Below are 55,873 nucleotides of genomic sequence, written 5' to 3'. Positions count from 1 at the left end.
TGCTTGGTGCGGTGAGCATGGCCCTTGGCGACGAGCCCTTCGAGGGCGGTGCGCACGACCGTGGTCTTCACGCTGCGGTCGGGGTGGGCCTGCGTGAGCGCGGCAGTGATTTCGGCAGCGGAACGCGGCTCACTCTGCCGCTCCAGGTGGCCGCGGATCACCTCGACGAGGGTCGGCTCGGCGGCTGTCCCGGACGCGTTTACGAGCGAGGTCTTGGCGCCGGGCTTCTTGGCAGCTGTCTTCTTCGCGGGTGTAGCGGCCGCCCTCTTCGGCTTGTGCTGCTTGGGTTTGGCGGAGTTCTGGTGAGGCACGGACGGCGCAGCTGCCGTGGCGGCCTCGGCGGCGGGATTCGCGGTGCCGAGAGCCTGCTGCATGTTCACCAGCACGGTGTGGTCCTGCTGCAGGGCACGCAGCTGCTCCTGCAGGGCCTCGATCTCCTGACCGATACGTTCCTGCTCCTTGGTGTTGCGGTCAAGGTCACCCGTCACCTGGGCGATGTAGTGCGATGTCAGTTCTGTGGAAGGGGAGTTGATTTCAGAAGCCGTGTTCCTATCGATCACGAGGACGGTTCTGATCGAACAGGGCCCCTGGGCGGGTGATCTTGACCGGGTGGGTGCATGAGAACAGGGCCGCCATGGGACGCGCACCGCCTCGGTCAGTGACCGTATCCGAGGCGGTGAGTGCGCAGGGCCCCGCCCACGCCCTGCGCACCGCATCGGGCGGGCCCTCCTTTCTGGCGCCCAGCCGCAGATCAGCGGTCTTCATCACACACGAGGCCACGGCCCGACGCACGTGCTGGCAACGGGTGTCAGCTGTGCCCGTTCGGTTCGGTCGGGTACGGCCGGCACCCACACACGACGCGTCGGTGTCCGTGCTCGTTCAGCCGCTGACGGCGGCGTAGACCTTGGCGATGTCGAACATGTTGTGGACCGAGACGAACTTCTCCGACTCGATGTCGATGGTGAAGATCGACGTCGCGGGCAGCGCGAGACGGGTCACCGCCGAGCCGGTGTCGACGGAGAAGGTCGGAAGGGCGGTGGACACGACGGTCACGGTGGAGGCGGACCGGGCAGGCGCCAGGTTCACCGGCACGACGTCACCCATCAGCGGGGTGGTCCATATGTCGATCATCGAGTGCTTGACGGAGGCGACGTGGAAGAGCTGCGCCGAGAAGTCCTTGATGGCCTCGACGGTCACGATGGGGTCGTCGGCGTTGAACTGCAGCGTCGTGTTCGGCACGGCGAGGTAGTTGTTGGCGACGCGAGCGGCGTCCCGGGAGTCGACGGAGTCGTAGTACGCCTGGACGATCTGGATGAGGTCCGCGTCGGGGAGCGCGGTCTGGGTCCTCATTTTCGGTTCACCTTCTTGTACTTCTGAAACGGACTGCGGCCCCCGCCGGGCGGACGACGGCGCGACGGGGTGGTCGATGGGTCAGGGAAGCAGGACGACCTTGCCCTTGTTGTGGTGGGCCTCGATCTCGGCGTGGGCCTGGGCGGCCTCGGTGAGGGGGAAGGTGCGCCACACCGGCACCCCGAGCTCGCCGCGGGCGATGAGATCAGCCAGGAGCGGCAGGGCCTGCGGGAACCGGTCGGCCGGGTCGAGTCCGGTGAAGCGCACCTTGTGCTCGGCGAAGGTCATGTCGGCGATGGTGACGACCCGCGCGACATCGCCGGCCAGGGCGATGGACTCGGCGAGGACGCCCACGCCCGCGGTGTCGAGCACGCGGTCCACCGTCCCCGGCACGGCGTCCCGGACCCGCTCGGCCCAGCCTTCGCCGTAGCGGACCGCCGTGGCCCCGAGCTTGCCGATGCGGTCGAAGTCGTGCTCGCCAGCGGTGCCGATCACCGTGACACCGCGGGCGACGGCCAGCTGCACCGCGACGGCCCCGACGGCGCCGCCCGCGGCGTGGACCAGCAGCGTCTGCCCGGGGGCGACGCCCAGGTGTTCGAGCGCCCGGTAGGCGGTCTCGCCGACTGTGATCATGGCCGCCGCGGTCTCGAACGACAGCTCAGCGGGCTTGGCGAACGGCTGGTCCAGCAGCACGTACTCGCTGTAGCCGCCGAGGTGCGCCGAGCCGAAGACCTCGTCACCGGGTGAGAACTGGGTGCCCTCGCCCGCCTTGTCGACTACCCCGGCGACGTCCTGGCCGGGGATGAACGGGAACTCGACCGGCATGATCCCAGCCAGTTCGCCGGAGCGCAGTTTGAGGTCGATGGGATTGACGGCGGTGGCACGGACCCGGATGCGGACCTGCCCAAGCCCGGGCTGCGGCGTCGGAACGTCGGACAGGGTCAGCACGTCGGGCGCGCCGTAGTCGGAGAAGGTGATCGCAGCAGACACAGGGACTCCTGAAACGCAGGGAAACCAGTTCTCACACCTGAATCACTCAGGGCGTATGATTCCCGGTGTATCACACACTGCGTATGATTCACAAAGCCCAAGAGGCGCATGTCACACATGACGTATGATTTGGAGTCGTGACCTCGACGCCGGCCCACCGTCGCCCACCCGCCCGGAGCAACCCGCGTGCCCAGCGCACCCGCGCTCGGATTCTGGCCGTCGCGCGCGAGCTGCTGCCCGAGGTCGGGCCGACCGGGCTGACCTACGCCCTGCTCGCCGAGCGAGCGGACGTCACCCGCCAGACGCTCTATCGGCACTGGCCCAACCGCTCGGCCCTGCTCTTCGACCTGATCCTCGACGGTCCCGACATCGGCGACTACCCCGAGCCGAGCAGCGATGTACGCGCAGCTGCCACGGCCTGGCTGAAAAGTCTGCGCGCCGGCGTCACCGTCCCGGCGATGCGCACCGCTCTGCTCGCCGTCCTCGCCGAGGCCGATCACCACCCCGACAGCCCCCAGGCGCTCGTCCGTATCGGCGAGACCGCCGCGCGGCCCTGAACCGGGTCCTGGAGCCCTCCGGCATCCAGGTCGACGCCGACGGGTACACCCTGCTCTACGGACCCGTGTTCGCCCGGCTCCTGCTCGACCGCGGCCCGATCACCGACCCCTTCATCGACGCCGTCGTCGCCCAGTGGCTCAGCACCCTGCGGTGCACAGGAGCCGGCCCTCGCACAGAGCTCCAGGTCCGAGGCTTCCTCGATGGACCCCCGAACGATCAGTGAGCACTGGGAGCTCCCGGCCGTCCTCAACTCGAAATGATCACCACCGGCCAGCCGGGCTCGAAGCGTTCGTTCCCCTGGTTCTAGGTCTAGGTCACAAGGCCGAGCAGGACAGGACCAGGGACCGATGACCCCGCTTCGGATGGTTGTTAGCGTGGAAAGCGCTTCTGGCAGCCACCGGAGGGAGGCCGATCAATGGCGGTCGAGCTCAACCACACGATCGTCGCCGCGCACGACAAGCGGGCGTCCGCACGGTTCCTCGCCGAACTGCTGGGTGTGGAAGTGGCACCGCAGTATGGTCCGTTCGTCCCGGTGCGGATACCGAACGGCGTGACGCTGGACTACGCGGACACGGCCGGTTCGATCACCCCGCAGCACTATGCGTTCCTCGTCTCCGAGGACGACTTCGACGCGATCTTCGCCCGTGTCCGCAAGGCGAGCCTGAGCTACTGGGCGGACCCCTATCACCACCGCCCCGGCGAGATCAACCACAACGACGGCGGCCGCGGGGTCTACTTCGACGACCCGAACGGACACAACCTGGAGATCCTGACCAGACCGTACGGGAGCGGCGAGGACTGACGGGCCTGAGAAGCCGTTGACCCCTCAATCATGAGGACGGTGCTGATGGAACGGCATCCCCGGTCGGGTGATCCTGGCCGGGTGGGCGCATGAACGCAGGACCTCCAGTGCAGCACGAGGGTTGCGAAGCCAACTCGAGTGCAGGGAGGTCCTGTTGTCACGGTCTTGCGTGCTGGCCCCGATCCCGTCCAACTCGTGTGTGTCGGCGTGTGATTGCCTCGCCCACCGGTTCGGGAACGCGGCCGACCGCCCCGACCGGGTGTGGTGGTATCCCTCCGACATGACGGACGTGGAGTGGCAGGTGGTGCGCGACGCGATGCCGGTCCCGGCCTGGATGGAGGGCCGGGGCGGACAGCCGGAGGGCTACTGCCACCGGCAGATGCTGGACGCCGTGCGGTACGTCACCGACAACGGAGTGAAATGGCGCGCTTCCCGCAGACTTTCCTGCGTGGGACGGGTCTACGGGTTCTTCCGCAGGTGGCGCACGAAGGGCCTGGCCCAGGAGTTCCACAGCGGGCTGCGGGAGAAGGCCCGCCAGGCCGAAGGGCGCCGGGCACAGCCGACGGCGGCGGTCATCGACTCGCAGCCGGTCAAGCGGCGGCCTCGGTGCCCGAGGTCTCGCGAGGCTACGACGGCGGCAAGAAGATCAACGGCAGGCGCCGGCACGTCATCACGGACTGTCTGGGCCTGCTGCTGATGGTGCTGTGGTGTTCCTGCTCATCGGCTTGACCGGGTCGGGTAAAGGGACCGACGACGCCCCACGGCGCGATACCCACGAGCGCCCGCAAGGGTCGGGCCGGGGGCACGGTCGCCCCCTCCCGCGATGCCGTCCGCCCGGCCGGTCGGCGTGGGCGGGGCGTTGCGCGCGTGTCCGGCCGGCGTCACGCGCCCGACAGCAGGTGCAGACGCAGGGCGAGTTGGAGTTCCAGAGCCTGTTCGGGGGCGTTCCAGTCCGGACCGAGCAGCGCCTGGATGCGCTCCAGCCGCTGCACGACGGTGTTCACATGGACGTGCAGCTCCTCCTTCGCCCGGGTCAGGCTCCCGCCGCAACCGAAGTAGGCGCGCAGGGTGCGGACCAGTTGGGTGCCGCGTTGGGCGTCGTACTCCAGCAGCGGCCCCAAAGCGGCAGCGACGAAGCCGTCCACATCATGGTCGTCACCCAACAGCACTCCGAGAAAGCCGAGTTCGGCGACGCTCGCCCCATGCCCGTCGCGGCCGAGCACATGCAGGGCCCGCAGACAGCGCAAGCCCTCGGCGTGCGCGTCGGCGATGGCCCGCGGCCCGGCCGCCGGCCCGGCGCCGGCCACCGTGACCGGCACGCCGACCAGTTGGCCGAGCTGCCCGGCGGCGACGCGGGCCGCCTCGCCCGGCCCGGTGCCGTCGCACGGGAGCAGCAACATGACGCTGCTCTCGTGTTCCGCGCTGACGCCGCCGCACCCGAACAGGTACTGCACGGCGGCGTCGGCGAGCCGCTGCCGGGCCGCGTCGCCGGTCCGGGCGACGAGCAGGATGTGCGGCCGTTCGAGGTCGAAGCCGAGGCGCCGGCCGCGGGCCACCAGGCCGGCCGGGTCGCGGTCGGGCGCGGTGAGCAGATCGGTGATCAGGTCGCCGCGGACCCGGTTCTCGGTCTCCGCGACCGAACGCCTCAGCAGGAGCAGCAGCGACGTCACTACGCTGCTCCGCTCGAACAGGCGCCGCTCGGGGCCGTCGAGATCCGGCCGCCCGTGCAGGACCAGACAGCCCAGCAGTTCCTGCCCGGCCAGCACCGCGCAGACCCAGCGCCCGTCACGGAACACCGCGTGGGCGGCCGCGTGCGAGCTCTTCGCCGCGGCGAGCAGCGCCGCCGCCTCCTGTGTGCCACCGCTGTCTTCCGTGCCCCTGGTCAACGCGCCGCCGTGCTCGCCGACCGCGGTGAGCGGCCACCCGGAGCCGTCGTGGACCGCGACGTCCCCCTTCAGCAGAGCGGCCACAGCGGTGGCCACGTCAGAGACGTCGCCGCCGCGGAGCACCAGATCGGTGAGCCGGTCGTGCGATTCCTCGGCACGCTGCATGGCGGCGGAGTGCTCCCGGATCACGGCGTTGGCCTCGGCCAGCTCGGCCAGCGCGATCCGCGCGTCCGCCATGGCCTTGGCGGTGTCGATGGCGATGGCGGCGTGGTCGGCCAGGGAACACAGCAGGGCGACCTCGTCCGGGGCGAAGGTGCGTGGCGTGCGATCCGCGGCGAAGAGCGCCCCGATGACCTGGCCGCCACCTCCCGACCCCAGCAGCAGCGGCACGCCGAGAATCGCGACCAGGCCCTCGTCCAGAACCCCGGCGTCGATGCTGCCGGTGTGCAGGAAGCGGTCGTCGGTGCGGTAGTCCGGGGAGGCGTAGGGGCGGGCAGTCTGCGCGACCAGACCGCCCAGACCCTCGCCCAGCTGTAGGCGCAGGTTCTGGAACAGCTCCGACACCGAGCCGTCGGTGACCCGCATGTAGGTGTCCCCGGCCTCCTCGTCGGGCAGCGTGAGGTAGGCCGTGTCGGTGCCCAGCAGCAGCCTGGCCCGCCGGACGATGGAGCGGAGCACGGCGTCGAGGTCACGCAGGGCCGCCAGGTCGCTCGCGGTGTCGAAGAGCGCGGTCAGCTCCGCCTCCCGGCGCCGGTGCTGCCTGAGCGTGCTCTGTACGCGCAGCGCCGCTTCGGTGGCCTGCTCGACCGCCGCGAGATCCTGGGCGGCCGCACCGCTGCGGCGGGCGTCGACGGCGACGGCGCCGAGGTCCTCGGCGGGGGCGCCCGCGGCGAGGAGCTCGAGCAGCCGGCGCAGATGAGGGGTGACGGAGGCGGGCTTGTGCGACATGGGTGGTCAACCGTTGCGAAGTCGGTGGGCGGTGGAATCGATGCACGGCAGAGGAGGGTTGGGGTCCTATGGGGCAGGACCCTAACCCTCCTCGGCGGGTGAGCGGCGCGGGACCCCGGCCCTCCGGCCGGTCGGCGGCGCGGGGTCGTCAGGCGGACGCGGCTGTCTGCTGGTCCGAGGCCGGCCGTACCGCGGAGTCGTCCGGCTCGATCGCGGCCAGGTCCCGGCCGCGCGTCTCGCGGGCGGCGACGACGGCGATCACCGTGATCAGGGCGGCCAAGCCGATATACACCGAGATCGGTGTGGAGCTGCCGTAGGAGCCGAGCAGAGCGGTGGCGATCAGCGGGGCCGGGGCGCCGGCCGCAACCGAGGAGAGCTGGGCGCCGATGGAGGCGCCGGTGTAGCGCATCCGGGTGGCGAACAGCTCGGAGAAGAACGCCGCCTGGGGCGCGTACATGGCGCTGTGGAAGATCAGTCCGACGGTGACGGCCAGGACGAGTGCGGGGAAGGACCTGGTGTCCAGCAGGGCGAAGAAGGCCCAGGACCACAGGCCGACACCGACCGCGCCCACCAGGTAGACTGGCTTGCGGCCCACCCGGTCGGAGAGCGCGCCGAACAGCGGGATGAGGCAGAACTGCACGGCCGAGCCGATCAGCACCGCGTTCAGTGAGGTCTGCTTGTCGATCTCGAGGTGGTCGACGCAGTAGGTGAGGACGAACGCGGTGATCACGTAGTACGAGATGTTCTCGGCCATCCGGGCGCCCATCGCGACCAGGATGTCCCGCCAGTGGTTGCGCATGACCGCGACGAACGGCGGTTGTTCGGCCCGCTGTTGCGCCTTGCGCCGCTCGGCCCTGGCCAGTGCCTCCTTGAACAGCGGGGACTCGTCGACGGACAGCCGGATCCACAGACCGATCATGACCAGCACGGCGGAGAGCAGGAACGGCACGCGCCAGCCCCATGAGTTGAACGCGTCGTCGCTGAGCAGGGTGGTCATCAGGGAGAGCACTCCGACGGCGACCAGGTTGCCGGCCGGTGCGCCGGCCTGCGGCCAGGAGGCCCAGAATCCGCGCCTGTTCGCATCACCGTGTTCGGACACCAGCAGTACGGCGCCGCCCCACTCGCCGCCGAGGGCGAAGCCCTGGACCAGGCGCAGGGTGGTCAGCAGCAGGGGAGCCGCGACACCGATCGTGTCGTAGCCGGGGACGCAGCCGATCAGGGCGGTGGAAAGGCCCATCATCAGCAGGCTGATCACCAGGAGCTTCTTGCGACCGAGGCGGTCGCCGAAGTGGCCGAAGACCACGGCGCCGATCGGGCGGGCGGCGAAGCCGATGGCATAGGTGAGGAAGGACAGCAGGGTGCCGGTCAGCGGGTCCGACTCGGGGAAGAACACGCGGCCGAAGACCAGGGCGGCGGCCGAACCGTAGAGGAAGTAGTCGTACCACTCGATGGTGGTGCCGATGAGGCTGGCCGCGACGATCTTGCGCAGGCCGCCCGGCCTTCCTGCGGCGCCTGGGTCGTTCACGGCGTTGTGAGCGCTGGGCATGGTTTCACCGATTTCCAAGGGAGAGGGGAGCGGAACCGCCGGACCGGCCGACGCTGGGGGACGAACGGAGGGATCCGGGGGAGTTCGTTGGCGAGGTGCGCCAGCGGCGCCGACAGGACGCCGGCCGACGGGTGGGCGACGGCCCGTCAGCGGGCTGTCCAGCCGCCGTCCAGCGGGATCGAGCTGCCGGTGATGTAACTGCTGCGACGGGTGCACAGCCACAGGGCGGCCTCGGCGACCTCGGCCGGCTCGATCAGACGCTTGATCGCGGTGCGTTCCAGGAACACCTGGTCCATCACGTCCGCCGCCGGGATGCCGTGGGCGAGCGCCTGGTTGGCGATCTGCTCCTCCACCAGCGGTGTGCGGACGTAGCCGGGATTGATGCAGTTGCTGGTCACGCCGTGCGCGGCGCCCTCCAGGGCGACCACCTTGCTCAGGCCCTCCAGAGCGTGCTTCGCCGCAACGTACGCCGACTTGTAGGCGCTGGCCCGCAGGCCGTGCACCGAAGAGACGTTGACGACGCGGCCCCACCGCTGCGCGTACATGTGGGGCAGGGTGCGGCGCAGGATCCGGAACGGCGCCTCGACCATCACCCGCTGGATCAGCGTGAAGCGTTCCGGAGGGAACTCGTGCACGGGTGCGACGTGTTGCAGACCCGCGTTGTTGACCACGATGTCGGCATCGTCCGGCAACGCGTCCACGGCGCCGGCCTCGGAGAGGTCGGCCACGACGGCGATGCCGCCGATCGCCTCGGCCACCTCCTTGGCGCCCTCGGCGGCCCGGTCGACCACGTAGACCGCGGCACCGGCCGCGGCGAAGCCCTCGGCGCAGGCCCGGCCGATTCCGCTGGCCGCACCGGTGACCAAGACTTTGTGCCCGGTGAGGAATCGGGTCGAGGCCAGACCGGACGCGGTGGCGTCACCGGGCTCGGGATGCTGGAGCGAGCCCTCGGCGGAGCTCTTGGTGCTGTCCATGGCCGAACACCGTAGGTAGGAACCATGAGGTGAGACACGTGGGTCGCCAACACATTTCTGGTACAACAGATGGTTTCCACCACCATGTCTGGACGGTCGACGGCCGCTCCCGGCGGCCCCTACGCGCCCGAAACGCCCGATGATTACGGGTGTGCCGGCCCGCACGGCCCGTCGCATGCCACAGCGTCCTCGACATCGCCTGCGGCACGGGCATCGTGACCAGGAGGCTGCTGCGCCCCGGGCGTACGGTGCTGGGAGCGGACCGCTCAGCGGGCATGCTGGTGTCGACGGGCGAGCGGGTGCCGGGCGGTGTCGTACGTGCGGACGCGACCCGGCTCCCCTTCGCGTCCGCCAGTGTGGACGCCGTCGTGTGCAAACGGCTTGCCGCCCTACCGGACCAGGACACGGCACGCCCAGATCCGCTGTACCGGCTGATCGCGTTCCGGCGCGACGGCCCCGGTCCCCACTCCGCTGAGACGGGACAAGGGGCGGTCGACCAGAGGCAATGGGGCGGGGGGCCGTGCGTGGGTTGACGGTGGAGTCTTCTGGTGTCTGTCGTTGGGGTGTGTGAGCGGCAGGCGGAGCTGCTGTTCGGGGAACGCGGACGCCCGGACGCCGACCGCATCGAGCGCGTGCTCCTGGACGACGGCGCCGACCCGAAGACGGCGCGGGTGGCCACCGTCCTCGGGCCGCCGGCCGAAAAGACCAAGAAGCGGAAGCAGACTCCGCTGCCCGCCGTCGACTTCGGGGTCCGGCCGCAGGCGAGCCTGATCGTGCTGTGGGCTCTGGGAGACGACTGCACCCGGCAGGTCATCGTGCGGGCGCACGAGCGGGGTGTCACCACCGTGCCGGGCCCGCTGGAGGATGAGGTCGCGGAGGCCCGGTGGTCATCCGGCCGTCAGCGTGCAAAGGCCCTCGCGCTGGTGATCGCGGCGTTCCGGCACTTCGACAACCGGGACGGCTTCCCCCTCTTGCATGAGCACTGCCTGATCCTGAACCGGGTGCAGCGCTCGGACGGCTCGATGCGGGATGTGCGGGTTCGCATTTCGTGTGTCCCTTTCTCGTTGACGCTGGCCTCCGTCCGGCCCAAGGGACAGCACAACGAGACGAAGTCCTGTCCTACTATTCGCTCGTAGTGGTGCTGCCCTGTCCGTGACCTTGGCGGCGGCCTCTCGAGCGTGACCGTGGTGTCAACTCAGCTGGTGGCGTAGCGGCCGGAATCCGTCTCAGCGGGCGCACCCGTGCTGGAAGAATCTGGGCGAACCGGTACGGGTCTTCGGCATCCTGACCAACGAGGCAGTCCGGGAAGCGACCGACCTGCTGACAGTCGACATTCTGCGCAATGCAACTGCCCCGCCCCGACCCACGACGCCGAACTCCTTCTTTGACCTGCCCTGCGGGCAGCTGGGGGAACGCATCGCCGATGCGGCGCTGACCACCGGCTTTTTGTCCCTAGAGCCAGACGACGGCTTACTCCTGTGCGACCCCACATGGCTCGTCGGGCGGCCTGACGAAATCCGGCTGAACGAGCCAGGGCGAAGGTGACACCGCCCAACTCCAGGGCATTGCTGTTTCAAGATCTCGTACGCGAACGGCGAAGCGTTCTCGGCCGACGCCGAGCGCCTCCCCGCCGTGTGCGACCAACTCATGTGCCGCCACCGTCGATTCGGTCCACCTCGTCGACATCGCCATTGGCAGTGACCGTAGCCATGCGGTGGGCCAGGATCATGAGACGCAATGGCGTGGCCCATTACCAGGACAACCCGACAACACCCAGGTCATCGCAATGGAACGGGACACGCCGAATGCGAACCTACAGGATGAGTCAGGGTGTTGCGTTCGGTGCGCCGGGCCTGCCGCAGAAGGCGGTTTCGAGGAGGGCGTGGGCCGTCGTGCTCTGGTCGGTGGTGGGGAAGAGGCCGGACGGGGTGAAACTGACGGCGAGCTGGCGCCGGCCGTCCGGGGTGCCGAAGCTGAGGGTGGTGGAGCCGTAAGTGCCGCCGCCGTGTCCCCAGACGGTGGTGCAGGACAGGCGGGCGCGTTCCAGGCCGAGGCCGTAGCCGCCGTCCGGACCGAGGTCGACCGCGGTGGTCAGGTCCCGCTGTTGGGCGGGGCGGAGGAGTCTGCCGCCGAGCAGGGCGGCATTGAAGCGGGTCAGGTCGTCGGCCGTGGAGATCATTTCTCCTGCCGCCCCGGCGACGGACATGTTCTGCTCGGTGATGTCCACGGGCTTCTGCCCGGGCCGTAGGAGGTAGGCGTGGGCGTGCGGACCGGGCAGCCGTACGGAGGTGCCCGGCACGCGGGTGTGGGTGAGGTGGAGGGGCCGCAGGATGCGGCGGGTCACTTCCTGAGCGTAGGTGTGGCCGGTCATCTTCTGGATGAGCAGGCCGGCCAGGAGATAGTCGGTGTTGGAATAGCGCCATCCGGTCCCGGGCGGGAAGTAGGCCGCGTGGGCCGGGTCGTCGGCTGTGGCGACGAGCCCGGCGGGGGTCCACGTGCGCCAGCGGCCCGCCGACAGCCAGCGCTCCAGGGCGGCGGGGTCGGCGGGATCCTCCAGGACTCGCGGGTCGTCGGTGTAGTCGTAGATTCCCGAGGTGTGATTGAGGATCTGTCGCACCGAGACGGCGTCGGCATCGCGGACCACGCCGGGCAGATACTTGCCGAGGGGGTCGTCGAGCCGGAGCCGTCCCTCTCCCGCGAGTTGCAGGACGACGGTGGCGACGAAGCTCTTCGTCACGCTGCCGATCCGGAAGGAGCCCTCCGGTCGAACGGGGAGACGGCGGGCGAGATCCGAAGTGCCCGCGCTGCCCCGCCAGACGACGACGCCGTGCTCGCGTGTCTGCCCGAGGGCCGCCGTCGCGCCGTCGGAGACGAGCGTGGCGAGTTGCCGCTGGAGTGATCCGGTGGCGGCTGGATCCGGCGTCCGCTGTGCGGGCAGTGCAGCGGCGGTGCCCGCCGAGCAGGCCAGTGTCACGGCCAGGGCCGCGGCAAGAGTCCGCAGCCGTCCATGGGCACGCTGAATGGGCATGGGTTCGCCGTCCCTTCCTTCACCGCGGTCTGTCGCGCGGAGCGGGTGACCGGGAACCGCCCCGGCCACCGGCATCCTTGGCCAAGGCACGGTCAGGGCGCGTCCCTCTCCAGCGGTACTGCCCCCTGATTCCTCCCCTGCCTCCGCGCCCTGACGTTTCTCAGGGACAGGGGACGGCTCGGGGTGGCAGCGCGGTGGAATGCGGCCGGGAGTTCAAGAGCCCACCGTCGCGCGCCCCGGGACGGAGCGTCTATGAGGCGTCGCGAGTGAAGCGCCAGGCTCCGCAGGCGAGGGCGAGTGTGAGGTAGAGGGCGAGGTCGAGGAGGGCGAAGGAGAGGGAGGGGGTGCGTTCTGGGTGAGGGGGGTGTGGGTGGAGCTGGCCGAGGGCGTCCGCGGCGTTGCTCAGCATGAGCTTGCTGGGCAGGTAGGACCAGCCTTCGACGGCCTTGGCCGCGCCGTAGCCGAGATAGACCAGGGCGAAGAGCGCGGCGACGGCTCCGGCGGTGTGCCGGATGACGGCCCCGAGGCCATAGCCCATGAGGGTGACGACGAACAGGTACAGCCCGGCACAGGACACGGCGCGAAGCACGCCTGGAGTGCTCAGACCGACGTCAAGGTGCTGCCTGGCCAGGATGGCCTGTCCGATGAAGAAGCTTATGAACGCGGTCAGTTCGCCCAACAGCAGGGCGAATCCGCCGATGACGAGGGTCTTGGCGGTGTAGGCGAGCGCGCGCCGGGGAGTCGCGGTCAGCGTCGAGCGGATGAGCCCGGTGGTGTACTCGCTGCTGACGCCCAGCACACCGAGGACGCCGAAGGCGAGGACGGCAAAGGCGAAGCCGGAGAGTGAGTCGCCCACCGGGTCGAACTGGGCCCGGTCCGCCATCGCCATGTGCGGCCAGGCGTTGGCGGTGTGCGAGACGTCCATGACGCTCAGCGCCAGGCCGAATGCCACGGCGATGAGGGCGGTGATCCAGGTCGAGCGGAGGGAACGCAGCTTGACGACCTCGGAGGCTAGGGCACCTGTCAGTGCGGTGGGCATCAGTGGCCCGTCCCTTCGGCCCGGTATTCCACGGCGGATTCGGTGAGGCTGAGGTAGGCGTCCTCCAGTGAGGCTCCGGCAGGAACGAAGTCGTTGATCGGGACATCGGCGAGCAGACGCCCTCGTCCGATGACGAGAAGGTGATCGACGGTGAGGGCCATCTCGCTCATCAGGTGGCTGGAGACCAGGACGGTGCGTCCTTCGGCGGCCAGCGACCGCATGAGGGTCCGGATCCACCTGATGCCTTCCGGGTCCAGGCCGTTGGCGGGTTCGTCGAAGATGAGCACCGGCGGGTCGCCGAGCAGGGCGGCGGCGATGCCCAGGCGCTGCTTCATGCCGAGCGAGTAGGTGCCGATCCTGCGGTGGGCGACGTCGGCGAGGCCGGTGAGGGCGAGCACCTCCTCGATTCGGTTGCGCCGGATGTGGTTGGTGGCTGCGAGCGCGGCCAGATGCGCCCGCGCCGTACGGCCCTGGTGGACGGCCCCCGCGTCGAGGAGCGCGCCGACGCGGCGCAGCGGCTGTTCGGCCTGGCGGTAGAGCGTGCCGGCCACCAGGGCGCGGCCGGCGTCCGGGGTGTCCAGACCGAGGACGGCCCGGATGGTGGTCGACTTCCCCGCGCCGTTGGGGCCGAGGAAGCCCGTCACGCGGGCGGGGTGGACCTCGAAGGTGAGGTCGTCGACGGCGGCCTTGCGGCCGAAGCGTTTGGTGAGGTGTTCGCATCGGATCACGTCCATGACGATGCCGGGACGCACAAGACGCTTCATCTGCCTGTGGGCAGGTCCTTTCGGGCCCGGGTCCGCCGTGCGGCATACGGCCTGCGGCCGATGCGGGCAGGACCGGGACGCGCATAGGCTCGGGTCGTGGAACGGAAGACGCGACGGGCCCCGGAGTTGTTCCGGCCGTATTGGCCGGAGGCACTCGTTGCCGTGTCGTTGGCGGTGTGCGGCCTTGCGCCGTGGCATCCGCAGGCGATCTTCTGGGGCGGATTGCCGCTCGCCTTCGCTCTCTTCTGCGTCACCTCCCTGCGCCCGGCCCGCACCGCGCGCATCGCCCTGGCTGCGGCCCTGGCGATGGCGGTGTCCACCGCCCTGCCCAGGTTCGAACACGCCGGGGCCGTGGTGCCCTTCGCTTTGCTCTTCGCCGTCGCCTGGTCGGTGGGGTTCGCGGTCGGTCAGCGGCGCCGGTATCTGCACGCGCTGCTGCGTCAGGAACGCGACCGCGCCGACCACGAGGCGGCAGCGGAACGGCTGCGTATCGCCCGCGAGTTGCACGACGGCATCGCCCACTCGATGAGCGTGATCTCCGTCCAGGCAGGCTTCGGCCGCCTCGTGCTCGACGACCGTCCCCAGGACGCGCGCGGCGCGCTCGAGGCGATTGAGACCACCGGCCGGGAGACCCTCGTCGAACTGCGCCGCATGCTCGGTGTGCTGCGTGACGACACGGACGACGCAGACCTGGCCCCTGCCGCGCACCTCGCGGACCTGAACCGTCTCGCCGAACGGACCCGGCGCGCCGGCCTGCGGATCGACCTCGCCGTCACGGGGCACGCCAGGCCTCTGCCTCCAGGGCTGGAAGCAGCCGCGTACCGGATCGTCCAGGAGGCGGTGACCAATGTGGTGAAGCACGCCGACGCGAGCACCGCGCACGTCACTGTCGCGTACGGATCCGGCGAGCTGACCCTCACCGTGATCGACGACGGCAGCGTCCGGCCGGCCCTGGGCCGTACCGGGCGCGGGCTGCTCGGGATGCGTGAGCGCGTCGCCCTCTACGGCGGCACCCTGCAGGCGGGGCCGGCCGCGGCCGGCGGCTTCCGCGTACAGGCGCGCATCCCCGTAGACGGGCCACAGCTCACGGCCACGGCGCGGGAGCGTCCGTGACCATCCGGGTTCTGGTCGCTGACGACCAGCAGCTGATCCGTGTCGGCCTGGCCGGAATCGTGGACACCGCCCCCGACCTCAAGACGATCGGCAGCGTCGGAACAGGCAGGGATGCGGTCGCAGCCGCCACCGAACACCGGCCTGACGTCGTCCTGATGGATGTGCGGATGCCTGAGATGGACGGCATCGAAGCCACCCGCCGCATCACCACCGCCGGCCACGCCCGTGTCCTGATGCTCACCACCTTCGACCTGGACGAGTACATCTTCGGCGCGCTGCGCGCCGGGGCCAGCGGCTTTCTCCTGAAGGACGCACCGCCCCATGACCTGCTGACCGCCGTTCGCACCATTGCTCAGGGCGAGGCGCTGCTTGCGCCGCGCATCACCAAGCGGCTCATCGCGGCATACGTCAACGGGCTGGCACAGCCACCGGACAGTCAGGAATCGCCGCGTCTGCCCGAGGCCGTCACCACCCGGGAACGCGAAGTGCTGCTGCTCGTCGCCGAAGGACTCACCAATGCCGAGATCGCCGAGCGGCTGTACATCGGCGCGGGCACGGTGAAGACCCACGTCGCCCGGCTGCTGACCAAGCTCGACGCCCGCGACCGCGTCCAACTCGTCATCCACGCTTACCGGAGCGGACTCACCGGCTAGGCCGCCGGCCCTCGACCGGCCCCGAAAGGCCAAGACCGCGAGACGCGATGCCGTGACGCGCATGAGAGACAAGCCTTCAACACACAGGTCCTTCACGACGGAACTGGATGTTCCGATTGAGGGCCTACAGCGCCCTCGACACCATCCGTCTGCACCAGCACGTCGTGGCGGCAGGGACGCTCCACACCCTCACGATGACGACGGAGGTGTGTGAGGAGCTGGGGCCGCCGACCGCGCCCCGGGAGGTGACGCCGGGCCTGCGTCCGGTGATGGAGACAGCGGGAGTCGACCTGGCGCTGACCGACTGGTCCTCCACCCGTCGTCAGCAGATTTGAACAGGCGCTGCAGGGCATCACCGACAAGTACGTCGACAACCACGGGCGGCTGCCCGGCGAGCGGGGCCGCCACGGACTTGGGTGGTGGGCGGTACGGGACACCCGCGCGGAGAAGAGGAACCCGAAGCCGCTCCGGGAGCCGCGTGTGGTGGCGTATCTCCGCTCTGCTGAACTTCGGGCACCTGATGGTTGACGGACTGTTGGAGCGGTCCGAGCAGCTGGTGCGGCGATCCGGGAGCGGGTGGGGCCGCTGGTGGTCACCGCGCTCGCCGCCGTCGGCGTTGCCGTCGTCGTCTGCACCGTGCGCCGCGCCTTCGCCCGCCGCCATGCCTGCATGAGGGTGTGACGCCGTCTGACAGGTGTTGCGATGCCCTGCCGCTTGTCGACCCCGGGGGAGCCGCCAGGGGCGGGCACAGGCCCGTTTCGTGTACTGGTCCGGAGTGCAGATGCGAGCGAGCAGTCGATGAGCGCCGCCCGCACCTCGGCCTCCTCCAAGAACCGCGCCTCCTCGAGCGCGGCGAGCACCGCGTAGATCTGGGTCTCGTCGGCCTCCGCCGAGTAGCACCCCGATGCCGTGCGGTGGGGCGCTCCACTCGTTGAGGCTGTCTCGTCGTCCTCCTACGACCGCCGGCGGCTGGTCCAGATGACGCTGCGGTCTTCGCGTTCGACGTCGGATCCGACGGGGTCTTCTCCGCCGCGCTCAGCCGTGACGCTTCGGCACAGCACGAACCCTGATCCGCTTCTGGACCGAAGGACGACAGGCAGATGGAGCTCTCTGCCGGACGGGCTGATTCCAGAGAAACGGAGAATCTCTTCAGCCTCGGTCTCGCTCGCGGAGCAGAGCTCAATCGACTTGTAGTGCTGGACCAACTGCATGGCACTCACACCTTCGAAAAGCAGGTCCAGGCAAGCGGTGTCGACGCTGTCGGGAACTGCCCGAAGGAGCAGCTGAGAATGTCCGATCCCGTAACGTCAGACTCTGAAGGTTCGATCGGATTTGAACATGACGGCCACGCGTCAACTCGAACAAGGCGTCCGCCCGTCGTGACAGACATCCGTACCAGCCCGTGCGGAAGCGAATCAGTTTCGTTCGACTCTGGCGGGCGGTCTCACTCCCGAGCGCACTGACAGCGACGGCCATCGTGGCCTCCCCGGTCTTCACCTACCTGGAGAGTCCCGAGATGGCCGTTCCATGTCTCGCCATCGCGCAAGAAGCAGCACACCACCACAGCACATGGACAAAAGCGAAGCTAAGGACTCCTGACAAGAGTGGTGGGCTTGACCTGGTCAGATGTTGGTGTCGTGCACGAAGCCGCTGGGTAGCGGACGCGGTCAGCCGCGTAATCGCACGCGATAAATCCGGCGACGTCGGCGGTCATCCCCGGGATACTGGTCGTCCATGGATGAGGTCAAGGTCGTCGTCGCCCATTCCGAGCGCGCGACCCTGCGTGTGGGCGACGTGTTCCTGAAGGTGGACGCCGATCAGGCGCGCATCGATGTCGAGGTCGAGGCGATGGCCCTGTCGCCGGTCCCGACCCCGGAGGTCCTGTGGCGCAAGCCGCCCGTGCTCGCGATCGCCGCGGTCCCGGGGACTGCGCTCGGCTGCCTCGGCGAGCCGTCGACCGCGTCGTCGGCGGCATGGGCCGCGGCGGGGGCCGCCATCCGGAAGTTGCACGACGCGCCGCTGCCGCCCAGGCTGGGCCGGGCCGGCCGGGGCCTCGACGAGTGGTCGGCGGATCTCGACGGCGAGTGCGAGTGGCTCGTGACGAACGGTGTCCTGCCCGCCGACCTGGTCACCCGCAACCGCCAGGTCGCCGAGGCCGCGCTCCGGCCGTGGACTCCGGTGTTCACGCACGGTGACCTGCAGATCACTCACGTGTTCGTCGACGGCGACGAGATCACTGGCATCATCGACTGGTCCGAGGCCGGTCAGGGTGATGCCCTGTTCGATCTCGCCATCTTGACGCTCGGACACGAGGAGCACCTCGGTGACGTCGTCGCTGGCTATGGCGCCGACGTCGACCTCGATGTGATCCGTGCGTGGTGGTCGTTGCGCAGCCTGCTGGTGGTTCGCTGGCTGGTCGGGCACGGCTTCGACCCGTTCGCGTTCGCGCCGGGCTGTGAGGTCGACGTGCTGAGATCCCGGCTGTGAGGCTGCGCGGGCCCGACTGCCGGGCGTGTGTTCTGACGCATCGAGCGGGCCATCTCCTGGGGTGCATCACCTGCCTTTACTCCTGACATAGCGCGGTGCGCAGTCGTCGCCGGCAGATGACGGCGCAGCCGGGGGTGACGAACGCGTGGTCGATGTCGTCGCGGATCTCCCAGCGGGTGCGCAGGCGGCGGAACCAGTGCAGCAGCGCGATCGCTCCTTCCACGGCCCAGTGGTACACGCCCAGGCCGGAGCTGTGCCCGGTGCGGCGCAGGGCGATGTGCGGGGTGATCTGGAACCGGCGGACTTTGTCCCGGCAGACCTCGTGGTCATCGCCGCGGTCGGCATAACAGGTGCTTGGGGCGGCGCAGTGGCTGGCCGCGCTTGCCGCGGATCGGCGGGACGGCCTGGATCAGCAGGATCGGTTGGGTGACATCGTTGCGGTTGCCGCCGGTCAGCGTCGTGGCCAGCGGGATGCCGTGCGCCTCGACGATCACGTGGTGCTTGCTGCCGGCCTTGCCCCGGTCCACCGCGGACGGACCGGTGACCGGCCTGCTGGCTCGCACCCCCTCGGCCGGCATCAACGAGAACTGACACACCGTCATCCCCGGAGATCCAGAAGCGTAGTGCGCCGCAACACCTCGTCGGCGGCAGGCTCCGCCCCGGCCCTATGTTGCCGAGATGATCAAACCTATTGAATTGGTGATATTCGATTGCGACGGGGTGCTGGTCGACAGTGAGCGCATCGCTGTAGGTGTCCAGGTTGCCCTCGGCGCCACCTTGGGATGGCCGCTCACGTCGGAAGAGGTGATCACCCGGTTCATCGGGCGCTCGCACGCCGACATCAGCGCGCAGGTCGCCGTCCAGCTGGGCGAGGAGGCAGCGGCAGTCTGGTCGAAGCAGTTCGAGGAACTCCACCGCGAGGCCGTGGATTGCGAACTCGTCCCCGTCGAAGGGATATCTGAGGCGCTCAGAAGCATCACCCTGCCGACCTGCGTGGCTTCCAGCGGCTCACACGACAAGATGAGGCACACCTTGGGACGCACCGGACCCTACGAACACTTCGCGGGCCGGATCTTCAGCGCCACCGAGGTCGGCCGCGGCAAACCCGCTCCGGACCTCTTCCTGCACGCCGCGCAGCAAATGGGTGTCGATCCGGCAGATTGCGCGGTAATCGAGGACAGTCGGCCCGGCGTCCAGGCAGCCCGCGCTGCGGGTAAGCGGGCCTTCGGCTACGCCGGTGGACTCACCCCGGCCGAGCAGCTTGAAGGCCCGGACACCATCGTCTTCCACGACATGGGTGAGCTGTCCGCCCGGCTCGGCGAACAGTGACCTCCCGTCAGTCCTCGATCACCACCATGGCGGTGGGCGAGGGCTGCGAACTGTGTACCGGCATGGTTCTCGAGAAGGGTGAACGACTTTCGTATGCAGCGCGGTTGCGGCTTGCCCGCCTCGTGGCCGCGTCCCACACCTGGTACGTGCCGAGCGCCAGCCGCGGCGGTCACCGGTGACCTGCCCGGACGCAGGCGGCCTGACCGCTCACCAGTTCACCCACTACGTCGGCCGCATCGGGCACGGCAAGGCCGGCTGCGGTCGCCAGATCGGCCAGGGTCCACCAGCCGCCTTCGAGCAGACGGCGCAGCAGCGCTGCGGTGGCCGAGACTGAATTCGACGCACGCCTCGGGCTTGGGGTCTCCGACCACTTCGTCCGGTGCCATGAGCCGAAGCCCGATGCGTGCGCTGTCGTTCGTCACCCGCACGATCGCCCTGCGCGCTCAGTCCTTGTAGTCGGGTGCGATTCGCTCGACCAGCCGGAGCAGTGCCGCCCAGGCAAGGTCGTACGCCTTGTCGTCCTGGAGGTCGGAACTGTTGTCCTCGCCTGCCAGTTGGCGTGCGGTGAGTTCGCAGATGTCGGGGTGGGGGGTGACGAGTTTGGTGCCGGCGGCCGTGGCCGCGGTCTGTATCTCGCATGCCTTGTCGAGGTAGTGCATGCGCAGGAAAGCTTGGGGAGGGGTCTCGCCGACGGTGAGCAGGCCGTGGTTGCGCAGGATCATCGCCGGGTGGCTGCCGAGGTCGGTGACGAGTCGCTGCTGTTCGGCGAGGTTGAGGGCGACGCCCTCGTAGTCGTGGTAACCGAGTCTGCCGTAGAACTCCATGGAGATCTGGTTGAGCGGGAGCAGGCCGTCCTCCTGGGCGGCGACGGCGCAGCCGGCCTTGGTGTGGGTGTGCAGGACGCAGTGGGCGTCGGGGCGGGCCGCGTGGATGGCGCTGTGGATGACGAGGCCGGCGGGGTTGACGGGGTAGGGCGTGTCCTCGACGGGGTGGCCGGTGAGGTCGATCTTGACGAGGCTGGAGGCGGTGATTTCCTCGAAGAGCAGGCCGTAGGGATTGATGAGGAAGTGGTGCTCCGGTCCCGGGAGCCGGACGGAGATGTGCGTGAAGATCAGGTCAGTCATCCGGAAGTGCGCCACGAGGCGGTAGACGGCGGCGAGCTCGCGGCGCAGCCGCAGCTCCTCGTCGGGGGCGGCCTTGGCGTTCTGGTCGGCGCGGAGCGTCGGATCGGTCACAGGGTGGCTCCTTCGGCGGTGGGGGTGACAACCGGTGTGAGGGGGCGCCCGGTGCGGTGCCAGGCGATGACGTTCTCGGCGGGACGTTCGACGTAGGCCCGTCGTGAGGCGTCGGACAGGAAGGCGCTGTGCGGGGAGAGCAGCAGGTGGGGATGGGTGCGCAGGGGATCGTCCTCGGCAGGGGGTTCTACGGGGAGGACGTCGAGGGCTGCCCCGGCGAGATGGCCGGAATCGAGGGCCTCCAGGAGCGCGGAGTGGTCGACCAGGCCACCGCGTGCGACGTTGACCAGGAAACTGCCGACCGGCATGCGTTCGAGCTGCGCGCGGCCGATGAGGTGGCGCGTGGCGTCGTTGAGCGGGGCGTGCAGGGAGAGCACGTCGCTGCGCTCCAGCAGCGTTTCGAGGTCGGTCCGTTCAACCGCGGTGGGCCAGTGTCGCGGTCCGCACAGCGGGTCGTAGGCGGCGACGCGGCCGAAGATCGGTACAGCCAGTTCAGCGAGTTTCGCGGCGATGCGGCCCATGCCCACCAGGCCGAGGGTCAACTCGCCGGCCCGGCGGGGCAGCCGGGGCAGGTCGGTGGTCCAGCCGCCACGGCGCACCACGGCATCGGCCTGCGGGAGTTCGCGCACCAGTGACAGGGCGGAGGCAAGCGCGTGGACGGCGACCTCCTCGGTAGCGGCGTCGGGCAGGTTGCACACCCACAGGCCCCGCGCGCGTGCCGCGTCGGCGTCGACCATGTCGTAACCGGCCGAGAGCGTGGCCAGGATGCGGAGATGGGGGAGACGGCCGAGAAGGGCGCCGTCGATGCGGGCGTACCCGACGAGGAGGGCGACCGCGTCCGAGGCCGCTCGGGCGATGACCTCCGGATCGGTGCTGTCGGCGATCCGTACCTCGAAGCCCGCTTCGGTCAGCAACGCCACCCCGGGGGCCGGATCGAGATCGTCGAGGTCGGTGAAGACGGCCAGCGGGCCGGTCATGCGATGCTCCTTCGCGCAAGGGCGGCTGATAGGACGTCAGGCCGCGGCGGTGGCGTGGGCCGCGGGTGTGTCGGTCGGCCGGCCTGCGAGACGGCGACGCCAGACCTCGACGATCGCTTCCTCGGTCGGCTTGGTGACGAGGCTGACGGTCAGGTAGGCGACGAGGCTGGCGAGCAGGCCGTAGTAGATCGGTTCGTTGGCGAGGAGTCCGTCGATCGCCATGAAGGTGATCACTGCGGTGCCGCCCGCGATCATCGCGCCCATGGCGCCGGGCAGGTTTCCGCGCTTCCAGACCAGGCCGCCGAGGATGGGGACGAGCAGGCCGCCGACCAGCAGGTTGTAGGCGACGGTGAGGGCCGTGAGCACGTCGCCCAGCAGGCAGGCGATGACCATGGACGTCACGCCGAGGATGGCGATGGCGACCCGGTTGGAGTTGACTTCGTCGTGGTCCTGCGGGCCGGTGGGAGCCTCGTGGCGGGTGCGGGGGCGCAGCCGGGCCCAGATGTCGTTGTTGGCGACGGTGGCGGAGGCGATCAGGGCGCCGCTGGCGGTGGACATCATCGCGGACAGGGCGGCGGCCAGGACCAGGCCCTTGATTCCGGTGGGCAGGGTGTGCTTGACGATGGTGGCGAATGCCTGGTCGGCGGCGGCCAGGTGGGGATAGAGCGCCTTGGTGGCCATGCCGATGGTGGCTCCGGCCAGGGCGTAGACGAGGCAGTAGACGCCGGCGACGGTGCCGCCCCAGGCGGCGACCTTGTCGGTGCGGGCGGTGAAGACCCGCTGCCAGATGTCCTGCCCGATGAGCATTCCGAAGGTGTAGATCAGTACGAAGGTGAAGATGGTCTGTCCGCCGATGGAAGTCGGGGAGAGGTAGCCATGTGGGAGGCGGTCGGCCATGGCGGAGAAGCCGCCGGCCTTGACCACCGCGATGGGCAGCAGCAGGACGAGGACGCCGATGCTCTTGACCACGAACTGGACCATGTCGGTGAGCGTGATGGACCACATGCCGCCGAGCGCCGAGTAGCCCACGACGATCGTGCCGCCGATGACGACCGCGACCCAGCGCGGGACGTCGAACAGGACGTCGAAGACGCTGGCGTAGGCGATGGTGGAGGTCACGGCCAGCATGAGCGTGTAGATCCACATGACGATGCCGGAGATGACGCGGGCGGCGTCGCCGTAGCGCAGGGAGAGCATCTCGGCGACGGTGTACACGCGCAGCCGGGCGATCCGGGCGGAGAAGAAGACGCTCAGGGCCAGCAGGCCGAGTCCGATGGAGAACACCATGGCGGCGCCGGAGATGCCGTAGGTGTAGCCCAGGCGTACGCCGCCGATGGTGGAGGCGCCGCCGAGGACGACGGCGGCCATCGTGCCGGTGTACATGAGGGGACCCAGGCGTCTTCCGGCGACCAGGAAGTCGCTCTTGGACGCGGCGCGTTTCCTGCCCCACCAGCCGACGCCGATGATGCCCAGCAGGTATCCGGCCATGACGAGATAGTCGACGGTCAACAGGTCCTCCGATTCGCTGCGGCCGGCGCCTGATGCGCGAAGCCGTCAAAAGGGCTGCTCGAGGGGAGCGCAGCGGCTGCGTGCCATGCGGGTAGGCCGGTGGCGCAGCGCTGAGGAGAAGAGAGAGGGGAGGTGATGTGCACGGGGGCAAGGGCCGGGGTGGTGCCCTGCTGGTGACACGACCGTAGCTACCGGTCGTCCTGTTGCTGAAGTACCGGTTTTATCCAATATGGATTCAACTGTTGGATGAATCCGGCACTCCCGCGTGGTGCCACCGGACTGGGAGGATGCCTCCTCATGACCGAGACCGAGCAGCCGTCCATTCCCCTCAGCGTGCTGCTTGCCGACCCCGAACTGGGACTGCGCCAGATCGCCGGACCGGCCGAGGTCCGCCGTATCAGCACGGTCGGCACCACGGAGATCGAGGACCCCACGCCCTACCTCGTCGGTGGCGAACTCCTCCTGACCGCAGGGGTTCGCCTCCCGCGCGACGCGGACGGCATCGACACCTACGTGCGGCGTGTCGTCGCCGCCGGGGTTGCCGCGCTCGGGTTCGGCGTCGCTCCCCTGCACGAGGAAGTTCCGCCCGAACTCGTCGCCGCCTGTGACCGCCACGGGCTGCCGCTGCTACGGCTGCCGCCTGCCACACCGTTCGTCGCGGTCGGACAGGCCACGTACGCGGCGATCGCCGAAGCCCGCAACCGTGAACTGAGGGACACCTCCAAGGCACAGTCGGCCCTCGCCTCCGCCGCCGCCCGTCCGGATGCGCTCCAGGCCGTACTCACCCAGCTCAGCGCCCATACCGGGGCCTGGGCAGCGCTCTTCGACGCCCAGGGAAACGAACTGTTCAGCGCCGGTCCTCGCCCTCCGGCTCCCACACCGCGGCTCGTGCGCGACCTCGCCGTACGCACCACCGCCCGCACCCACCGACGTCACGGCGCGGGCCGACCAGCTCCTGCGGCAGCGGCGTATCACCACGGCGGTGTCCACCTGACCGTCCACACCCTGCCCGGCGCGGACGGCACCACCACACCGCTGGCACTCGGCCAGGCCACCACCACGGCCCCGACCCTGGTCCACCACCAGGTGACTGGTACGGCGACCGTCCTGCTGGCCCTGCTCACCAGCCCGCGGCACGCCCTGGGCACCGACACCCGCAGCGTCGGCGCGCTGGTGAGGCTCATGCTCGGGGCCACCCCCGCCGAAGTCGCGCCCGCCCTGGCCCCCGCCGACCGCACGATCGGCGACCACTGGATCGTGGTCCACGGCCGGCACCTCCCCGCCGGCTCCCCGCCGGCACTGCCGAGCGGCGACGATCCGGCCCAGCTCGCGACATTGGGCACCGCGCTGGGCACGCCGTACCTGTACATCGACGGCCCCAGTCTGAGAGCACTGATCCCCAGCGGACCGGACACCCGGCCCAGCGCCCCCGCGCAGGCCGCCGACCTCGGATGGGTCCTCGGCTTCAGCCCGCCCGCATCCGCCCCCGACCTGCCACAAGCCGAGCGGCAGGCCGAACGCGCCCTGCAGCGCGCGATCGCCGCCGAGACCCCCGTCGTCGTGCACTCCCCGGACGCGCTCAGCATGCATGCGATCGTTGCGCCTGCCGACGCACAAGAACTCGCCCGGACCCGCTTCGCCCCGCTGGACCGGGTGGGTGCGCCGGGCGCCACCGTCCTCTTGGACACCCTGCGGACCTGGCTGAACCTGCACGGCAGCTGGGACCGCACCGCCGCAGCTCTGCAGGTCCACCGCAACACCGTGCGCCACCGCCTCACGCGGGTCGCCGAACTCCTCGACGTCGACCTGCAGGACCCTGGGGTTCGCATGGAACTCTGGTTCGCCCTGTACTGGCTGCCTGACGAGCAGGCCGACGAGCATGGCAGACACCCTTGACCGGCAACGAGACGCGACCCGCCGACGCTGCGCCCGCTTTCGCAGCGCAGAGTCGTTCCACTGGTCGAGGAGGTCTTCGACCGCCTCGGGACCGGGTTTCGGGCGAACAGGTCAGTCGCTGCGGACCGTGGCCACCGACGAGCCCGGCCCCGGACGGTAACCGCTGTCGGCACTGGTGGCGGGTACGGCGAAGGCCGCCCCCCGACGGGGGCGGCCTGGCAGCGATGGGTGGGCCGGCCGACGGGATGACGTAGTCGCGGGCGAAGCGTGTGCCGATGTGGGCCGGCCTCGTGGAGGTACCCGGCGATCGCACGGTCGCCTTCGAGACCCATGACGACATGGATGCGGGCGAAGCCGTTGCGGATCTCGTCAGGGGGCGGTGTCGAGCGCCTTCAGGCAGGGCGCCGTCTGGCTGGAGCGCAGCGGCATGTAGACCTCCTGTCCGCCGACCACCTGCTGGCCCTGCTTGCTGAGGATGAACCGGAGCAGTTCCTCCAGGACCGGGTCCAGCGGTTTGCCGGGGCGCTTGTTGACATTGAGGTAGGTGACTCGGCTGAGCGGGTACACGGCCGCCGCGACACTCTCGTACGTGGGAGCGTAGGCCGGGTCGTCGGTGTGATCGCTGAGCGAGATGACCTTGACCGCCTGGTCGACATAGGCCATACCGGTGTAGCCGATGGCATAGGGGTCGTCCGCGACATCCTTGGCGATCGGGAAGACGGTCTTCTCCCAGCGAACCGCGGGGTCGGCGGGCGTGGAGCCGTCGGCTGCCCCGGGGCGCCACTGGCCACGCCTGCCGTCGTGACTGAGCACCCGTTGGCGGACGAACTCCTCGAATCCGTTCCACGGCTGCAGGCCGACGATATGGACCGGTTTGTCGGCCCACTCCCCGGTCGCACCGAGGTCTCCCCAGGTGGTGACGGCGGCGCCGCCCCGGTTACGGGTGGTGGACAGGGCGGCGTCGAGCTGGTCGAAGGAGAGCTTGTCGATCGGATTCTTCTTGTTGACGATGAATCCGACAGAGTCGAGGAAGGCGTAGTGCCGGTAGGAGCCGCCGGAGATGTGGATGCTCAGCGGGTCGTATCCGAAGGCTTCGTGGAACCGCTCCTCGAACTCCTTGATCCATCTCTTGGAGAGGTCGGCGAGGACGTCAGAGGCTCCGCACCGGTAGTCGCCTCGCAGGGAGTTCTTCGGCTTGGCTTGATACGTCCCCAGCGTGGAGTCGAGTGTTGGCTGGAGGAGCTCCGGGGTGGGCAGGGGCCGCCCGTGTTCCTTGTTGTACGCGTCCTGTTCGGGTGTCTGCGCCGTCAGGGACTTCTGCGGCGCCATGGCCCAAGTGGTCAGGTTCTACGCGGTGTTGTTTGTTGTCCGCCAGGCTGGTGAGGGTTCCGGCCGTCGCGAGCGCGGTGGTCAGGGCCAGGGCCGTCAGTACACGAGTCGTTACGTTTCACCAAGGTCTCCCAGGTGGTGGTCCGGAGAGCGCATGACACGGAAGACGTTGTTCCAGGCGGTCTCCGCGCACGTACCGTGGTTCTGGCGGAACACTGGGGCGGGCCACCGGGGCGAGCCACAGGCGCTGCGAATAACGCCTGATTGATCGCTCTTCTGCTTGTTCTGCTCGGGGAGTGCCTTGGGTTGTGATCAGCATCGGGTTCTGGGTCCCGGTCTCGATCCTGCAGGACTGCCGAGGGCAGTCGTGTGCAACTGAACTGACCGATGAGCAGTGGGAGTTCGTCGATCCACCCCTGTCGGCAGGTGGATTCGGCCCGTATCCCGAACGGCTGCGGGGGCATTTCGCGGGGGCGCGAGTACGACGAGCAGAGTCGAACGGCGCCGCGAGCGCCGCCGTGGTCAGGTCCAGCGCCGCGCCGCTTCGCCCGCCTGGCCCAGGTCACTGGCCCATGGCGAAAGGTGATCGTGCAGCCGGGGCGGCAGGGAGGTGGTGCCGCCGGAGCCGGCCCGGGTGGTGATCAACTGTTCGGCTCGCAGGATCTGGTAGCCCGCTGCCACGGTGCCCCTCGCAAGCCCGGGCTCGCCGGCGGGGAGGCGTTCGGCAGGAAGCCGCACCCCCAGCGGCAGTCGGCCGTCGCGGATCGCTCTTTCCACGGCATCGGCCAACTGCTTGGCGAGCGGGCCGTCGCCGATGCGCCAGTCACCGAGCAGGCGGGGGAACTCCGACGCCGGGACGTACCGCGCAGTGCGATTCATGTAGTCCGCTATACCGGGATTGGCCCATGACCGGGCGGCCGGTTCCGCCTAGCGTCGAGCCGTAACCAGCCACCATTGCACCGGCCACGGGAATTCACATGCCTCTGAGCTATCGACATGTCGATGTGTTTGCCGCCAAGGCGTTCACCGGCAACAGCCTCGCCGTCTTTCCCGAGAACCCGGGCCTGTCCTCCGAGCAGATGCTCGCGATCACCCAGGAGCTCCGGCACTTCGAGGCGATCTTCCTGAGCGGCTCGGGCGAGGCGGGAGAGGTCGTGGCCCGGGTCTTCGACCTCTTCGAGGAGCTGGACTTCGCCGGGCACCCCGTCCTTGGCGCGGCAGCCGTCCTGCACGAGCGCGCCGGGGATTCCGGCATGCGGCGCTGGCGGTTGCACCTGCCCGACAAGACCGTCGCGGTGACCACCCGCCGTACCGCTGCCGGGTACCACGCGGAGCTGGACCAGGGGAAGCCGGAGTTCCTCGCGACTGTGCCGGCGCAGAGCAGGCCGGAGGTCGCCGAGGCCCTGTGCCTGTCCGAGCAGGCACTCGCCGATCTTCCCCTGGAAGTCGTCTCCACCGGACTGCGCTACCTCGTCGTCCCGGTGGTGGGAGGTCTGGCCGAGGCCAAGATCGTCCGCAGCGATTTCGCGCACCTGATCGCGCGTCACGGTGCGCAGTTCGCCTACCTGGTCGACGTCGACGTCCTGGAAGGCCGCCACTGGAACAACGACGGCGTCCTGGAGGACGTTGCGACCGGCAGCGCGGCCGGCTGCGTCGGCGCCTATCTGGCCAAGCACCACATCGTGCCCGTCGAGGAGGAATTCGTGCTGCGGCAGGGTCGCTTCACCGGCCGCCCGAGTCTGCTCACCGTCCTCCCACAGGGACGTCCCGAAGACCTGCGCAGCGTCCGGGTCGGCGGCGAAGTGACCATGGTGGCCCGGGGAACCCTGGACACCCTGCCCGAATGAGGACCTCTCCCATGCCGAACTTTCCCCTCTACACGGCTGACCGGATCCGCGCCGCTGTGGACCTCACCGACCTGGTTGAGCCGGCGACCGAAGCCCTCACGGCGTTCAGCACCACCGATGGCGCCCCACCTCCGGCCGTGGTGCTTCCCTTGTCCGGCGGCGGAGACTCCCACATCAAGGCGGCCTGGCTGCCCGGAGGACGCCAGTTCCTCGTCAAGATTGCCAACTGGTTCCCCGGCGACCGGACTCGCGGCCTGCCCGAAGGCGGCGGCTTCGTGGCGCTCTTCGACGCGATGACCGGCGCCGTCACCGCCGTACTGGAGGACGAGCACCACCTCTCCGACCTCCGCACGGCCGCGGTGGGAGCCGTATGCGCCCGGGCCCTGGCCCGTCCGGACGCGGCGCACGCCACCGTCCTGGGAACCGGCAGACAGGCCGAACTGCAGGCTCACGCACTCACTCTCGTGCGCCCGATCCGGCAGATCGGCGTCTTGGGCCGGCACCACGGCCGGGCGACCGCCCTGGCCGCCCGCCTGGGCCACGACCTGCCGCACACCGAGGTCACCGCCGCCGCGGACCCGGAGCAGGCCGTGCGGCAGTCCGACATCGTCGTCACCGCGACCGCCAGCCCCACCCCCGTCCTGTTCGGCCCCTGGCTTCGCCCCGGGCAGCACGTCACCGCACTCGGCGCCGACGACCCGGCCGAGCGAGAACTCGACGGCGCCTGCCTGCGTCGCGCCACCAAGGTCTTCGTCGACAGCCGGGAACTCAGTCTCCGCTACGGAGACATCCACGCCGCCATCGCCCGTGGAGAGGTGACCGACGACCGCGTCGACGGCGAGATCGGCGAGGTCCTGGCCGACCGGATTCCCGGACGCCGCAACCCGGAGGACATCACGGTGGCCAAGCTCATCGGTATCGGTCCCCAGGACCTCGCCGCCGCCGAAACGGCCCTCGCCCTTCTGGAACGGACCGACGGATGACCACCACGCAGCGCCCCGTCCCCACGCGCGTCGCGACGTCCGCAGACATCGACGCCGTCGTCTAGACGCTGACCACCGCCTTCTTCCGCGACCCGCTCTGGGGCCCAGCCTTTCCCGACATCGAACGGTGCACGGTCCAGGCGGCGGCCATGTGGCGGCTGTACGCGACGTCGGCGCTGCGCTACCGGTGGCTGCTCGTCAGCGAGAACGTCGAGGCCGCGGCCGTATGGATTCCCCCGGGGGAGAGGAACTCACCCCTGAAGAAGCAGGCAGCCTCGGGAACCATCTGCGGCAGGCCGCCGACCAGGAGGCGGCCGAGGCCATCCTGACGTTGTGCGACCAGTTCGAGGCCGTACGCCCAAGGCAGCGGCACTTCTATCTCACGCTCCTCGGCGTCCACGACCACTCCCGGGGCAAGGGACTCGGCATGGCCCTGCTGGCAGAGAGCCTCGCCCGCATCGACGCCCTCGGTGCCCCGCATACCTGGAGTCGTCCAATCCGGCGAATCTCCAGCGGTACGAGAGCGCCGCCTTCACTGCCCAGGACCAGATCGGCATCGCCACCGGCCACGTTGTCACCACCATGTGGCGCCCGGGCCGCTGAATCGGCCTCACGCAGGCCGCGGACGGCTCCTCTCCCAGGTTTGGGCACCTCGTCGTCCTGACGGGCGCCGAACTCGGCCACGCTGACTTCCGCGACGCGCTCGTACCGGCTGATCCGGTGGGCCATCCCTTCGTCGACGGAAACGCCCGCTCCGCCTTCCTCGCCCGCGAAAGCGTCATGTTCAACGCTGCCGTCGCCACGCGCGTGAGCTGGTTCAAGGGCGTCTGTTGCCGGGCTGGGCGACGAGCCGGTCTGTTCTTGCACCCGGCTGTGTTCCGGGAACGGGCATGACCGCTGAAATCGGCCACTCTCACGAGATGCTGATGGCATCCGCGCAACGCTCACTGACTGAGGCATTTCGGGCTGTCTCGGGTTCCTGAAGATCGCCGTCGACACGCGACGGGGCGCCACGCCGATGAGCGTTTCGACTTCGTTCCGGGAGAGTGCGAGGTCACCCGGGAAGGGCTTGGCCGAGACGGCTTTGAGGTCGTTTCAGGGCCGGATCCGATCATCGTTCGGGGGCTAGGGTGAAGTCCTTCCCGCGAATGCTCCGGAGGTGCCCTCCCGGTGACGGATTCCTTTGTTCACCTGCACAATCACACCGAATACTCGATGCTTGACGGCGCGCAGAAGCTCAAGCCGATGTTCGCCGAAGTCGAGCGTCAGGGCATGCCGGCCGTCGCCATGAGCGACCACGGCAACATGTTCGGTGCGTACGAGTTCCATCAGGTGTCCAAGGGTGTCGACGGCGTCAAGCCGATCATCGGTATCGAGGCCTACGTCGCGCCGTCCTCGCGCCGGAACCGCAAGCAGGAGTTCTGGGGTCCGGGCGGCCAGCGGGCCATGTCGGACGACGGTGAGGGCTCGAAGGACGTCTCCGGCGGTGGCCGGTTCACGCACATGACGATGTGGGCGCAGAACGTCCAGGGTCTGAAGAACCTCTTCTACCTGTCGACCGAGGCCAGTTACACCGGTCAGTTCCCCGCAGGCAAGCCGCGGATGGACATGGAGCTGATCAGTGAGCACGCAAGCGGCATCATCGCCACGACGGGCTGCCCGTCCGGCGCGATCCAGACGCGGCTGCGGCTGAACCAGTACGACGAGGCCCGTGAAGTCGCTGCCGCCTACCAGGACATCTTCGGCAAGGAAAGTTACTTCCTGGAGCTGATGGACCATGGGCTGTCCATCGAGAAGGACGTCCGCGACGGGCTGTTGCGGCTGGGCAGGGATCTGAACATTCCGCTGCTGGCCACGAACGACGCGCACTATGTGCACGAGGACCAGGCCGATGCGCATGACAACCTGCTGTGCATCGGGGTAGGCAAGAACAAGGACGACCCGAAGCGGTTCCGGTTCCAGGGCAGCGGCTATTACCTCAAGACCGCCGTCGAGATGCGGGAGCTGTTCGCGGAGCTGCCGGAGGCCTGCGACAACACCCTCCTGATCGCCGAGCGCATCGAGTCCTACGGCTCCGTCTTCGAGAACGTCGACGAGATGCCGCAGTACCCGGACGTGCCGGAGGGGGAGACGCAGGAGTCCTGGCTGCGCAAGGAATGCCTCAAGGGTCTGGCCATGCGCTACGGCGACCCGATCCCGGCCGAGGTCGTGGAGCGCTTCGAGACCGAGATGACGGTCATCGGCCCCATGGGCTTCTCCTCCTACTTCCTCGTGGTTGCCGACATCTGCCGCCACGCCCGCGACAACCAAATCCCGGTCGGGCCCGGCCGCGGGTCGGCCACCGGCTCGATCGTCGCGTACGCGACGCGCATCACCGAGCTGTGCCCGCTCGAACACGGCCTGCTCTTCGAACGCTTTTTGAACCCTGAGCGCATCAACCCGCCGGATGTCGACCTCGACTTCGACGACCGCCGGCGCGACGCCATGGTCCGCTACGTCACCGAGAAGTACGGCGACGAGTACACCGCCATGGTCAACACCTTCGGTAAGATCAAAGCCAAGAACGCGATCAAGGACTCGTCCCGCATCCTCGGCTACCCCTTCCAGCACGGCGAGCGCATCACCAAGGCGCTCCCGCCGGACATCATGGGCAAGTCGATCCCGCTGGACGGCATCTTCGACTCCGCGCACCCACGCTACGGCGAGGCCGGCGAAATCCGGACGATGTACGAGAACGAGCCGGAGGTGAAGAAGGTCATCGACACCGCCAGGGGTGTCGAAGGCCTGACCCGCGGCACCGGTGTGCACGCGGCCGCGGTCATCCTGTCCAAGACGAAGCTGACCGAGCGCATCCCGCTGCACATGCGTGCCAAGGACGGCGTCAAGATCACCGGCTTTGACTACCCCAGCTGCGAAAACATGGGGCTGGTCAAGATGGACTTCCTGGGCCTGCGCAACCTGGGCGTGATCGACCATGCGCTGACGAACATCCGCGAGAACCGCGGCGTCAAGCTGGCCACCGTCGACCCGGGCAACGGGGACACCAGCGTCACCGTGATCCCGCTGGATGACAAGAAGACCTTTGAACTCCTGGGCCGCGGCGACACGTTCGGCGTGTTCCAGCTCGACGGCGGCGGCATGCGCGCGCTGCTGAAGCTGATGGAGCCCTCCCGCTTCGAAGACATCGCGGCCGCCCTCGCCCTGTACCGGCCCGGTCCGATGGCCGCCAACGCGCACACCAACTACGCACTGCGGCAGAACGGCAAGCAGGACCCGGACCCGATCCACCCCGAGCTGAAGAAAGTCCTGGACCCGATCCTGGGCTCCACTCACCACCTGCTCATCTTCCAAGAGCAGATCATGGCCATCGCCCGGACCTTGGCCGGCTACACGCTCGGCGGCGCCGACATGCTGCGCCGCGCGATGGGCAAGAAGAAGCCCGAGGTACTGGCCGCCGAGTGGCAGAAGTTCCACGACGGCATGACCGACAACGGCTACTCGGAAGAGTCCATCAAGGCGATCTGGGACGTCATGCTCCCGTTCTCCGGCTACGCGTTCAACAAGTCCCACACCGCAGGCTACGGACTCGTCTCCTACTGGACGGCCTACCTCAAGGCCAACTACCCGGCCGAGTACATGGCGGCCCTGCTCACCTCTGTCGGTGACGACAAGGACAAGGCCGGCATCTACCTCGCCGATGCCCGCAAGCTCGGCGTCACCGTCCTCGCGCCGGATGTGAACGAGTCGCTCGCCGAGTTCGCGGCCGTGGGCGACGACGTCCGCTTCGGACTGCTGTCCGTGCGCAACGTGGGCGACAACGTCATCGAATCGATCATCGCGGCCCGCAAGTCCAGGGGGAACTTCACTTCGTTCTCTGACTTCCTCAACAAGGTCGACCTGCCCGCGCTGAACAAGCGGGCCGTGGAATCCCTCATCAGATCCGGCGCCTTCGACTCCCTCGGACACACCCGCAAGGGACTGTCCGCCGCCCACGAGAGCGCCATCGACGCAGTCGTCCCGCTCAAGAAGGCAGCCGCCTACGGACAGGACGATCTCTTCGCCAGCCTCGGCGATGCGGCCGGCGACGACAGCTTCAGCCTGGACGTGCCGGTCAGCGACGACGAATGGCCCCGCAAGCAACTGCTGTCCATCGAACGCGAGATGCTCGGCATGTACGTCTCCGCACACCCGCTGGACGGCACCGAGCACATCCTGTCCAACAACCGCGACACCACCATCGTGGACCTGCTGGCCTCAGGGCGCACCGAAGGCGTGGTCCGCCTCTCCGGCCTGATCACCAGCGTCCAGCCCAAGATGACCAAACAAGGCAACGCCTGGGCCATCGTCAACCTCGCCGACCGTGACGGAGCAATCGAGGTCCTCTTCTTCCCCGCCACCTACCAGATGGCCGCCGCCGCCCTGGTGGAGGACAGCGTCATCACCGTGCAAGGCCGCGTCAACGACCGCGACGGCGCCATCAGCATCTTCGGGCAGGAACTGCAGGTCCTCGACGTGGCCTCCGCCGAACGCGACCGCGCGGCCCCCGTCCAGCTTCGGCTGCCGTATCACCGCATCAACGAGTTGTGCATCAACGAACTCAAACGCATCATGGGTGCCCACCCCGGCCAGAATCCCGTTCAACTCGCGGTGCGCGGCCCGCAGAAGACCATCGTCTACCAGCTTCCCTCGCTGGTGAACGCCGCTGCCATCGCCTCAGACATCAAGGGATCCTTTGGCCCGGAGGCGTGGCACGGGGTGGCGTGAGCGAGGAAGCCAGTACAGGCGAGCCGCACGACTTGGAAGAGATCGTCCTCAACGTCGAAGAAACACCACCCTGCCCCAGCTGCACCCAGCGGACGATACTGCTCGCCTGCTGTCCCCACAGCTGGCGCAACAACAAGGGCGGCACCGGCTCCAGGGAAACCGTGCTGTGCCGAGTCTGCGACCACGATGACCCGGCCGCCGCACCGCCGGCCGCCCTCTACGAAGAGGATGGTTCCTTCCCTGCCGACAGACTCGACGTCTTCGGTTCACTCGCCGAGGCGGGGGTCGAAAACCGCCGGAACGCCGCCGACGACGAGGAACTCCTCGACGAGTACGAGCGGCTCTGGCGAGGCGGCGAGCTCCGGTGCCGCATCGGACAACGGCGCCTGCCATGATTGGCATCATGGGGTTGCACATCGCACCGGCCGGTGTGGCCGACTTCCACCAGGTCCTGACTGATCACCCCCGTTACTGGGGCGGACGCGACCTTCGGTCGCTGCACCTTCTGGCACTGGTGCAGGAGTTCGGTTCCACCTGCTTGGTTGCCCGAGCCGAGGACGGAATCCGTGGGTACGTCTTCGGGTTCGTCACCCCGGACCGCACCGGCTACGTGCATCTGATCGCCACGCGGGACGACGCCCGTGGCACTGGTCTCGGGCGTCGCCTGTATACGGCGTTCGCCGAAGCCGCGGAATGTCACGGTGCACGGCAGTTGAAGGCGATCACGTCCATCGAGAACACCGGTTCCATCGCCTTCCATCGCAGCCTCGGCTTCGACACGAAGATCGTCGACGACTACAACGGCCCGGGCCGGGCTATGGCGGTCTTCCACCGAGATCTGCCGCTCAACGTCTCGTGGCGCTGACCAATCTGCCGTCACTGGTCATCGCTCCCCAGACGGTCAGCTTGTTTTCAACCTCGGCTGCGTCCCGATCATGCGGAACGGGAGAGTTGCTCGCGTACCCATGCAGGATCGGGGTTGGTGTGCGGCCGGCCCGCCACGATGACGGTCGGCACGGTCTCGTTGCCGTCGTTGGCTGCCCTCACTGCTGCGGCTCCAGCCGGGTCACGCCAGATGTCGACCCAGTGCACCTGGCGGGCGCTGCGGCCCAGCCGGATGCGCAGTCGCATGCAGTACGCGCAGCCCGGTCGCCAGAAGACGACAGGCCGGCCGTCGACCGCGCTGCGGCGTTGTGCCTCCAGCGCGCCGATCGACCTCGGGAATACCAGAGGCGAGTTCACGCCTGCGAGCAGCACAAAGACCAGCAGGAAGGCTCCGGCTGCGCCGGGGGCCCCGCTGACGATCAACCCAGCCGCCAGGGCTGAGCCACAGAGCACCAGCAGCGTCGGCAGGATCCAAGCGCGCGTCATGAGGACGAAGGCTATCGACAAGTCGAAATGACCCAGCCCGCCGTCCCCATCAAGGCGCCGGCCGCCCGTGTCGCCGACACCGACGTGCCCGCGCGGGGCGGCACTCTGCTTCTGCTCTGTTCCGAGGGCCGCCACGGGCGTGCGATCCTCGCGTACTTCGCCCTGGAGGCGTGGCGCGACGGGGACACGTACTACAGCCGGAGCAGTCTGGTCATCGAGCTGTTGTCCTCATGTGGGTCGGGGAAGGGGCGGTACGGGGTGCCTGTAGCCAGGGGGCCGAGCGGCTCGGAGTCGAGCCGCTCGGCCCCCGATCAGCGCGAGGCCATGCGCTGACGGTTGGACACGGTCATCTAGCGAAGCGACCGGAAGCCCGCACGAATCTCCTGGACGAGGAGCTCCGGCTGTTCCCAGGCTGCGAAGTGCCCGCCCTTGTCGAGCCTGTTGTAGTGGATGAGGTTCGGGTACGCCTGCTCCGCCCAGCTCTTCGGGGCCTGGTAGAGCTCGTCGGGGAAGACGCTGACGGCGACCGGGAGCTTGACACCCTTCGCGCCGAAGAACGGCGTCTTGTTCTCCGCGTAGAGGCGGGCTGCGGAGATCGCTGTGTTCGTCAGCCAGAAGAGCGTGATGTTGTCCAGGACGTCGTCCCGTGTCAGGCCCTCACTCACTCCGTTGAAGGACCGGGTGATCAGCTCCAGGCTCGCCTTGTCGTGGTCGAGCAGGAAGGCCGCCAGGCCGACCGGGGAGTCCGCGAGCGCGGTCAGCGACTGCGGGCGTGAGCCCATCATGTAGGCGTAGGCGACGTGCCGGTACACGAAGTCGAGCTGCTCGACGGCGCGCTTCTCCTCGTCGTTGGCGAGGACGACGTCGGACGGCAGGGCGTTGCCGGCGATGACGGCCTGCTCGATGGCGGGCGGAATCACCTTGGGCATGTTGGTGTGGATGCCGACCAGGCCCTCGGGCTCCTGCACGCCCATGAGGTCGGTGACGACCGCGCCCCAGTCGCCGCCCTGCGCGACGTACTTGGTGTAGCCGAGGCGCTTCATCAGCTCGCCCCAGGCGCTGGCGATGTGCTCGGGGTCCCAGCCCTTGGAGGTCGGCTTGCCGGAGAAACCGTAGCCGGGCATCGACGGGATCACCACATGGAAGGCGTCCGAGGCCTTGCCGCCGTGGGCGGTCGGGTTCGTGAGCGGCTCGATGATCTTCAGCTGCTCGATGATCGAACCCGGCCAGCCGTGCGTGACGATCACCGGAATGGCATTCTCGTGCTTCGAGCGGACGTGGATAAAGTGGATGTCCAACCCGTCGATCTCGGTGATGAACTGCCGGTAGGCGTTCAGCCGCGCCTCGACCTTGCGCCAGTCGTACTCCGTCGCCCAATAGCGCGCCAGTTCCTTGATGGTGGCGAGCTGGGTGCCCTGAGACTGGTCGGCGACGGTCTCCTTCTCGGGGAGGCGAGTCGCCTTGATACGCGCACGCAGGTCCTCGAGTTCCGCCTCGGGGAACTCGAACGTGAACGGACGGATCGCGGGCGTTCCGGAAGTGGCAGACATGTAGTCTCCTCGCTTTCTGAGCTCGTTCTTATCGGCTTGGTCTGCGACGCCCGCCAGGACTGCGTGTCCTGCGGGTGTTGTGCTGACCTGCAATTCCAGAGAACCAGGCGGAAAGGCACATCGGAGTGGTCAAGCAGGCCCCACTCGGCCAGGGCCCGCTGGTCCAGGTACTGGCAGGTCCCCTCTGAGGAGACCGCTGGCCGCGTGGGCGTCTCGTTCTCTGTCCTTCCGGTTACAGGTGGCTGTAGGCAGCGTCGAGCCATGGCACGGAGTCGCGGCCATAACGCCTGAGGTCGCGTCGGTCGGCGCACGCTGGTCAAACAAAGGTCAATAGTGCCTTTTGATATCCACCAGCTCTATACGCGAAAGGGGCGCGTTGATTGTCCGTCACAGCCTCGACAGCACAAGCCATTCGCTACACCTTCAGCCCGGCCGCCGACGAGGCCATGTGCGCGCTAACGAGCCCTGAACGGAGGCAGTCCGCGGTCCAACGGGCGTGCCGGCGTGGGCGCTCAAGGCAGCGGGCTGCCATCCACCTGACCGGCCGTGACAGGTCCACAACCCTCAGCCGGCGGATTTCCGCAAGTCCGGGACCATGGCCACATCCTGCCTGGACGGGGTTCCAGCAGATACCGAAAACGAATTGACGCGGAATGCGTACCGGTGCCGAGCACATGGGGGCACCTGCTCCTCTGAAGAGGTTTTCGGCGGCCTTGCTTTACAACATGTCGGGCTATTTAGGCTTCCTCGGGCCCCCCTTTTGGCTTCCTGGAGCATGGTCGGAAAATACCTTCACTCGACGTGCATGCCGGGCTGACGGCAGATGGGCGGCGCCACCTTGCTTTTCTTGACGGAGACTGCTCCAGAGGCTTCATTTATCACCGATAGGCGCATAGTATATTTGAACGCATTCTTGCGCTGTGCGTCTTGCTGGGATGAGACCTCAAGGGCTAGCCTTGCTATATGGCCAAGGCGCCTTCTGGTTCAGGTGGCAACCAAGAGCTGAGTGATTTTCTGCGCTCGCGACGCGCCCGGGTGAAACCTGAGCAGGCCAGGATCACGGTTGGGGCGAGTCGCCGTGTTCCAGGACTCCGTCGTGAGGAAGTTGCGCTCTCGGCCGGATTGAGCGTGGACTACTACATCCGTCTGGAACGCGGGCGGGTGGCCAATGCCTCAGAAGCAGTGCTGGAGGCGGTAGCCCGAGCTCTGCGGCTGGACGATACCGAGCGTGCACATCTGTTCAACCTGGCTAGGCCACAGTCCGTGGTCAGGTTGAGCGAGCCGGCTGTTTCGCGGCGAGTGCGTCCGGGCGTGTACGCATTGCTTGAGGTTCTCCGAGATACGCCTGCCATGATCGTGGACGGCCGCATGGACGTCCTTGCGGCTAATCGGATGGCTCGCGCGTTGTTTGTCGATTTCGAGGAAATGCCGGTTCGCGAACGCAACTTGGCGCGATTTATATTTCTCGACCCCGCCGCACGTGAACTATTTATTGACTGGGACATCGCCGCCCGCATGATCGTCACGGGTTTTCACCTGTATGCAGGTCGGCATCCGAACGATCCGCAACTGGCCGAGCTCATTGATCAGCTGTCAGCCGCAGACGAGGATTTTCGTCGATGGTGGGCCGCACAGGACGTGGAGGAGTTCGCCCACGGCACCAGACGCTACCGACACCCCCTGCTCGGCGAAGTCACTCTCGACCATGAGACTCTCATCTTCCCCGGTGAACCGGAGCAGTGGCTGATCGTGAATACAGCTGAACCCGGCTCCCCGTCTTCCCAAGCCTTGCGGATCCTTGCCAGCCGGATCGCCGACCAGTAGGACTCCGCCAGGTCTGTCTCGCGGCTTGTTTGGGGGCATGTCGGGGGGACGGACGCACGTGAAGTGAACCGTGCACGGGCGAAGTTGGCGTTGTTCGTGGCTGACGTGTTCGCGTCGGTGCCGCGGAAGGATCAGCGGGCCAAGGCCGCGCGACGCCGCACGGCGGCAGAAGACCGGGATACCGCAGGAGGTCGGGCACCGGGAGAAGTGGCGCCTGGCCCCGGACACGTTCGATGAGCCGGCCGGGTGGGGTGTGGTGCCGCCGGTGGTAGTGGCCGACGCCGGTTACGGGCAGCACGCCGACTGCCGCGACGGCCTGAGCGAGCGGGGCATGGGATATGTCGTGGCGGTCCGTCCAGACGTGACCGTCCACCCGCACGACGCGCGGCCCACCGCCCCGGCGTGGTCCGGGAACGGCCGCAAGCCGCAGGCCCGCTACCGCGACAAGCCGTTCTCGGTCGCCGCGCCGGCGGCCGCTCATGGGCGGCAGGCGTTCACCGAGGTGACCTGGCGGGAAGGCTCCCGCGGAGTGATGCGCTCGCGCCTTCTGGCGCTACGGGTGCGGCCGGCCGGGTTCCGATCCCGCCGCCTGGCCCAGGCCGCCGCCACCGCCGGACACGGCCACTGGGACGGCGTCCTGCCCGAGGTGACGCTGCTGACCGAATGGCCCGAAGGCGCCCAGGAACCCACCGGCCACTGGCTGTCCAGCCTGCCCGTCGGCACCCCGCCGGCTGAACCGGTCCGCCTGGCCAAGATCCGCCGACCCCGGGGCAGCTGACGAAGTCGGCGACCAAGGTGGCGAATACGTCTGTGGTGACATACGGATGCCGAGGGTTCCGGCCTCGGCCCGCTTGGATCCGGCGCCCCCCGGTGACGACCGGGTGGTCTTTCTGGAGACGCTGGAGGAGGAGCGGTCGCCGGCGCGTTCGACGAGTTCGTTCACCCGCGAACCTGGCGGCGGCACCGATCGGCGGCACCGACTGGCCCCCGGGGTTGGCGACTGGGAGGCCGTCATCGCCGACCTGCTGCAGCTCATCCGCACCGACGGGTGTGACGCCCTCAGCCTCGGCCTGCCGGCGATCGCCCGCGCTCTCGTCTGCTCCGGCTTTCACAGCCGGGTGTGGGCCTTCGACCCGTCGGCCGAGCAGCACCGGACCTTATGGGTCCGCCGACCGCGTCGAGGTCTTTGTGGAGGGCGGCAGGCAACTGACCCGGGCGGGAGCCGGATGTGCCCTGTGGTCCGGCGGCGGCCTGCTGCCCCCGATCAACTGCACGCAATTCGGCTGACGCTGGGCGGGAAGAAGCCCCTGTGATCAGGGCAGTCTTCGCCGATGCTCCGGCGGCGCGCAGGGGTCCCCCAAATGGAGGCTCCCTGGTTGTTACGGATGTGGATGGGCCGGTTGGGCCGGTCGGGGGAGTTGGGGCGTTGAGAGGGTAAGGGGCGTGGGTGTGCCGTCGGCTGTTTGTGTGCTGGTCAGTGCGGTGCGGAGCCGGGTGTGGGCCGGTGGCCGGTGCTTCTTCCGGCTTCGGTGGCCTCTACAAGGGAGAGTTACCGATATGTCAGTATTTTGTAACGCGAGTTGGTTTGTTGATCTGGTGACGGCGCGGGGGGCCACAGTGTCGGGTCTCGGCATCGAGCCGGGAATTTCGGATGGCACGCCGGCCCCGGCCCGGGGTGGGTGTGCACGAACGTGAGGGGACAGCCTTGATGTCTGTTTCTCGTACTGCCTTCCGCCTGATCGCCACGTGTGTGGTGTCGGGCGCTCTCGTCGGGGCGGCCGCGATGCCGGCCCTAGCCGATGGGGGTGGCCGTGATCGCGACCACGCAGGAAGTCATTCCAGCGGCTACCGATCGGACACCGTCCGGGGCGACCACGACCATGGCGGGGAGCGGGATGGGGGCCATGGCCGGTACGGCGACCGGCACCACGACCGTGACCGTGATCGCTTCGGAGACTGGGACCGCGGCCGGGGCTGGCACCACGACCACGACCGAGACCGTGACCGTGATCGCTTCGGCGACTGGGACCGTGGCCGGGGCCGGCACCACGACCGTGACTGGCATCACGACCACTACCTCGGCCGCCGCTAGCCGGCCAGGACGGGCCGTTCCGGTGATGCGGCGGCCCGCCCGCACCGTGTGTCACCCGTCGTCATGGCCGGCACGATCGTGACATCCCGCCGGGGAGGCGAAGACCGTTGTGGCGGTCTTCGCCCCTGCGGGTGCCGATAACGGTGGAGGCGACGGGCCCGGCTGAAGGCCGCCCTGTTCGGGCGGTCCCGCGGCGGACTGACCAGCAGGTCCACCTGGCTGCCGACCGTCGCTGCCGGCCGATGACGCTTGTCCTGACTGCAGGGCAGGCCGGCGGCAGTCCCCAGTTCATCCCCGCCCTGGAGAAGGTGCGGGTCCGCATGCCCGTCGGCCGTCGTGTCATCTGGTCGCTGCGGGACCAGCCAGGCTGCCAGGGCCGCCGCCACGATCAGGAATGCGGTTCCGGCGAACAGTTCTCAACTGGAAGGAGGAGCCGCGCTTCGAAACGGCTGCCTGCGAGCCCAGTGCTGCTGCGCCTCGGTCGTGGCCATCGCGGCCGACTGGTTCCCTTCGGTGCCGCCGCTTCGAGCAGTCGTGATCGGCGCGCCGCTGTGGCTCAGCGTATGCGCAGGGTCACGCGGGCGTAGCGGGTAAGAGGGAAGTGGGCTCCGTCGTCGGTGACTTGGAGGATCAGCGAGATCGTCTGGCCGCGCTGAGCATCCGACGGCACCGTCACTGTCGCCCTGCGCCCGTCTGCTCCATCGATCCCGACCGAGCCGGGGTATGTGCCCTCTTCGCCGTACTGCCACCACCTGTAGCCGAGGTGGTCACGATCGGGATCGGCCCCGACACCCCGCAGCGTCACTCGGGTGCCCGCGCGAACCGAGATCTGGTCCGGGCCGAGGATGCTGACCCGAGGCGCTTGGTCACCGCCTCGGGGTGTCAGCGTCCACTGCATGCGCGCCGCGAAATCGTTCTGCGCCGCGCCCGCCCACCGCAGGGTCGTGTAGTCGGGGACGTCTGCGCCGGTGCTGTCCTTCTCTGTGCTCACCGACGTCCAGAGCTCGGGCGAGGTCGAGACCTTCGTGGCACGGCCACCCCAGCCGCCGCGACGCGGATCCTGCGGTGCCTCGATCCCGGTGTGCAACAGCGACATGTATGCGACGTTGTCGCCCTCGGACAGGAAGTCGTAGGGCTGCAGCGGCGGACACCAGCCCTTTGCGGCCAGGACCGGGTCGCCGAAGACGTCGAGCGGGTCGCCGGGCATCGCCTGGCCGTCGAGCCATGAGCGGTACAGCGAGCCGAGCGGGCCGACCTGGATGTTCTTCTTGATCCAGGCACCCTGGAAATACCGGCGATCCTCAGGCAGCCCGCGGACGTTCCCCTGCCCGTCGCGGTTGCAGTTGTAGCCCCAGGTGGCGTAGCCGGCCTGCAGGTTTTCGACGCGGATCCGAGGCCATTGGGGTGCGATGTACTGTTCGTAGGTCAGATCCTGAAACCCGCTGGCGAGTATGACCGCCTTGTGCGTGACCTTCTCGCGTATCCGTGACCAGCGGGGCGAGCCCTGGTACTGGTCTGCGATCGACTTGAGCGCCCGCGCGATGGTGTTGGTGCCACCCCAGGCCTGGAGGTAGACCGGGCGTGGATCGTCGTCGAGCAGCAGATGCTTGATGAGGTCGGAGCCCGGTGTGTCCCGGTCCATCGAGTTCTCGAAGTCGATGTTGCCGACAGCGACCTTGGAGTGCAGCTCTGCGGGTGTTGGGTAGTCGCGGTCGTGTGCCCTCAAGTTGGGATAGACCTTCGTATAGGCCTTCAGAGCGAGGTCCTGGACCGTGCGCGTACCCGTCCAGCGCCAGAAGGGCTGAGGCGTCGTGTACTCGCGGCCGGGGAGGAAGAAGAGGGTGCCCTTGCCGTCGCCTGCCCAGTGGTAGCGGCTGCTGGTGTAGATGATGCCCTCGGTGTCGAGGTCGTTGGTGTAAAGCAGGTAGCGGATGAGCGAGGCGTAGTCATCCTGCTCCATGTCGGTGGTGATGACGGTCCGGGGCTTGGCGGAGCGATCACCGTCGCCGGCCGACGCACTGCTTGCCGTCGGCGGCGCGAGGACGACCAGCAGCAGCGCGGCGAGTGCGCCCATGGAGGTGCGGAGCAGGTGATGCCAGAGTGACGAACGTGTCACGACCCCTCCTGACTGACTATCGATTCATCATTGGGTGAATGTCGGCTGATGGGTAACCGGGCGGACATACGTGTCAAGGAGTGATGCGATCTCTACCGGCGGCGCTATGACCTTTCCTCAACTCGTCGATGCGGTTGGAGTGTTGGCGGTTGTGGGTGTACCGAACGGTTCACCCCGACCTGGTCGCCGGCGACTTCTCCATCCGTTCTGGGCGGCACGCCTGCACCGGCTGATCGAACAGGTCCGTCACCGCGTGGCCGACATCGCCCGGCGCCGCATCGCGGCAACGTGGCTCAACTACCTGTGGGAGACGGTGATGACGACGCGCTGGTAGTGCTTGAGCGCAGGGGTACCGTTGTCCTTCACCTCGAGGATGATGTGGATGGTGGATCCCGGTGCGGCGTCGGCAGGCACGGTGAAGGAGACGGTCGGCCGATCCGTCTCGTTCAGGGTGACTTCGCCGCCGTAGGTGTCGGCGTCGGTGTACTGCCACCACTTGTACGACACGCGGTCCCCGTCGGGGTCGCCGGCGCTGCCCCGCAGGGTGATCTTGGAGCCGGGTTTGGCTGTGAGATCGGTGCCGGGCTTTACGGAGGCCTCGGGGTTGTGGTTGGCGTCGGCGTAGGAGGTGGTCCGACCCCAGTCGGCTCGGGCCGCGAAGTCGTTCTGGATGTCCTCGACCCAGCGGGTCTGAGGGTAGCTCCGGTCGGTTGCGTTTCCGGTGTAGGGGTTGGCGTCGGAGGTGTCGATCCATCCCGAGGCGTTTGATGCGAAGCGGCCGCCCCATCCGCCGTACGTCGGGTCCTCGGAGGAGCGCAGTCCGTTGAAGTTCAGCAGGTCCATGAACGCCGGGGAGTCTCCTTCCGAGATGAAGTCGTGGATGTCGTAGCCGACGTTCTGGTTTGCCGCGCTGGGCTCCGGACGCCAGCGGTTGTTCTCGTCGTCGCCGGGGGTCGGATTGCCGTCTCGGTAGGTGCGGTACTGCTCGAGCAGGGCACCGTGTCCATCGAGGAAGTTGCTCTCCATGTACGGGGTGCGGAGGGCGTACTGGAGGGGTTCAGGTACGGAGCGCTTCCATGCGTAGGCGAAGCTCCAGAACTGGGACTGGTTGTCTATGACCTTCACATCGGGCCAGTTGGGCCGGATGTAGTCCTTCAGGGTCGCGTCCTGTTCGAGGATGTTGTAGAGCACCAGCTTGTGGCTGACCTTGCGTTGGATGGTCGGCCACTTGTCGGTGCCCTCGTACTGCTCCTGGATCGACTTGAGTGCGCGGGCGACGGTGTTGAGCCCGCCCCATGCCTGTACGTAGAGCGGCCCGGGTTTGTTGTCGAGGAGGGTCTTCTCGATCAAGTCGGACCCTGCGGTGGGCCTGGACATGTCGCTGACGTTCTCGATGTTGCCGATCTTGTACAGCGAGCGGAGGCGGGCAGGGGTGGGATAACCGTCCGCGTGCTTGCGCAGGTTGGGGTAGATCCTGGCGTACCGGTCGATGTAGTCGTTGACCCATTGGGTTCCGGTCCACCGGTACGGCGCGACCGTGTCACCGTTTCCGGCCCAGTGGTACCTCGAGCTGGTGAGGACGATGCCTGCGGTGTCGAACTCGTTGGAGTAGTAGAGGAATCGGATGAAGGAGTCCATGTCGTCGACTTCGCCGTCCGTGGTCACGATGACGCGCGGCTTGTGCTGACGTTGCAGCCCTCCCGCTGCGGCGGGAGCGTTGACGGGGGTGTCGGGCGCTGCGTGGGCCGCGGTCGGCAGGAGGGCCGCAGTAAGGATGACCAGGGCGGCTGTCGAGAGCCGCCGGCGTCGGCGGTGGCTCGAACCATGGGTGTGCATGCGTCTCCTTCGTGTCGTCCGAGGATGCCGGTGACGCGGTGGGCCCCTGACGGTCTGCAGGTGGGCGTGGCGGAATCCTCAAGGGGTGGGCGTCGTCCGCCAGGCTGTCGGCCGGTCCGCGGCTTGCGGTACGACCTGCGGCCGGTGGCACCGTGTTTTCCGATGTTGACCTGCGGTTCGGTGGCGGTGTCCGGGCTCCTCGGCCATTGCCTGGCGTCTGCTGACGAGGGCACCATCCGCTCAAGTACCGTGAGACGGACGGTCGTCCTGGCCGGTTTGCCGTGCCGGACAACGGGTGCTTGCGGCGCCGACGAAGGCGCCATGACCCGTGGACCTCCGTGGACATGGCTCAGTCTCACGCGCACGGTCACGAACGCACTGCCCGGCGCCGGCGAGACCGTTCGCGATGATGACCCGGGACTTCTGCCTGAGATCGGTGGAGCGTGGTGCCCGCGCGCGTCTGATGCGTCCGGGCTGATGGCATGCCTGTGCTCACTGTGCTCGAGGTGGCTGTGGCAGTCAGGGTGGAGCCGGTTCCTGGATCATTCCGCAGCGTCCGATACCCATGGATGTCTCCTGGCTCTGTGGGTCACGATCGGATCACCCGACGAGCGTACGAATGTTTATTCAGGGTCGAGTCGACAGTCATGGATTCTGTGAGCGCTTCGTGGCCATGTCAACGGGTCGGACGAAAGTTCTTGGCGGGCTCGAAGGTGCCCGGTCGGGAGGTGGTGCCCGAGCCCGGGCCGGGGTAGGTCGTGCCGTGAGACGCCGGTGTTGCAGGGGTTGACGTGCCGGACTCCCGTTCGTAACTTGACCCGCATGTCGACTCAACCACGCATAGACATTCATGAGCCGCGGGACGAGCCGGTCTACGGCGCCGGTGTCTGGCACTTCGCGACCTACGTCGACCGCTACGCCACGGACGGATACGGTGAACCGCGCACCATCCTGGACGCCATCAAGCTGGCCGGAGCGGTCGGTGACCTGTCCGTCCTCGACCTGAACTGGCCCTTCCCACCCGGTGACATCAGCACCGCCGAGGTGCGCGAGGCCCTGGCCGAGCAGAACCTGCGGGCCATCGCCGTGACGCCGGAGTTCTACACCGGCAAGTTCGCCAAGGGCGGATTCACCAACCCCGACCCCGCTGTCCGCAGGCAGGCCATCGACCTGGTCGCGGCCTCGGCCGAGGTCGGCCGCGAGCTCGGCGTGGACTACGTCAAGGTCTGGCCCGGGCAGGACGGCTACGACTATCCCTTCCAGGCCGACTACACCGACCTGTGGACCAAGTCGGTCGACGCGCTGCGCGAACTCGCCCAGTCCTTCCCCGACCTGAAGTTCGCGATCGAGTACAAGCCGCGCGAGCCTCGCAACCGGATGGTCTTCTCCTCCGTCGCGCGCACCCTGCTCGCGATCCAGGACATGGGCGTGGACAACGTCGGCGTCCTGCTGGACTTCGGCCACTCCCTGTACGGCGGCGAGACCCCGGCTGAGTCCGCCCGGCTGGCGATCGCCCGCGACAAGCTGTTCGCGATCGACGTCAACGACAACTTCCGTGGCTGGGACGACGACATGGTCGTCGGCTCGGTGCATCTCCTGGAGACCTTCGAGTTCTTCTTCGCGCTGCACGACGCCGGCTGGCAGGGCGTCTGGCAACTCGACCAGTTCCCGTTCCGCGAGGACCCGGTCGAGGCCGCACGCACCGGTATCCGCACCATGCGTGCCTTCCACCAGGCGCTGGCCTACCTCGACCGGGACGAGCTGGCCGCCGCCCAGTCCGCGCAGGACGCCCTGGGAGCGCAGCGCATCGCGAAGAGGGCGCTGTTCCGCGCCCTCGCAGAAAGTGAGTCCGTGTGACCGCCACTCTGGGGACCGCCGCGCCGCTGCAGGCCGACGAGACCGCTGCCGGGATCTATCACCACCGCAGCGCGCGACTGCGCGCGGCATCACCCACCGAGGCCGCCGCGGATCTCGCCGAGATCTCGACCTCCGTCCGGCGCGGCATCCTCACCACCATTCAGTCGGCCGGCATGGGCCACGTGGGCGGCGACCTGTCCGTCACCGACCTGCTGGTCACGGCTCTTTGGGGGACCCTGCGGATGCACCCCACCGATCCCGGCAATCCCCAGCGCGACCGATTCGTGCTCAGCAAGGGGCACTGCGCCGCGGCTCTGTACTCGACGCTGGCCTCCTGCGGCTTCTTCTCACGAGCCCGGCTGGGTGAGTTCATGGCCCCCCTGTCGCCGCTCAACGGCCACCCCGCACGCCTCAAGGTCCCCGGCGTGGAGACCAACACCGGCCCGCTCGGACATGGCTTGCCCGTCGCCACCGGCATGGCGCTCGGAACGCGGCTGCGTGGTGAGACGTGGCGGACCATCGTCGTGCTCGGCGACGGAGAGATACAGGAAGGCAGCAACTGGGAGGCCGCCATGACGGCAGCCCACTACGAACTGGCCAACCTGACGGCCGTCGTGGACCGTAACCGGCTGCAGCAGGGCGCGCGTACGGAAGACACCAAGTCCCTGGAGCCGCTGGACGCGAAGTGGGCGGGCTTCGGGTGGGAGGTACGGGTCATCGACGGGCACGACCACCGGGCGATCAAGGAGGCGTACGCGCCGTCGACCACGGGACGCCCGGTCGCGGTGATCGCCAACACGGTCAAGGGCAAGGGCGTGTCGTTCATGGAAGACCGCGTCGAATGGCACCACAAGGTGCCCACCGATGAACAGGTGCGTTTCGCGCTCGAGGAGCTGAACCGATGAGCTCTGTGGCCGCCGAGGCCCCCACGTTCGACTGCCGGGCGGACTTCGCCGACGAGCTCTCCGCGCTGGCCCGCGCCGACGAGCGGATCGTGGCGGTGTGCAACGACTCCGTGGGCTCCAGCAACCTCGTCAAGTTCCGCGAGGAGTTCCCCGCCCGCCTGATCAACGTGGGCATCGCCGAGCAGGACCTGGTCGGCGTGTCGGCCGGTCTCGCCAACGCCGGGTTCATTCCCTTCGCATCCGCGGCGGCACCGTTCCTCACCGGCCGTGCCCTGGAACAGATCAAGGCCGACGTCGCATACACCCACCGTCACGTCGTCCTCTGCGGTCAGAGCCCCGGCATGGCTTACGGAGAGCTGGGCCCCACTCACCACTCCATCGAAGACCTGTCCTGGATGCGTGCGATCCCGGGACTGGAGATCATCGTGCCGGCGGATCCGTCGCAGACCCGCAGCGCCGTGCGCTGGGCCGCCGCGTCGGGCAGACCGACGTACATCCGCGTGCCCCGGTTCAAGGTGCCTGCCGTCACCCCCGACGACGCACCGTTCGAAGCCGGCCGGTCCGTACGGCTCGCCGAGGGCAGCGATGTCACCCTGATCGCGGTGGGCACGATGGTCTCGCGCGCGCTCGATGCCGCCGGCCTCCTCGGGCAGGAAGGCATCTCCGCCCGCGTTCTCAACATGACCTTCGTCGAGCCGCTCGACGTGGCCGCCGTGGTGGCCGCCGCCCGGGAGACCACTGCCATCGTCACCGCGGAGGAAGGGCTGCTCTCCGGCGGCCTGGGGGCCGCTGTCGCCAAGGTCGTCGCCGAGAACCACCCCGTCGCGGTGCGGATGCTGGGCGTGCCCGCCTTCGCCCCGACCGGCAGCGCGGCCTTCCTGCTCGACCACTTCGGCCTGACGGCCGACGGCATCGCCGGTGCCGCCCGTGAGGCTCTGGGGCGGGTGTGATGAAGCCGCACCTTCTCGCCATCGACCAGGGCACCAGTTCCACCAAGGCGCTGCTTCTCGACGCGTCCGGCGACATCGTTTCACGGGCGGACGCGCCCCTGCGCCAGTACCACCCAGGCCCCGGTCTGGTGGAACAGGACGCATCGGCGCTGCTCGACAGTGTGCGCACCGCCGTCGCCGACTGCGTGCGGGACACCGCCCCGCACGCCGTGGTCGGTGTGGCCCTGAGCACGCAGCGTGAATCAGTCGTCCTGTGGGAGGCGGCGACCGGAATGCCTGTCGCGCCCCTCGTCAGCTGGCAGGACCAGCGCGGGGCGGAACGGGCGGCCCGCCTCGCCGGCGCGGGCATGAGCGAGGAGATCCGTCGCCGCACCGGTCTCCCGCTCGACCCGATGTTCTCCGCCCTGAAGATGGCCGCCCTGCTCGACCGGCACGACCCCACCCGTGCGCGCAGCAAGGCCGGCGCCCTGCGTCTGGGCACCGTGGACGCGTACCTCCTGCACGCGCTCACGGGGGAGTCGGTCACTGAGGTCGGCAACGCCTCCCGGACGCAGTTGCTGAACCTCGCCACGGGTGACTGGGACGACGAACTGCTCGGCCTGTTCGACATCCCGCGGGCGGCGTTGAGCAGGATCGTGTCCTCCACCGGGCCGTTCGGAGTGCTGCGCGGACTGGATCCTCTGACCGACGGCACCCCGGTGCAGGCGGTGATGGGCGACTCGCACGCCGCACTGTTCGCCCATGCCGGCTGGCGTCCCGGGACCGTGAAAGTCACCTATGGCACCGGATCCTCCGTCATGACGGTGGCGGACTCACCCGCACCGGCGGAACACGTGTGCAGCACCATCGCCTGGTCCACCGGCCGGCCGACCTACGCCCACGAGGCGAACGTCCGCTCCACCGGACGCACCCTCACCTGGCTGGCCGAACTGCTCGGCGCCGAGCCGGAACAGCTCATCCGGCTCGCAGCCGACGCGGACGCGGGCGACGTGACACTGGTGCCCGCCTTCGGCGGTGTCGGAGCGCCCTGGTGGGATGCCCGGGCCGTGCCCGTCCTCGCCGGGTTCGACCTGGGCACCGGCCGCGCTCAACTGGCGCGCGCCGCGCTGGAATCGGTCGCCTTCCAGGTGGGCGACGTCCTTGCCGCGCTGCCCGGTCCCCGGCAGGTCGTCGCCGACGGTGGCCTGAGCCGCAGCGACGCGCTGATGCAGTTGCAGGCCGACGTCTCCGACGTGACCGTGGCCCGTGCCGGGCACCACGAACTCTCCGCCGCGGGAACCGCACAGCTGGCGGGAGTCGGACTCGGCCTGTGGACGATCGGTGAGCTGGAGAAGCGCGCCGACGACGACCTGCGGTCCACCTTTACACCCGGCTGGGGCGGCACCCGGCGCCGCAGTGCCGTGGCGCGCTGGCATCGGCGTCTCGCGGCCGCTCGCGACCTCGGGACACGCGGAAAGCAAAGGACGCCATGACCACAGCAGACCTGACACAAACGGGAAGGGACACGGCGGGCCGGCGTGGCCGGCTGACGCTGGGCCGCGGTTCCCTCATCGCTCTCCTGCTCCTCGTCATCGCCATCGGAGCCACGACCACCTACCGTTCCGACAGCGAGGCCAGGGCAGGTGGCAGGCCCAAGTTCGACCCCGCGAAGTACGCGGCCGAGACGTACGAACCGAAGATCGTTCCCGCGATCGAGAAGAACGCCGTGAATGTCGCCACGCTGTACAAGGCGATCGCCGCCGACCCCGGAGCAGCCGGCAAACAGTACGGGCATCGCGCGGGCACCGGACCCTACAGCTACGCCGTGACGCTGACCGGAACCGCCGGCGCCACACAGAGCGGCCTCATGCGGGTGACCGTGCCCGGACTGGCCAAGGCGCGCGTATCCGTGCAGGTCGGCCCCGCCATCAACGGCACCGCCCTGCGCGACGCGCCCGGCCTCATCGCCTTCGGCCAGTTCACCAACCAGGTCGACTACGCCGATGCCGCGACCGCGCTGAACACCGAGATGAAGACGAAGGTGCTGAAGTCCTTCGATCCCTCGGCGGCCCGCGGCAAGAAGATCACCGTCATCGGCGCCATGACGCCTCTTACCGCCGACGTACTGACCATCACTCCCGTCTTGATCGAGACCGCATCATGACCGCGGCCACGGGGCAGGCACCGGCTCCGCCCGTACTGCGCGCTGCCGAAGTCACCAAGGTGTACGGCGGCACCCAGGCGCTCAAGGGAGTCTCGCTGGACATCGCGGCCGGCCGCACCACCGTGCTGTTCGGTGAGAACGGCGCCGGCAAGTCGACCTTGATGAAGATCCTCAGCGCCGTCGAGTCTCCCAGCACCGGACACATCGAACTGGACGGCAGGGCTGCGGAGTTCGGCAGTGCCCGCGAGGCGGCCGACCACGGTGTTTCCATCATCCATCAGGAGCTCAGCCTCTGCCCCAACCTGAGCGTCCAGGACAATCTGTTCCTCGGCCGCGAGCACACCCGCCACGGCGGCACTCTGCTCCATCGCGCCACCCAGCGCGCGATGGCACGGAAGGTGCTGGGCCGGCTCGACGACGCGCTCGATCCGGAGATGCTGGTGGGCGAACTGCGGCTGGGGCAGCAGCAGTTGGTGGAGATCGCCCGCGCGCTGCTGCAGAACGCCCGCGTGCTGATCATGGATGAGCCGACCTCCGCCCTCAGCGCACCGGAAGTCGAGGTCCTCTTCCATGTGATCCGCGAGCTCAAGGCCGAGGGCGTCGCCATCGTGTACATCTCGCACCACCTGGAGGAAGCCCTCTCCATCGCCGATGACGTCGCGGTCCTGCGCGACGGTGCCATGGTCGCCACCGCGCGGGCGGACGGCATCGATCTGGCCTGGATCGTACGCACGATGGTGGGCCGCGATCAGAACGATCTCTTTCCCGAGCGGAAGCCCACCCTTGGACCGGCCGCACTGGGCATCACCGAACTGTCGGTCGCCGACCCCGCCGTCCCCGGCCGTCTCGCTGTGAACAGCCTTTCAATAACCGTCCACGCAGGCGAGATGGTGGGCATTTACGGCCTCATGGGCAGCGGCCGCACCGAACTCCTGGAGTGCCTGGCCGGTCGGCTGCCCGCCGCCTCTGGAGAGGTCCGCCTCCACGGTGAACCGCTCACCGGCAGCATCCGTGACCGCATTCGCGCCGGGCTGGCCCTCGTCCCCGAGGACCGTCAGCGTGACGGTCTGATCCAGTCCATGACGGTGGGACAGAACCTGTCGCTGGCCTCGGTGACCAGATTCGTACGCCGACTGCTGCTCAACCGTCGCGCCGAGGACGACGCCGTCACGTCGATGATCGCCGACGTCACCGTCAAGACCTCCGGGCCCGACGCGCCCATCGGCTCGCTCAGCGGCGGAAACCAGCAGAAGGTCGTCATAGGCAAGGCCCTGATGACCGGCCCGCGTGTCCTGCTGCTCGACGAGCCGTCCCGCGGTGTGGATGTCGGCGCCAAGGCCGACGTCTTCAAGCTGATGGCCCAGCAGGCGGAACGTGGTCTCGCCGTGCTCTTCACCACCTCCGAAGCCGAAGAGGCACTGCACATGCCCGACCGCCTCCTGGTCCTGGTCCGCGGCCGGCTGGTCGCCGACCTCCAAGCCGGCGAGATCACCCGGGACCGCCTGATGAGCCTGGCCGACGGAGGCGACACCACCGAGAAGGCACATACCGAGAAGGCACATGATGAGTGACACCCTGACCAAGGACCACGAAGTAGTGCTCCAACAGCGCCGTGTCGCAGCGGCGCAGGCGCGACGGCTCAAGACAGTCGATTCGATCTTCGAACTCCGCGCCTTCATCGCCCTCGGGGTTCTGATCGTCGTCTTCAGCCTGCTGTCCGACTCCTTCCTCACCGTCGACAACGTGATCACGATGACCAAGCACGTCGCCATCAACGCGATCCTCGCGCTGGGCATGCTGCTGGTCATCCTGAAGGGCGGCATCGACCTCTCCGTCGGATCGACCGTCGGCCTGTCTGGGGTGATCGCCGGTGAACTCCTCAAGGGTCTGCACCTGAGCGCGTTCGATGTCGTCGCCTATCCGCAGGTCTGGGCCGTCGGCGTCCTGTGCATCGGGGTCGGCGCGCTGGTCGGTACCGTCAACGGCATCCTGATCACACGTCTCAACGTGGCACCCTTCATCGCCACCCTCGGCATGCTGTACGTGGCGCGCGCCACCGCCCTGCTCATCTCCGGCGGCACCACCTACCCCGACCTCGCCGGCCAGGCGAGCACCCACAACACCGGCTTCGACTGGCTCGGCCAAGGCCGTCCCCTCGGCCTCCCTGTCGCGGTCTGGATCATGATCGTGCTGGCAGCCCTCGTCGCCGTACTGCTGCGCTCGACGCCCTTCGGCCGATGGCTCTACGCCACAGGGGGCAATGAACGCGCCACCGAGATCAGCGGTGTCCCCGTCAAGCGTGTCAAGCTCATCGTCTATGTGATCTCGGGCGCCTGCGCCGCCATGTCCGGCCTCATCATCGCCTCCGAACTCACCTCTGCCGCACCGCAGGCCGGTGAGACCTTCGAGCTCAACGCCATCGCCGCGGTCGTCATCGGCGGCGCCGCACTCTCCGGCGGCCGAGGCACCGTACGGGGCACCCTCGTCGGGGCCTTCGTCATCGGCTTCCTCGCAGACGGTCTGGTCATCCTCGGCGTCTCGACGTTCTGGCAGATGCTCATCAAGGGCGCCGTCATCATCGTCGCCGTCATCCTCGACCAGAGCCAGCAGCGCTTCCAACGCCACCGCGCCGCCGCGTCCGCAGTGGCGGTCAAGACCGATACCGAACCGTCTGAAGCGGGGGCAGGGACGCGGGTGGGGTCGGGCACCTCGGCAGCCGACTGACCGGCACATTCGCCCCTCTCCCCGTTGTGCCGCTCTTCCGTACCGCCCCTTCGTGCGCACGTCCGTATACCCGCACGCCGTTGTGAGGAGACCAGCATGTTCCACCGCAAGCGCAACCGCATTGCCACGACAGCCGCAGCCTTCGCCGCAGGTCTCCTGCTCCTCAACGCCTGCGGGAGTTCCGACGATTCGTCGTCCGGCTCGGCGTCGGCCAAGAGCGGTTCGAAGAGCAACTTGGTCGCCATCATCACGCCCTCCCCGGACAACCCGTTCTTCAAGGCCGAAGCGGATTCGGCGAAGAAGAAGGCGGAGAGCCTCGGTTACAAGACATCGGTCGCCTCGCACGACGACGACCCCAACAAGCAGAGCGAACTGATCGATGCCGCCATCTCCCGCAAGGCCGCGGCCATCATCCTGGACAACGCCGGCGCCGACGCGTCGATCGGCCCCGTCCGAAAGGCCACCGAGGCCGGCATCCCCGTCTTCCTGATCGACCGGGAGATCAACCAGACCGGCATCGCGAAGGCCCAGATCGTGTCGAACAACTCCCAAGGAGCACAGCTCGCCGCTCAGGAGTTCGTCACGGCGATGAACGGCAAGGGACAGTACGTCGAGCTCACCGGCAAGGAGTCCGACACCAACGCCGGCGTCCGCTCGAAGGGTTTCGCCGACGTCATCTCGCAGTACCCCGACATGAAGCAGGTTGCCAAGCAGACGGCGAACTGGGATCAGCAGGAAGCCTTCAACAAGATGGAGACCATCCTGCAGCGCTACCCGAAGATCCGCGGCGTCATCGCCGGAAACGACACCATGGCCCTCGGCGCGGTGGCCGCACTGAAGTCGGCCAAGCGCACCGGCGTCATCGTGGTCGGCTTCGACGGCAGCCCGGACTCCATCGCTCAGATCAAGACCGGCGCCATGCGGGCGACCGCGCTTCAGCCCGCCGCGCTCGGAGCCGAGCGCGCGGTCGAGCAGGCGGACAAGTACGTGAAGACAGGCAAGACGGGGCAGCCCGAGAAGCAGGCTATCGACTGCGAGCTGATCACCAAGGACAACGCCGACGAGTTCGGTGTCTTCGCCAAGCGCTGAGACATGGGCTGAGGCAGAGGGGGGCGAAACGCGCCGCGACCAGCGATCACGTACCCCCGACGATAGGGTGGCCGCGGCGGTGATGGGCAGGCTGGCGCATGGCCCGGTCTGCAGGAGACACGAGGATGGAGGCATGGTGGCGGCAGCGTCGTCCACTCCCAGCCCTGACCACATGCGGCTGTTGATCAAGGTGGCCCGCATGTATCACGAGCGCGGAGTGCGACAGCCCGAGATCGCAACACATCTCAACATGTCTCAGCCCCGCGTCTCCCGCCTGCTGAAGGAAGCGGTCGACCGCGGAGTGGTCCGCACCGTGGTCGTCTCGCCCGAGGGCGTGCACGCCGAACTCGAAGACGCCCTCGTGGAACGGTACGGACTTCGGGACGCGGTCGTGGTCGAAGTGGAGGGCGCGGGTGCCGACGTCCTGCCCGCGCTGGCCGCGGCAACCGCCACCTACCTCGACGCGACGCTCAAGGGAGGGGACGTCATCGGCGTCTCCTCCTGGAGCGCCACCCTGCTCGAATCAGTCAAGGTCATGCGGGCCAAAACGTCGTCCGTGGCACACGAAGTCGTGCAGTTGGTCGGCGGCTCGGGCAGCCCGGAAGTACAACTGCACGCGACCCGCCTGACCAGCCGGCTGGCGGAACTCACGGGGGCACGACCGGTGTTCGCTCCGTCCGCAGCACTGGTCGGCAGCCGGGAGCTGCGCGATCTGCTGTCGCGGGAACCGGCCATGGCAGAGGCCATGCAGGCGTGGTCCCGTCTCACACTCGCCCTCCTGGGCATCGGCAGCCTCGACCCCTCGCCGTTGCTGCGTCGCTCCGGCAACGCCATCACCGCCGAGGACCAGCGGCAACTCAAGGAACTCGGCGCGGTGGGCGACGTCTGCGCCCGGTACTTCGACGCCGCCGGCAACCCCGTCGACGCGCCCTTCAACGACCGCCTGATCGGCATCGAACCCGACCAACTACGGGCCGTGGAACGTCGTATCGGAGTGGCAGGCGGCATGGACAAGGTCGCGGCGATCCGGGGAGCGGCACAGGGTGAATGGATCAACATCCTCATCACAGACGTCGAGGTGGCTCGAGACCTCTTGAGCAACTGATCCGCGGGCGGCACTTCGCAGCCGTCGGCGTGCCCTCTCCCTGAATCCGTGCCTTCGCATGGCGGAGAAGGGACCGTACCGGACCGCCGCCCTGGTGCCGCTGCTCGCCGAACGCGGCGTCAGTCTCTCCTTGCGTGCGAATTCACCGTCTGGTCACCCGGCAGCCCCAGCGGCTGTGCATGGGCACACTCGCGGCCCTGTGCGACGTCCTCGACTGCTGCACCCTCAAAGACCTCACCGAGGCCAAGGGGGGAACCGGCGTACAGGCAACCGGTCCTGCGAGCTGTCCGTTTCGGTGACGGGC

The 55,873-nt window shown here is 68.5% G+C and carries 50 protein-coding genes and 3 pseudogenes (1 of these 53 cut by a window edge); 32 read left to right on the top strand and 21 right to left on the bottom strand.

Annotated elements, in window-relative coordinates; translation table 11 throughout:
* From ACZ7M2_RS30205 to ACZ7M2_RS30195, 3 genes are all read right to left on the bottom strand, one after another.
* Positions 1-488 carry the 5' portion of a hypothetical protein gene (locus ACZ7M2_RS30205; protein WP_471597968.1) on the bottom strand. Its footprint begins 82 nt before the window's first position, so only the first 488 of its 570 coding nucleotides appear in the window; it begins with the start codon at positions 486-488; the stop codon falls past the left edge of the window.
* Between the two features lie 391 nt (positions 489-879).
* Entirely contained in the window at positions 880-1,350 is a 471-nt protein-coding gene (locus ACZ7M2_RS30200; protein WP_471597967.1) for a nuclear transport factor 2 family protein, read from the bottom strand.
* Between the two features lie 81 nt (positions 1,351-1,431).
* The gene (locus ACZ7M2_RS30195; RefSeq protein ID WP_471597966.1) at positions 1,432-2,340 is read right to left on the bottom strand and encodes an NADP-dependent oxidoreductase; all 909 of its coding nucleotides are present in this window, start codon (positions 2,338-2,340) and stop codon (positions 1,432-1,434) included.
* Between the two features lie 137 nt (positions 2,341-2,477).
* Here ACZ7M2_RS30195 and ACZ7M2_RS30190 point away from each other — a divergent pair, with 137 nt between their 5' ends.
* The 3 genes from ACZ7M2_RS30190 (at position 2,478) to ACZ7M2_RS30180 (ending at position 4,397) form a co-directional block, all read left to right on the top strand.
* Positions 2,478-2,897: a TetR/AcrR family transcriptional regulator gene (locus ACZ7M2_RS30190; protein WP_471597965.1), complete on the top strand. Its 420-nt coding sequence runs from the start codon at positions 2,478-2,480 to the stop codon at positions 2,895-2,897.
* A gap of 416 nt (positions 2,898-3,313) precedes the next feature.
* A complete protein-coding gene (locus tag ACZ7M2_RS30185) occupies positions 3,314-3,700 on the top strand; it encodes a VOC family protein (protein WP_471597964.1) in 387 nt (128 codons plus the stop codon).
* Positions 3,701-3,980: 280 nt separating this feature from the next.
* A complete protein-coding gene (locus ACZ7M2_RS30180) occupies positions 3,981-4,397 on the top strand; it encodes a transposase (RefSeq protein ID WP_471597963.1) in 417 nt (138 codons plus the stop codon).
* Positions 4,398-4,581: 184 nt separating this feature from the next.
* Here the strand turns inward: ACZ7M2_RS30180 and ACZ7M2_RS30175 are convergent, their stop codons facing one another.
* From ACZ7M2_RS30175 to ACZ7M2_RS30165, 3 genes are all read right to left on the bottom strand, one after another.
* Positions 4,582-6,534, bottom strand: coding sequence for a helix-turn-helix domain-containing protein (locus tag ACZ7M2_RS30175; protein WP_471597962.1), 1,953 nt, complete (start codon positions 6,532-6,534; stop codon positions 4,582-4,584).
* A gap of 148 nt (positions 6,535-6,682) precedes the next feature.
* Positions 6,683-8,080, bottom strand: a complete 1,398-nt coding sequence (locus ACZ7M2_RS30170) for an MFS transporter (RefSeq protein WP_471597961.1) — start codon at positions 8,078-8,080, stop codon at positions 6,683-6,685.
* Between the two features lie 146 nt (positions 8,081-8,226).
* On the bottom strand, positions 8,227-9,054 hold the full coding sequence (locus ACZ7M2_RS30165) for a 3-hydroxybutyrate dehydrogenase (protein WP_471597960.1): 828 nt from the start codon (positions 9,052-9,054) through the stop codon (positions 8,227-8,229).
* 149 nt (positions 9,055-9,203) lie between these two features.
* Between ACZ7M2_RS30165 and ACZ7M2_RS30160 the strand changes: the two genes are divergently transcribed.
* Both ACZ7M2_RS30160 and ACZ7M2_RS30155 read left to right on the top strand, forming a co-directional pair.
* Entirely contained in the window at positions 9,204-9,587 is a 384-nt protein-coding gene (locus tag ACZ7M2_RS30160; RefSeq protein WP_471597959.1) for a class I SAM-dependent methyltransferase, read from the top strand.
* Positions 9,588-9,602: 15 nt separating this feature from the next.
* Complete coding sequence (locus ACZ7M2_RS30155; protein WP_471597958.1) at positions 9,603-10,190, top strand: relaxase domain-containing protein; 588 nt, start codon at positions 9,603-9,605, stop codon at positions 10,188-10,190.
* Positions 10,191-10,879: 689 nt separating this feature from the next.
* Here the strand turns inward: ACZ7M2_RS30155 and ACZ7M2_RS30150 are convergent.
* The 3 genes from ACZ7M2_RS30150 to ACZ7M2_RS30140 form a co-directional block, all read right to left on the bottom strand.
* Positions 10,880-12,082: a serine hydrolase domain-containing protein gene (locus ACZ7M2_RS30150; RefSeq protein WP_471597957.1), complete on the bottom strand. Its 1,203-nt coding sequence runs from the start codon at positions 12,080-12,082 to the stop codon at positions 10,880-10,882.
* A gap of 250 nt (positions 12,083-12,332) precedes the next feature.
* Positions 12,333-13,121 (bottom strand): ABC transporter permease, encoded by a 789-nt coding sequence (locus ACZ7M2_RS30145; RefSeq protein WP_471597956.1) that lies wholly within the window; start codon positions 13,119-13,121, stop codon positions 12,333-12,335.
* Positions 13,121-13,885, bottom strand: a complete 765-nt coding sequence (locus ACZ7M2_RS30140) for an ABC transporter ATP-binding protein (protein WP_471597955.1) — start codon at positions 13,883-13,885, stop codon at positions 13,121-13,123. Before ACZ7M2_RS30140 ends, ACZ7M2_RS30145 begins: the two co-directional genes overlap by 1 nt.
* A 96-nt stretch (positions 13,886-13,981) precedes the next feature.
* Here ACZ7M2_RS30140 and ACZ7M2_RS30135 point away from each other — a divergent pair, with 96 nt between their 5' ends.
* From ACZ7M2_RS30135 to ACZ7M2_RS30120, 4 genes are all read left to right on the top strand, one after another.
* Entirely contained in the window at positions 13,982-14,998 is a 1,017-nt protein-coding gene (locus ACZ7M2_RS30135; protein WP_471597954.1) for a sensor histidine kinase, read from the top strand.
* Positions 14,995-15,651 (top strand): response regulator, encoded by a 657-nt coding sequence (locus ACZ7M2_RS30130; protein WP_471597953.1) that lies wholly within the window; start codon positions 14,995-14,997, stop codon positions 15,649-15,651. The genes ACZ7M2_RS30135 and ACZ7M2_RS30130 overlap by 4 nt, the downstream gene beginning before the upstream one ends.
* A gap of 107 nt (positions 15,652-15,758) precedes the next feature.
* Complete coding sequence (locus ACZ7M2_RS30125; RefSeq protein ID WP_471597952.1) at positions 15,759-15,986, top strand: hypothetical protein; 228 nt, start codon at positions 15,759-15,761, stop codon at positions 15,984-15,986.
* Positions 15,987-17,385: 1,399 nt separating this feature from the next.
* Positions 17,386-18,138 carry a phosphotransferase family protein gene (locus ACZ7M2_RS30120; protein WP_471597951.1) on the top strand — a complete coding sequence of 251 codons (753 nt, stop codon included), beginning with the start codon at positions 17,386-17,388 and terminating at the stop codon, positions 18,136-18,138.
* Positions 18,139-18,214: 76 nt separating this feature from the next.
* Here ACZ7M2_RS30120 and ACZ7M2_RS30115 read toward each other — a convergent pair.
* A pseudogene (locus ACZ7M2_RS30115) lies at positions 18,215-18,677 on the bottom strand (transposase); the annotation flags it as partial.
* A 139-nt stretch (positions 18,678-18,816) separates the two neighbouring features.
* On the opposite strand from ACZ7M2_RS30115, the gene ACZ7M2_RS30110 reads away from it, so the two are divergent.
* The gene (locus ACZ7M2_RS30110; RefSeq protein ID WP_471597950.1) at positions 18,817-19,467 is read left to right on the top strand and encodes an HAD family hydrolase; all 651 of its coding nucleotides are present in this window, start codon (positions 18,817-18,819) and stop codon (positions 19,465-19,467) included.
* A gap of 175 nt (positions 19,468-19,642) precedes the next feature.
* The gene (locus ACZ7M2_RS30105) at positions 19,643-19,801 is read left to right on the top strand and encodes a hypothetical protein (RefSeq protein ID WP_471597949.1); all 159 of its coding nucleotides are present in this window, start codon (positions 19,643-19,645) and stop codon (positions 19,799-19,801) included.
* Positions 19,802-19,910: 109 nt separating this feature from the next.
* On the opposite strand, the gene ACZ7M2_RS30100 is transcribed toward ACZ7M2_RS30105, so the two are convergent.
* From ACZ7M2_RS30100 to ACZ7M2_RS30090, 3 genes are read right to left on the bottom strand one after another with little or no spacing between them, the layout of a single operon-like run.
* A complete protein-coding gene (locus ACZ7M2_RS30100; protein WP_471597948.1) occupies positions 19,911-20,702 on the bottom strand; it encodes a class II aldolase/adducin family protein in 792 nt (263 codons plus the stop codon).
* The gene (locus ACZ7M2_RS30095) at positions 20,699-21,679 is read right to left on the bottom strand and encodes a C-terminal binding protein (protein WP_471597947.1); all 981 of its coding nucleotides are present in this window, start codon (positions 21,677-21,679) and stop codon (positions 20,699-20,701) included. Before ACZ7M2_RS30095 ends, ACZ7M2_RS30100 begins: the two co-directional genes overlap by 4 nt.
* Before the next feature lie 36 nt (positions 21,680-21,715).
* Positions 21,716-23,188 (bottom strand): sodium:solute symporter family protein, encoded by a 1,473-nt coding sequence (locus tag ACZ7M2_RS30090; RefSeq protein ID WP_471597946.1) that lies wholly within the window; start codon positions 23,186-23,188, stop codon positions 21,716-21,718.
* Positions 23,189-23,485: 297 nt separating this feature from the next.
* Between ACZ7M2_RS30090 and ACZ7M2_RS30085 the strand changes: the two genes are divergently transcribed.
* Positions 23,486-25,084: a PucR family transcriptional regulator gene (locus tag ACZ7M2_RS30085; RefSeq protein WP_471597945.1), complete on the top strand. Its 1,599-nt coding sequence runs from the start codon at positions 23,486-23,488 to the stop codon at positions 25,082-25,084.
* A gap of 369 nt (positions 25,085-25,453) precedes the next feature.
* On the opposite strand, the gene ACZ7M2_RS30080 is transcribed toward ACZ7M2_RS30085, so the two are convergent.
* Together ACZ7M2_RS30080 and ACZ7M2_RS30075 are read right to left on the bottom strand one after the other, a co-directional pair.
* Positions 25,454-26,413, bottom strand: coding sequence for a PstS family phosphate ABC transporter substrate-binding protein (locus ACZ7M2_RS30080; RefSeq protein ID WP_471597944.1), 960 nt, complete (start codon positions 26,411-26,413; stop codon positions 25,454-25,456).
* A 522-nt stretch (positions 26,414-26,935) separates the two neighbouring features.
* Positions 26,936-27,292, bottom strand: coding sequence for a GntR family transcriptional regulator (locus ACZ7M2_RS30075; RefSeq protein ID WP_471597943.1), 357 nt, complete (start codon positions 27,290-27,292; stop codon positions 26,936-26,938).
* Between the two features lie 98 nt (positions 27,293-27,390).
* Here ACZ7M2_RS30075 and ACZ7M2_RS30070 point away from each other — a divergent pair, with 98 nt between their 5' ends.
* Positions 27,391-28,260 carry a PhzF family phenazine biosynthesis protein gene (locus ACZ7M2_RS30070; RefSeq protein WP_471597942.1) on the top strand — a complete coding sequence of 290 codons (870 nt, stop codon included), beginning with the start codon at positions 27,391-27,393 and terminating at the stop codon, positions 28,258-28,260.
* 11 nt (positions 28,261-28,271) lie between these two features.
* Positions 28,272-29,243, top strand: a complete 972-nt coding sequence (locus ACZ7M2_RS30065) for an ornithine cyclodeaminase family protein (RefSeq protein ID WP_471597941.1) — start codon at positions 28,272-28,274, stop codon at positions 29,241-29,243.
* A gap of 181 nt (positions 29,244-29,424) precedes the next feature.
* Here the strand turns inward: ACZ7M2_RS30065 and ACZ7M2_RS30060 are convergent, their stop codons facing one another.
* Positions 29,425-29,724 (bottom strand): hypothetical protein, encoded by a 300-nt coding sequence (locus ACZ7M2_RS30060; RefSeq protein WP_471597940.1) that lies wholly within the window; start codon positions 29,722-29,724, stop codon positions 29,425-29,427.
* A gap of 689 nt (positions 29,725-30,413) precedes the next feature.
* On the opposite strand from ACZ7M2_RS30060, the gene dnaE reads away from it, so the two are divergent.
* The 3 genes from dnaE to ACZ7M2_RS30045 are packed head-to-tail and all read left to right on the top strand — an operon-like array spanning position 30,414 to position 34,872.
* Positions 30,414-34,007 carry a DNA polymerase III subunit alpha gene (gene dnaE, locus ACZ7M2_RS30055; RefSeq protein ID WP_471597939.1) on the top strand — a complete coding sequence of 1,198 codons (3,594 nt, stop codon included), beginning with the start codon at positions 30,414-30,416 and terminating at the stop codon, positions 34,005-34,007.
* On the top strand, positions 34,004-34,402 hold the full coding sequence (locus ACZ7M2_RS30050) for a DUF6300 family protein (RefSeq protein WP_471597938.1): 399 nt from the start codon (positions 34,004-34,006) through the stop codon (positions 34,400-34,402). Before dnaE ends, ACZ7M2_RS30050 begins: the two co-directional genes overlap by 4 nt.
* On the top strand, positions 34,399-34,872 hold the full coding sequence (locus ACZ7M2_RS30045; RefSeq protein ID WP_471597937.1) for a GNAT family N-acetyltransferase: 474 nt from the start codon (positions 34,399-34,401) through the stop codon (positions 34,870-34,872). The genes ACZ7M2_RS30050 and ACZ7M2_RS30045 overlap by 4 nt, the downstream gene beginning before the upstream one ends.
* Before the next feature lie 68 nt (positions 34,873-34,940).
* Here ACZ7M2_RS30045 and ACZ7M2_RS30040 read toward each other — a convergent pair whose 3' ends face one another.
* Entirely contained in the window at positions 34,941-35,378 is a 438-nt protein-coding gene (locus ACZ7M2_RS30040) for a glutaredoxin domain-containing protein (RefSeq protein WP_471597936.1), read from the bottom strand.
* A gap of 27 nt (positions 35,379-35,405) precedes the next feature.
* On the opposite strand from ACZ7M2_RS30040, the gene ACZ7M2_RS30035 reads away from it, so the two are divergent.
* The gene (locus ACZ7M2_RS30035) at positions 35,406-35,711 is read left to right on the top strand and encodes a hypothetical protein (RefSeq protein ID WP_471597935.1); all 306 of its coding nucleotides are present in this window, start codon (positions 35,406-35,408) and stop codon (positions 35,709-35,711) included.
* A gap of 17 nt (positions 35,712-35,728) precedes the next feature.
* On the opposite strand, the gene ACZ7M2_RS30030 is transcribed toward ACZ7M2_RS30035, so the two are convergent.
* Complete coding sequence (locus ACZ7M2_RS30030) at positions 35,729-36,928, bottom strand: epoxide hydrolase family protein (RefSeq protein WP_471597934.1); 1,200 nt, start codon at positions 36,926-36,928, stop codon at positions 35,729-35,731.
* A gap of 963 nt (positions 36,929-37,891) precedes the next feature.
* Between ACZ7M2_RS30030 and ACZ7M2_RS30025 the strand changes: the two genes are divergently transcribed.
* From ACZ7M2_RS30025 to ACZ7M2_RS30015, 3 genes and pseudogenes are all read left to right on the top strand, one after another.
* Positions 37,892-38,752, top strand: a complete 861-nt coding sequence (locus ACZ7M2_RS30025; protein ID WP_471597933.1) for a helix-turn-helix transcriptional regulator — start codon at positions 37,892-37,894, stop codon at positions 38,750-38,752.
* Between the two features lie 151 nt (positions 38,753-38,903).
* Positions 38,904-39,512 (top strand): annotated as a pseudogene (locus tag ACZ7M2_RS30020) (transposase); the annotation flags it as partial.
* Positions 39,513-39,633: 121 nt separating this feature from the next.
* Positions 39,634-40,065, top strand: a complete 432-nt coding sequence (locus ACZ7M2_RS30015; protein WP_471597932.1) for a hypothetical protein — start codon at positions 39,634-39,636, stop codon at positions 40,063-40,065.
* 479 nt (positions 40,066-40,544) lie between these two features.
* Here the strand turns inward: ACZ7M2_RS30015 and ACZ7M2_RS30010 are convergent, their stop codons facing one another.
* Positions 40,545-40,817, bottom strand: coding sequence for a hypothetical protein (locus ACZ7M2_RS30010; RefSeq protein WP_471597931.1), 273 nt, complete (start codon positions 40,815-40,817; stop codon positions 40,545-40,547).
* A 168-nt stretch (positions 40,818-40,985) separates the two neighbouring features.
* Here ACZ7M2_RS30010 and ACZ7M2_RS30005 point away from each other — a divergent pair.
* Positions 40,986-41,179 (top strand): annotated as a pseudogene (locus ACZ7M2_RS30005) (IS5/IS1182 family transposase); the annotation flags it as partial.
* A gap of 221 nt (positions 41,180-41,400) precedes the next feature.
* Here the strand turns inward: ACZ7M2_RS30005 and ACZ7M2_RS30000 are convergent.
* On the bottom strand, positions 41,401-42,960 hold the full coding sequence (locus ACZ7M2_RS30000; protein WP_471597930.1) for a DUF1593 domain-containing protein: 1,560 nt from the start codon (positions 42,958-42,960) through the stop codon (positions 41,401-41,403).
* Positions 42,961-43,257: 297 nt separating this feature from the next.
* Positions 43,258-44,796 carry a DUF1593 domain-containing protein gene (locus ACZ7M2_RS29995; RefSeq protein WP_471597929.1) on the bottom strand — a complete coding sequence of 513 codons (1,539 nt, stop codon included), beginning with the start codon at positions 44,794-44,796 and terminating at the stop codon, positions 43,258-43,260.
* A gap of 822 nt (positions 44,797-45,618) precedes the next feature.
* Here ACZ7M2_RS29995 and ACZ7M2_RS29990 point away from each other — a divergent pair.
* The 10 genes from ACZ7M2_RS29990 (at position 45,619) to ACZ7M2_RS29945 (ending at position 55,868) form a co-directional block, all read left to right on the top strand.
* Positions 45,619-46,653, top strand: coding sequence for a TIM barrel protein (locus ACZ7M2_RS29990; protein WP_471597928.1), 1,035 nt, complete (start codon positions 45,619-45,621; stop codon positions 46,651-46,653).
* Positions 46,650-47,558: a transketolase gene (locus ACZ7M2_RS29985; protein WP_471597927.1), complete on the top strand. Its 909-nt coding sequence runs from the start codon at positions 46,650-46,652 to the stop codon at positions 47,556-47,558. The genes ACZ7M2_RS29990 and ACZ7M2_RS29985 overlap by 4 nt, the downstream gene beginning before the upstream one ends.
* Entirely contained in the window at positions 47,555-48,508 is a 954-nt protein-coding gene (locus tag ACZ7M2_RS29980; RefSeq protein ID WP_471597926.1) for a transketolase family protein, read from the top strand. The genes ACZ7M2_RS29985 and ACZ7M2_RS29980 overlap by 4 nt, the downstream gene beginning before the upstream one ends.
* Entirely contained in the window at positions 48,508-49,980 is a 1,473-nt protein-coding gene (locus ACZ7M2_RS29975) for an FGGY family carbohydrate kinase (RefSeq protein ID WP_471597925.1), read from the top strand. Before ACZ7M2_RS29980 ends, ACZ7M2_RS29975 begins: the two co-directional genes overlap by 1 nt.
* Positions 49,977-50,651 carry a DUF2291 family protein gene (locus tag ACZ7M2_RS29970; protein ID WP_471597924.1) on the top strand — a complete coding sequence of 225 codons (675 nt, stop codon included), beginning with the start codon at positions 49,977-49,979 and terminating at the stop codon, positions 50,649-50,651. The genes ACZ7M2_RS29975 and ACZ7M2_RS29970 overlap by 4 nt, the downstream gene beginning before the upstream one ends.
* The gene (locus tag ACZ7M2_RS29965; RefSeq protein ID WP_471597923.1) at positions 50,648-52,222 is read left to right on the top strand and encodes a sugar ABC transporter ATP-binding protein; all 1,575 of its coding nucleotides are present in this window, start codon (positions 50,648-50,650) and stop codon (positions 52,220-52,222) included. Before ACZ7M2_RS29970 ends, ACZ7M2_RS29965 begins: the two co-directional genes overlap by 4 nt.
* The gene (locus ACZ7M2_RS29960; protein WP_471597922.1) at positions 52,215-53,375 is read left to right on the top strand and encodes an ABC transporter permease; all 1,161 of its coding nucleotides are present in this window, start codon (positions 52,215-52,217) and stop codon (positions 53,373-53,375) included. The genes ACZ7M2_RS29965 and ACZ7M2_RS29960 overlap by 8 nt, the downstream gene beginning before the upstream one ends.
* A gap of 96 nt (positions 53,376-53,471) precedes the next feature.
* Entirely contained in the window at positions 53,472-54,464 is a 993-nt protein-coding gene (locus ACZ7M2_RS29955) for a substrate-binding domain-containing protein (RefSeq protein ID WP_471597921.1), read from the top strand.
* Between the two features lie 82 nt (positions 54,465-54,546).
* On the top strand, positions 54,547-55,569 hold the full coding sequence (locus ACZ7M2_RS29950) for a sugar-binding transcriptional regulator (RefSeq protein WP_471597920.1): 1,023 nt from the start codon (positions 54,547-54,549) through the stop codon (positions 55,567-55,569).
* Between the two features lie 179 nt (positions 55,570-55,748).
* Positions 55,749-55,868, top strand: a complete 120-nt coding sequence (locus tag ACZ7M2_RS29945) for a hypothetical protein (protein ID WP_471598161.1) — start codon at positions 55,749-55,751, stop codon at positions 55,866-55,868.
* Positions 55,869-55,873: the final 5 nt, after the last annotated feature.

This window comes from Streptomyces sp. NPDC111507, from assembly GCF_055638955.1.
The sequence above is the reverse complement of the archived record's forward strand: the minus strand, read 5'-3'. Positions and strand labels throughout refer to the sequence as shown.

Bases quoted from the DNA above. Each gene is read 5' to 3' on its own strand.
- ACZ7M2_RS29960 (WP_471597922.1), top strand. From the start codon at position 52,215: ATGAGTGACACCCTGACCAAGGACCACGAAGTAGTGCTCCAACAGCGC.
- ACZ7M2_RS30010 (WP_471597931.1), bottom strand. From the start codon at position 40,817: ATGCCAGTCACGGTCGTGGTGCCGGCCCCGGCCACGGTCCCAGTCGCC.
- ACZ7M2_RS30145 (WP_471597956.1), bottom strand. From the start codon at position 13,121: ATGCCCACCGCACTGACAGGTGCCCTAGCCTCCGAGGTCGTCAAGCTG.
- ACZ7M2_RS29990 (WP_471597928.1), top strand. From the start codon at position 45,619: ATGTCGACTCAACCACGCATAGACATTCATGAGCCGCGGGACGAGCCG.
- ACZ7M2_RS30070 (WP_471597942.1), top strand. From the start codon at position 27,391: ATGCCTCTGAGCTATCGACATGTCGATGTGTTTGCCGCCAAGGCGTTC.
- ACZ7M2_RS30165 (WP_471597960.1), bottom strand. From the start codon at position 9,054: ATGGACAGCACCAAGAGCTCCGCCGAGGGCTCGCTCCAGCATCCCGAG.
- ACZ7M2_RS29945 (WP_471598161.1), top strand. From the start codon at position 55,749: ATGGGCACACTCGCGGCCCTGTGCGACGTCCTCGACTGCTGCACCCTC.
- ACZ7M2_RS29980 (WP_471597926.1), top strand. From the start codon at position 47,555: ATGAGCTCTGTGGCCGCCGAGGCCCCCACGTTCGACTGCCGGGCGGAC.
- ACZ7M2_RS30200 (WP_471597967.1), bottom strand. From the start codon at position 1,350: ATGAGGACCCAGACCGCGCTCCCCGACGCGGACCTCATCCAGATCGTC.
- ACZ7M2_RS30045 (WP_471597937.1), top strand. From the start codon at position 34,399: ATGATTGGCATCATGGGGTTGCACATCGCACCGGCCGGTGTGGCCGAC.
- ACZ7M2_RS30080 (WP_471597944.1), bottom strand. From the start codon at position 26,413: ATGGCGCCGCAGAAGTCCCTGACGGCGCAGACACCCGAACAGGACGCG.
- ACZ7M2_RS30065 (WP_471597941.1), top strand. From the start codon at position 28,272: ATGCCGAACTTTCCCCTCTACACGGCTGACCGGATCCGCGCCGCTGTG.
- ACZ7M2_RS29965 (WP_471597923.1), top strand. From the start codon at position 50,648: ATGACCGCGGCCACGGGGCAGGCACCGGCTCCGCCCGTACTGCGCGCT.
- ACZ7M2_RS30060 (WP_471597940.1), bottom strand. From the start codon at position 29,724: ATGCGGGGCACCGAGGGCGTCGATGCGGGCGAGGCTCTCTGCCAGCAG.
- ACZ7M2_RS29975 (WP_471597925.1), top strand. From the start codon at position 48,508: ATGAAGCCGCACCTTCTCGCCATCGACCAGGGCACCAGTTCCACCAAG.
- ACZ7M2_RS29955 (WP_471597921.1), top strand. From the start codon at position 53,472: ATGTTCCACCGCAAGCGCAACCGCATTGCCACGACAGCCGCAGCCTTC.
- ACZ7M2_RS29995 (WP_471597929.1), bottom strand. From the start codon at position 44,796: ATGCACACCCATGGTTCGAGCCACCGCCGACGCCGGCGGCTCTCGACA.
- ACZ7M2_RS29950 (WP_471597920.1), top strand. From the start codon at position 54,547: ATGGGCAGGCTGGCGCATGGCCCGGTCTGCAGGAGACACGAGGATGGA.
- ACZ7M2_RS30175 (WP_471597962.1), bottom strand. From the start codon at position 6,534: ATGTCGCACAAGCCCGCCTCCGTCACCCCTCATCTGCGCCGGCTGCTC.
- ACZ7M2_RS30125 (WP_471597952.1), top strand. From the start codon at position 15,759: ATGTTCCGATTGAGGGCCTACAGCGCCCTCGACACCATCCGTCTGCAC.
- ACZ7M2_RS30170 (WP_471597961.1), bottom strand. From the start codon at position 8,080: ATGCCCAGCGCTCACAACGCCGTGAACGACCCAGGCGCCGCAGGAAGG.
- ACZ7M2_RS30150 (WP_471597957.1), bottom strand. From the start codon at position 12,082: ATGCCCATTCAGCGTGCCCATGGACGGCTGCGGACTCTTGCCGCGGCC.
- ACZ7M2_RS29970 (WP_471597924.1), top strand. From the start codon at position 49,977: ATGACCACAGCAGACCTGACACAAACGGGAAGGGACACGGCGGGCCGG.
- ACZ7M2_RS30095 (WP_471597947.1), bottom strand. From the start codon at position 21,679: ATGACCGGCCCGCTGGCCGTCTTCACCGACCTCGACGATCTCGATCCG.
- ACZ7M2_RS30085 (WP_471597945.1), top strand. From the start codon at position 23,486: ATGACCGAGACCGAGCAGCCGTCCATTCCCCTCAGCGTGCTGCTTGCC.
- ACZ7M2_RS30180 (WP_471597963.1), top strand. From the start codon at position 3,981: ATGACGGACGTGGAGTGGCAGGTGGTGCGCGACGCGATGCCGGTCCCG.
- ACZ7M2_RS30035 (WP_471597935.1), top strand. From the start codon at position 35,406: ATGACCCAGCCCGCCGTCCCCATCAAGGCGCCGGCCGCCCGTGTCGCC.
- ACZ7M2_RS30025 (WP_471597933.1), top strand. From the start codon at position 37,892: ATGGCCAAGGCGCCTTCTGGTTCAGGTGGCAACCAAGAGCTGAGTGAT.
- ACZ7M2_RS30185 (WP_471597964.1), top strand. From the start codon at position 3,314: ATGGCGGTCGAGCTCAACCACACGATCGTCGCCGCGCACGACAAGCGG.
- ACZ7M2_RS30040 (WP_471597936.1), bottom strand. From the start codon at position 35,378: ATGACGCGCGCTTGGATCCTGCCGACGCTGCTGGTGCTCTGTGGCTCA.
- ACZ7M2_RS30110 (WP_471597950.1), top strand. From the start codon at position 18,817: ATGATCAAACCTATTGAATTGGTGATATTCGATTGCGACGGGGTGCTG.
- ACZ7M2_RS30140 (WP_471597955.1), bottom strand. From the start codon at position 13,885: ATGAAGCGTCTTGTGCGTCCCGGCATCGTCATGGACGTGATCCGATGC.
- ACZ7M2_RS30075 (WP_471597943.1), bottom strand. From the start codon at position 27,292: ATGAATCGCACTGCGCGGTACGTCCCGGCGTCGGAGTTCCCCCGCCTG.
- ACZ7M2_RS30120 (WP_471597951.1), top strand. From the start codon at position 17,386: ATGGATGAGGTCAAGGTCGTCGTCGCCCATTCCGAGCGCGCGACCCTG.
- ACZ7M2_RS30030 (WP_471597934.1), bottom strand. From the start codon at position 36,928: ATGTCTGCCACTTCCGGAACGCCCGCGATCCGTCCGTTCACGTTCGAG.